The 57,671-nt window shown below is 63.1% G+C and carries 45 protein-coding genes and 1 tRNA gene (2 of these 46 only partly in view); 16 read left to right on the top strand and 30 right to left on the bottom strand.

Annotation, left to right across the window (positions count from 1 at the left end; all coding sequences use genetic code 11):
- On the bottom strand, positions 1-275 hold the start of the coding sequence (locus NDO48_RS11525) for a helicase HerA-like C-terminal domain-containing protein (protein ID WP_018426943.1). Its footprint begins 1,273 nt before the window's first position; the window shows 275 of its 1,548 coding nt (coding positions 1-275); the start codon lies at positions 273-275; its stop codon lies beyond the left edge, outside the window.
- Positions 276-355: 80 nt separating this feature from the next.
- On the opposite strand from NDO48_RS11525, the gene NDO48_RS11530 reads away from it, so the two are divergent.
- Positions 356-487 (top strand): hypothetical protein, encoded by a 132-nt coding sequence (locus NDO48_RS11530; protein WP_018426942.1) that lies wholly within the window; start codon positions 356-358, stop codon positions 485-487.
- Here NDO48_RS11530 and NDO48_RS11535 read toward each other — a convergent pair.
- The 4 genes from NDO48_RS11535 to NDO48_RS11550 form a co-directional block, all read right to left on the bottom strand.
- A complete protein-coding gene (locus NDO48_RS11535) occupies positions 484-954 on the bottom strand; it encodes a GreA/GreB family elongation factor (protein ID WP_018426941.1) in 471 nt (156 codons plus the stop codon). The two genes, NDO48_RS11530 and NDO48_RS11535, sit on opposite strands and share 4 nt — an antisense overlap.
- Positions 955-1,020: 66 nt before the next feature.
- On the bottom strand, positions 1,021-2,025 hold the full coding sequence (locus NDO48_RS11540; RefSeq protein ID WP_018426940.1) for an asparaginase: 1,005 nt from the start codon (positions 2,023-2,025) through the stop codon (positions 1,021-1,023).
- Between the two features lie 75 nt (positions 2,026-2,100).
- Entirely contained in the window at positions 2,101-2,829 is a 729-nt protein-coding gene (locus NDO48_RS11545; RefSeq protein WP_018426939.1) for an SDR family NAD(P)-dependent oxidoreductase, read from the bottom strand.
- Entirely contained in the window at positions 2,826-3,989 is a 1,164-nt protein-coding gene (locus tag NDO48_RS11550) for an acetyl-CoA acetyltransferase (RefSeq protein ID WP_026226983.1), read from the bottom strand. The genes NDO48_RS11545 and NDO48_RS11550 overlap by 4 nt, the downstream gene beginning before the upstream one ends.
- Positions 3,990-4,191: 202 nt before the next feature.
- Here NDO48_RS11550 and betI point away from each other — a divergent pair, with 202 nt between their 5' ends.
- From betI to betB, 5 genes are read left to right on the top strand one after another with little or no spacing between them, the layout of a single operon-like run.
- A complete protein-coding gene (gene betI / locus NDO48_RS11555) occupies positions 4,192-4,782 on the top strand; it encodes a transcriptional regulator BetI (protein WP_018426937.1) in 591 nt (196 codons plus the stop codon).
- A complete protein-coding gene (gene betC / locus NDO48_RS11560) occupies positions 4,779-6,308 on the top strand; it encodes a choline-sulfatase (RefSeq protein ID WP_267321490.1) in 1,530 nt (509 codons plus the stop codon). Before betI ends, betC begins: the two co-directional genes overlap by 4 nt.
- Positions 6,308-7,306, top strand: a complete 999-nt coding sequence (locus NDO48_RS11565; RefSeq protein ID WP_018426935.1) for a pyridoxal-phosphate dependent enzyme — start codon at positions 6,308-6,310, stop codon at positions 7,304-7,306. Before betC ends, NDO48_RS11565 begins: the two co-directional genes overlap by 1 nt.
- Positions 7,299-8,951: a choline dehydrogenase gene (gene betA, locus NDO48_RS11570; protein ID WP_018426934.1), complete on the top strand. Its 1,653-nt coding sequence runs from the start codon at positions 7,299-7,301 to the stop codon at positions 8,949-8,951. Before NDO48_RS11565 ends, betA begins: the two co-directional genes overlap by 8 nt.
- Positions 8,952-9,004: 53 nt before the next feature.
- Positions 9,005-10,468 carry a betaine-aldehyde dehydrogenase gene (betB, locus tag NDO48_RS11575; RefSeq protein WP_018426933.1) on the top strand — a complete coding sequence of 488 codons (1,464 nt, stop codon included), beginning with the start codon at positions 9,005-9,007 and terminating at the stop codon, positions 10,466-10,468.
- 89 nt (positions 10,469-10,557) lie between these two features.
- On the opposite strand, the gene NDO48_RS11580 is transcribed toward betB, so the two are convergent.
- Positions 10,558-12,798 carry a mannose-1-phosphate guanylyltransferase/mannose-6-phosphate isomerase gene (locus tag NDO48_RS11580; RefSeq protein WP_026226981.1) on the bottom strand — a complete coding sequence of 747 codons (2,241 nt, stop codon included), beginning with the start codon at positions 12,796-12,798 and terminating at the stop codon, positions 10,558-10,560.
- A gap of 11 nt (positions 12,799-12,809) precedes the next feature.
- Positions 12,810-14,330 carry a phosphomannomutase/phosphoglucomutase gene (locus NDO48_RS11585; protein ID WP_018426931.1) on the bottom strand — a complete coding sequence of 507 codons (1,521 nt, stop codon included), beginning with the start codon at positions 14,328-14,330 and terminating at the stop codon, positions 12,810-12,812.
- Between the two features lie 204 nt (positions 14,331-14,534).
- Here NDO48_RS11585 and NDO48_RS11590 point away from each other — a divergent pair.
- The 3 genes from NDO48_RS11590 to NDO48_RS11600 all read left to right on the top strand — a co-directional run bounded on the left by NDO48_RS11590 (position 14,535) and on the right by NDO48_RS11600 (position 17,393).
- Positions 14,535-14,611, top strand: a tRNA-Pro gene (locus NDO48_RS11590).
- Between the two features lie 451 nt (positions 14,612-15,062).
- The gene (locus tag NDO48_RS11595) at positions 15,063-15,635 is read left to right on the top strand and encodes a TadE/TadG family type IV pilus assembly protein (protein ID WP_018426930.1); all 573 of its coding nucleotides are present in this window, start codon (positions 15,063-15,065) and stop codon (positions 15,633-15,635) included.
- Positions 15,636-17,393: a TadG family pilus assembly protein gene (locus tag NDO48_RS11600; RefSeq protein ID WP_018426929.1), complete on the top strand. Its 1,758-nt coding sequence runs from the start codon at positions 15,636-15,638 to the stop codon at positions 17,391-17,393.
- A 73-nt stretch (positions 17,394-17,466) separates the two neighbouring features.
- Here the strand turns inward: NDO48_RS11600 and NDO48_RS11605 are convergent, their stop codons facing one another.
- The 14 genes from NDO48_RS11605 to NDO48_RS11670 form a co-directional block, all read right to left on the bottom strand.
- Entirely contained in the window at positions 17,467-19,083 is a 1,617-nt protein-coding gene (locus NDO48_RS11605) for an ABC transporter ATP-binding protein (RefSeq protein ID WP_018426928.1), read from the bottom strand.
- A 1-nt stretch (position 19,084) separates the two neighbouring features.
- A complete protein-coding gene (locus tag NDO48_RS11610) occupies positions 19,085-20,203 on the bottom strand; it encodes an ABC transporter permease (protein WP_018426927.1) in 1,119 nt (372 codons plus the stop codon).
- The gene (locus NDO48_RS11615) at positions 20,196-21,119 is read right to left on the bottom strand and encodes an ABC transporter permease subunit (protein ID WP_026226978.1); all 924 of its coding nucleotides are present in this window, start codon (positions 21,117-21,119) and stop codon (positions 20,196-20,198) included. Before NDO48_RS11615 ends, NDO48_RS11610 begins: the two co-directional genes overlap by 8 nt.
- Positions 21,120-21,188: 69 nt before the next feature.
- Positions 21,189-22,781: a peptide ABC transporter substrate-binding protein gene (locus tag NDO48_RS11620; RefSeq protein ID WP_026226977.1), complete on the bottom strand. Its 1,593-nt coding sequence runs from the start codon at positions 22,779-22,781 to the stop codon at positions 21,189-21,191.
- A gap of 190 nt (positions 22,782-22,971) precedes the next feature.
- Complete coding sequence (locus NDO48_RS11625; protein WP_018426924.1) at positions 22,972-24,609, bottom strand: alpha-glucosidase family protein; 1,638 nt, start codon at positions 24,607-24,609, stop codon at positions 22,972-22,974.
- A 2-nt stretch (positions 24,610-24,611) separates the two neighbouring features.
- On the bottom strand, positions 24,612-26,636 hold the full coding sequence (gene glgX / locus NDO48_RS11630) for a glycogen debranching protein GlgX (protein ID WP_267321491.1): 2,025 nt from the start codon (positions 26,634-26,636) through the stop codon (positions 24,612-24,614).
- Positions 26,636-28,264 carry an alpha-D-glucose phosphate-specific phosphoglucomutase gene (locus tag NDO48_RS11635; RefSeq protein WP_018426922.1) on the bottom strand — a complete coding sequence of 543 codons (1,629 nt, stop codon included), beginning with the start codon at positions 28,262-28,264 and terminating at the stop codon, positions 26,636-26,638. Before NDO48_RS11635 ends, glgX begins: the two co-directional genes overlap by 1 nt.
- Positions 28,265-29,710 (bottom strand): glycogen synthase GlgA, encoded by a 1,446-nt coding sequence (gene glgA / locus NDO48_RS11640; RefSeq protein ID WP_018426921.1) that lies wholly within the window; start codon positions 29,708-29,710, stop codon positions 28,265-28,267.
- 3 nt (positions 29,711-29,713) lie between these two features.
- Positions 29,714-30,976, bottom strand: coding sequence for a glucose-1-phosphate adenylyltransferase (glgC, locus tag NDO48_RS11645; RefSeq protein ID WP_018426920.1), 1,263 nt, complete (start codon positions 30,974-30,976; stop codon positions 29,714-29,716).
- Between the two features lie 14 nt (positions 30,977-30,990).
- Positions 30,991-33,207, bottom strand: a complete 2,217-nt coding sequence (gene glgB / locus NDO48_RS11650; RefSeq protein ID WP_267321492.1) for a 1,4-alpha-glucan branching protein GlgB — start codon at positions 33,205-33,207, stop codon at positions 30,991-30,993.
- Positions 33,208-33,259: 52 nt separating this feature from the next.
- Positions 33,260-35,728 carry a glycogen/starch/alpha-glucan phosphorylase gene (locus tag NDO48_RS11655; RefSeq protein ID WP_018426918.1) on the bottom strand — a complete coding sequence of 823 codons (2,469 nt, stop codon included), beginning with the start codon at positions 35,726-35,728 and terminating at the stop codon, positions 33,260-33,262.
- A 155-nt stretch (positions 35,729-35,883) separates the two neighbouring features.
- Positions 35,884-36,666 carry an ATP-binding cassette domain-containing protein gene (locus NDO48_RS11660; RefSeq protein WP_026226976.1) on the bottom strand — a complete coding sequence of 261 codons (783 nt, stop codon included), beginning with the start codon at positions 36,664-36,666 and terminating at the stop codon, positions 35,884-35,886.
- Positions 36,666-37,748: an ABC transporter permease gene (locus NDO48_RS11665; protein ID WP_018426916.1), complete on the bottom strand. Its 1,083-nt coding sequence runs from the start codon at positions 37,746-37,748 to the stop codon at positions 36,666-36,668. Before NDO48_RS11665 ends, NDO48_RS11660 begins: the two co-directional genes overlap by 1 nt.
- A 109-nt stretch (positions 37,749-37,857) precedes the next feature.
- Entirely contained in the window at positions 37,858-38,889 is a 1,032-nt protein-coding gene (locus NDO48_RS11670; protein WP_018426915.1) for a sugar ABC transporter substrate-binding protein, read from the bottom strand.
- Between the two features lie 274 nt (positions 38,890-39,163).
- Between NDO48_RS11670 and NDO48_RS11675 the strand changes: the two genes are divergently transcribed.
- The 4 genes from NDO48_RS11675 to NDO48_RS11690 all read left to right on the top strand — a co-directional run bounded on the left by NDO48_RS11675 (position 39,164) and on the right by NDO48_RS11690 (position 43,098).
- Positions 39,164-40,351: an ROK family transcriptional regulator gene (locus NDO48_RS11675; RefSeq protein WP_018426914.1), complete on the top strand. Its 1,188-nt coding sequence runs from the start codon at positions 39,164-39,166 to the stop codon at positions 40,349-40,351.
- Positions 40,352-40,354: 3 nt separating this feature from the next.
- Positions 40,355-40,801 (top strand): RbsD/FucU family protein, encoded by a 447-nt coding sequence (locus NDO48_RS11680; protein WP_018426913.1) that lies wholly within the window; start codon positions 40,355-40,357, stop codon positions 40,799-40,801.
- Entirely contained in the window at positions 40,798-41,721 is a 924-nt protein-coding gene (locus tag NDO48_RS11685; protein WP_018426912.1) for a carbohydrate kinase family protein, read from the top strand. Before NDO48_RS11680 ends, NDO48_RS11685 begins: the two co-directional genes overlap by 4 nt.
- 234 nt (positions 41,722-41,955) lie before the next feature.
- Entirely contained in the window at positions 41,956-43,098 is a 1,143-nt protein-coding gene (locus tag NDO48_RS11690; protein ID WP_018426911.1) for a DegT/DnrJ/EryC1/StrS family aminotransferase, read from the top strand.
- 89 nt (positions 43,099-43,187) lie between these two features.
- Here the strand turns inward: NDO48_RS11690 and cysQ are convergent, their stop codons facing one another.
- The 5 genes from cysQ to NDO48_RS11715 form a co-directional block, all read right to left on the bottom strand.
- Positions 43,188-44,039: a 3'(2'),5'-bisphosphate nucleotidase CysQ gene (cysQ, locus tag NDO48_RS11695; protein ID WP_018426910.1), complete on the bottom strand. Its 852-nt coding sequence runs from the start codon at positions 44,037-44,039 to the stop codon at positions 43,188-43,190.
- Entirely contained in the window at positions 43,990-45,927 is a 1,938-nt protein-coding gene (cysN, locus tag NDO48_RS11700) for a sulfate adenylyltransferase subunit CysN (RefSeq protein ID WP_018426909.1), read from the bottom strand. Before cysN ends, cysQ begins: the two co-directional genes overlap by 50 nt.
- Before the next feature lie 2 nt (positions 45,928-45,929).
- Positions 45,930-46,835, bottom strand: a complete 906-nt coding sequence (gene cysD, locus NDO48_RS11705; protein ID WP_026226972.1) for a sulfate adenylyltransferase subunit CysD — start codon at positions 46,833-46,835, stop codon at positions 45,930-45,932.
- A 514-nt stretch (positions 46,836-47,349) separates the two neighbouring features.
- Positions 47,350-48,357, bottom strand: coding sequence for an NAD-dependent epimerase (locus NDO48_RS11710; protein WP_267321493.1), 1,008 nt, complete (start codon positions 48,355-48,357; stop codon positions 47,350-47,352).
- Between the two features lie 82 nt (positions 48,358-48,439).
- Positions 48,440-49,036 (bottom strand): biotin transporter BioY, encoded by a 597-nt coding sequence (locus NDO48_RS11715; protein WP_018426906.1) that lies wholly within the window; start codon positions 49,034-49,036, stop codon positions 48,440-48,442.
- Positions 49,037-49,158: 122 nt separating this feature from the next.
- On the opposite strand from NDO48_RS11715, the gene NDO48_RS11720 reads away from it, so the two are divergent.
- The gene (locus NDO48_RS11720; protein WP_018426905.1) at positions 49,159-50,067 is read left to right on the top strand and encodes an MBL fold metallo-hydrolase; all 909 of its coding nucleotides are present in this window, start codon (positions 49,159-49,161) and stop codon (positions 50,065-50,067) included.
- A gap of 101 nt (positions 50,068-50,168) precedes the next feature.
- Here NDO48_RS11720 and NDO48_RS11725 read toward each other — a convergent pair whose 3' ends face one another.
- On the bottom strand, positions 50,169-50,918 hold the full coding sequence (locus NDO48_RS11725; protein WP_018426904.1) for a DUF1499 domain-containing protein: 750 nt from the start codon (positions 50,916-50,918) through the stop codon (positions 50,169-50,171).
- A gap of 203 nt (positions 50,919-51,121) precedes the next feature.
- Complete coding sequence (locus NDO48_RS11730; protein WP_018426903.1) at positions 51,122-52,756, bottom strand: long-chain-fatty-acid--CoA ligase; 1,635 nt, start codon at positions 52,754-52,756, stop codon at positions 51,122-51,124.
- Between the two features lie 169 nt (positions 52,757-52,925).
- On the opposite strand from NDO48_RS11730, the gene NDO48_RS11735 reads away from it, so the two are divergent.
- Positions 52,926-53,567, top strand: coding sequence for a hypothetical protein (locus tag NDO48_RS11735; RefSeq protein WP_018426902.1), 642 nt, complete (start codon positions 52,926-52,928; stop codon positions 53,565-53,567).
- A 116-nt stretch (positions 53,568-53,683) separates the two neighbouring features.
- Here the strand turns inward: NDO48_RS11735 and NDO48_RS11740 are convergent, their stop codons facing one another.
- The gene (locus tag NDO48_RS11740; RefSeq protein WP_018426901.1) at positions 53,684-54,424 is read right to left on the bottom strand and encodes a polysaccharide deacetylase family protein; all 741 of its coding nucleotides are present in this window, start codon (positions 54,422-54,424) and stop codon (positions 53,684-53,686) included.
- 192 nt (positions 54,425-54,616) lie between these two features.
- Positions 54,617-57,283, bottom strand: a complete 2,667-nt coding sequence (ppdK, locus tag NDO48_RS11745; protein ID WP_018426900.1) for a pyruvate, phosphate dikinase — start codon at positions 57,281-57,283, stop codon at positions 54,617-54,619.
- Between the two features lie 206 nt (positions 57,284-57,489).
- Here ppdK and NDO48_RS11750 point away from each other — a divergent pair, with 206 nt between their 5' ends.
- Positions 57,490-57,671: the 5' portion of a VOC family protein gene (locus NDO48_RS11750; protein ID WP_018426899.1), read on the top strand. 157 nt of this gene lie beyond the right edge of the window; 182 of the gene's 339 nt are visible here — the first part of the coding sequence; the start codon lies at positions 57,490-57,492; the stop codon falls past the right edge of the window.

Consider the following 57,671-nt stretch of genomic DNA (forward strand, 5'->3'; position numbering starts at 1 on the left):
TTCACCGCCTGGGCGCGGGCGACCAGGAAGTCCTTGGCCTCGCCCATCATGGCGATGCCCGAAAGGTCGCCCTTGATGTCGGCACAGAAAACCGGCACGCCTGCATTCGAGAAGCCTTCGGCCAGGACCTGCAACGTCACCGTCTTGCCGGTGCCGGTGGCGCCGGTGACGAGACCGTGGCGGTTGCCGTATTTCAGCAGCAGTTCCTCGGGCCGTTGATAGCTGTCATCAGGCTTGCGGCTGGCACCGATGAAAATGCTGTCGTCCTGCGCCATGGGCGTTGTCTCCGGCAATGCTGTGTCCCGACCGCGACGCGGCCACCCCAAAGGTATAGTGGCCGCCCTCACATGCCACAATGGCTCATCCGGTCAGCGCAGCGGACAACTGTGAGCTTGATCTTTTTTTGATGGGCGTCGCCGCAGTCGAGATCGATGAAGCCGGGGCGGCCGCGTTCTTCCGCGACCACGCGGTTGCAATTGAAGGCTAGACGCGGATCTCGACGATTTCCCAGTCGCGGCCGTTGACGGTGGCGACCTCGCCTACCCCCTTGCCAAACATTGCCTGCGCCATGGGCGAGACATGCGAGATGCTGCCCTTGGCCGCGTTCGCCTCGTCCTCGCCGACGATGCGCCAGGCGTGGCGCTTGCCGTCATCGTCCTCGATGCTGACCTTCATGCCGAAGCGGACGACCGTGCTGTCGGGCTCGGGCACAGAAACCTCGGCGTTTTCGCGCCGCGCCTGCCAATAGCGCAGGTCGCGCGAAACGGTGGCGATGCGCTCGCGGTCTGCCTCGCCTTCCGCCTTGGCCAAATCCTCGCGCAATCGGCCCAACTCGGCTTCGATCTGCGCCAACCCATGCTCCGTCACCAGGTTGCGGTACGTGCTCACCGGTCGCTCGCCGATGTCGGCGATCTGGTTTTCACTGTCGTCTTCGCGGGTAAAAGCTCTGCTCATAAGAAGAACCTAGGCCTTCATTCCGCCGATAACAAGCCAGCTAGACTGACCGTATCTCCACCGCGATCAGGCGAATACTACGGTCGGCCTGAGCGAGGCGACCTCGATCCCGTTCCAGTTCTTCAGGACCGGATTGGCCGCTTCGTTCATCTTGGCTGCCAGCCCGCTGTCGGCGGATACCAACTTGGCCAGCACTGCCGCAATCATGATCTCCGCCGCCCGGCCAGCGCCGTCATCACACTTGAGCGCGATGCCGTAACCGAGTTCCGGCAGCGCGGCACAGTAGACACCTTCAGCGCCGACCTTGACGAAGATTCTTCCAGGGGCAGCCTGCATCAACTCGGTATCCGCCCTTCCGGTTCCGGCCACCATGAAAGGTTCTGCCATGCAGGCCGACATCAGCCGTCTGGCCGCCTTCGCACGCTCGGGAGCGAGGCCCTGGCCGCTGACCATCCGGGCGAATCCTAGCGCCAGGTTCTTCAGCGGAACGGCGAAAGTCGGGATAGAGCAGCCGTCGATGCCCATGTTCGTCTCGTTGTGGGGAGCACCGGTAACCGCCTCCATCGTTTCACGGATCATCTCCTGAAAACGGTGCTCGGGCCGCACATAGCCGAGATGATTGATGCCGAGGTGATGACAGGTGCAAACGAAGCCGGCGTGCTTGCCCGAGCAATTGTTGTGCAAGGCGCTCGGGGCCGCACCGCTTCGGGCAAGGTCGACAGTGGCGTTCTGGCTTGAGGGCCAATGCGCACCGCATTCCAGAGCGTCGGGTCCGAGACCGGCCTTCGCAAGCATCGCCTTGGCGAGCTCGGCATGGGCGGGTTCGCCCGAATGCGAGGCGCAAGCGATCGCCAGTTCGCGTTCGCCGAAACCGTAGGCGTCGGCCGCACCGCTCTCGACAAAGGGCAGCGCCTGGATCGCCTTCACTGCCGAGCGCGGGAAAACCGGCATGTCGGCGTCGCCGGCAGCAAAGACCGTCGTGCCGTCGGCATCGACGACGACCACCGCACCGCGATGTGCGCTTTCGACGAGTTGGCCGCGCAGGACCTCGACCAGAACCGGATTTGTCATTGTGGGGAAGCCTTCGTGCACCTGCGGGGGATCAATCGTCCGTCGACGGCGACCAGCCTATCAGACCAGCCAATCTCATGGACGGGCAATCGATAGCCCAGAGGCAAGGAATCCGCCATCCACCGCAAGTGTGTGACCGTTCACATAGCTGGCCTCTGATGACAGCAGGAAGGCGACCGCGGCAGCAACCTCCTCAGGCTCGCCATAGCGCCCTTGCGGGACAAGCCTGGGTTCGACCCGGCCATTGCCGACGCCGTCCGCGCCCGTGAAGCCGGTGGCAACCGCATTGATGCGAACACCGCGATTGCCGCATTCCAGCGCCAGGACCTCGGACATCAGCTTGAGCCCCGCCTGGGACGCTGCCGTTGCCAGTTGGCCGTGGTGGGCACGCAAACCGGCAACCGAGCCGACGCTCACCACCGACAACGACGCGCCCATGCGCTCCAGCGCAGCCTTCGCCGCGATGAAGGGCGCGACGAGATTGACCTCCAGCGCCTCGCGCAATGTCTCGGCGCTGGTGTCCTCGACGGATGCGTTTCGAGCAAAGCCGGCCATCGAGACGAGCCCACCGATCAGGCCGAGCCGGTCGACCACCTCGTCGAAGGCTTCTGCCATATTGTCCTCGTCAGTAGGGTCGGCCTCGATGAACACGACTTCGTCGTTGTCGATCTGGTCCTCCGCCGCTTCAAGCGCGCCGCCGTCGTCATCGATGACAGCCACCGGCCATCCATCCGCGATCAGGCGCTCGGCCACTGCAAGGCCGACGCCCGACGCACCGCCGATGACCACGGCGGAATGCCTCATCTGATGCGGTCCAGGATCGACACGTAGTTGGCGACCGCGGCACCGCCCATGTTGAAGATGCCGCCGAGCTTGGCATCCTTGACCTGGATACCGCCGGCCTCGCCTGCAAGCTGCATTGCGGTCAACACATGCATCGAAACGCCGGTCGCGCCGATCGGATGACCCTTGGCCTTGAGCCCGCCCGAGGGATTCACCGGCAGGCGGCCGTCTTTGGCGGTGATGCCTTCCATGGCGATACGGGCACCCTCGCCGCGCGGCGCAAGCCCCATCGCCTCGTATTCGATCAGTTCGGCGATGGTGAAGCAGTCATGCGTCTCGACAAAGGACAGGTCGTCGAGCGACACGCCGGCCGACTTCAGCGCCTTGTTCCACGCGACCTCGCAGCCTTCGAACTGCAGGATGTCGCGCTTCGACATCGGCAGGAAGTCCTGCACATGCTCATTGGCGCGGAAGGCGATCGCGCGGCGCATGGCCAACGCCGTCGTGCTGTCGGTCAGCACCAAGGCTGCCGCGCCGTCGGAGACCAGCGAACAATCGGTGCGCTTCAGCGGTCCGGCGACGAAGGGGTTCTTTTCGCTTTCCTGACGGCAGAAATCGAAGCCGAAATCCTTGCGCATCTGGGCATAAGGATTGTCGACGCCGTTCTTGTGATTCTTGGCGGCAATCATCGCCAGGGCGTCGGACTGGTCACCATAGCGCTGGAAATAGGCCTGGGCGATCTTGCCGAACACACCGGCAAAACCAGCCGGGGTGTCGCCCTCCTCGGGCAGATATGACGCGCGCAAAAGGTTTTTGCCGATTTCCGGTCCCGGCGTCGTGGTCATCTGCTCGGCGCCGACCACCAGCACGATGCGCTGGCCGGAATTCACCGCGCGAATGCCCTGGCGCACCGCCGCCGAACCCGTGGCGCAGGCGTTCTCGACGCGCGTCGCCGGCTTGAAGCGCAGACGGTCATCGGCCTGCAGCACGAGGCTCGCGGTAAAATCCTGTGCGGAGAAGCCGGCGTTGAAGTGGCCGAGCACGATCTCGTCGACGTCGTCAGGCCCGATGCCGGCATGAGCCATCGCCTCGTTGGCAACCTGTGTAATCAGGCTTTCCAGCGTCTCGCCTTCCAGCTTGCCGAAGCGCGAATGCGCCCAGCCCACGATGCATGCGGTCATCTTCGTCTCCATCGGCGGTTCACATGTTGCGCCATTTGCCGGGCGATTCCAACGCCCTTCAATTCCGTTCAAATATGAACAGTTTTCGGCGACTTTCAATGGTCCAGATGGGGGTTCCATGGCGCATTCGAGACGAGATGCGCCGTGTTTTTTATTGATTGACGAGTCAATTAAAAATACCCTGAAGACCGGAGGAGACTGGATGCCCAAGGTCGGAATGGAGCCGCTGCGCCGCAAGGCGCTGATCGACGCGACGATCTCGGCGATCGGCGAACGCGGCAGCCTCGACGTGACCATGTCAGAGATCGCCGGCCGCGCCGGCGTTTCGTCTGCGCTTGCCCACCACTATTTCGGTGCCAAGGACGAGCTGCTCGCCGCCACCATGCGGCACCTCCTGTCCGAACTTCTGACCGACACGACTTCGGCACTGCGTGTCGCCGAGACACCGCGTGCCCGTGTTTCAGCTGTCATTGCGGTCAATTTCTCGGACAAGCAGTTTCAGTCGGAGACAATCGCCGCCTGGCTCGCCTTCTATGTCGAGGCGCAGAAGTCGCCGGCACTTCGCCGCCTGCTGCGGATCTATGCCCATCGCCTGCACTCGAATCTGATGAGCGGTCTTACCCGCCTGCTGCCACGTCATGAGGCAGAGCGCGTCGCCGAAGCGACAGCGGCCATGATCGACGGGCTCTACATTCGCCGGGCCCTGCGCGACGGCATACCCAATGCGGCGTCCGCCATCGCACTGGTCGAAGACTATCTCGAAGCCAAGCTCTCGCAGGCGGGCAACGCATGAAGACCACGCAGCCCAACATCCTCATCGTCATGGTCGACCAGCTGGCCGGCACGTTCTTCCCTGACGGTCCGGCCGACTTCCTGCACGTACCACATCTCAAGGCACTCGCCGCGCGTTCGGCGCGCTTTGCAAACAATTACACCGCCTCGCCGCTCTGCGCGCCGGGCCGTGCCGCCTTCATGTCGGGGCAATTGCCGTCGCGCACCGGCGTCTATGACAACGCCGCAGAATTCGCCTCGTCCATCCCGACCTTCGCCCACCATCTGCGCGCCGCCGGCTATCATACGGTGCTGTCAGGCAAGATGCATTTCGTCGGGCCTGACCAGCTTCACGGCTTCGAGGAGCGGCTGACGACCGATATCTATCCCGCCGATTTCGGCTGGACGCCCGACTATCGCAAGCCAGGCGAACGCATCGACTGGTGGTACCACAATCTCGGCTCGGTCACCGGCGCGGGCACGGCCGAGATCAGCAACCAGATGGAGTATGACGACGAGGTCGCCTTCCTCGCGACCCAGAAGCTCTATGATTTCGCCCGCGTTTCCGACCAGGCCGAGCATCGCCCGTGGTGCCTTACCGTCTCCTTCACCCACCCGCACGACCCCTATGTCGCCCGTCGCCAGTATTGGGACCTCTACGAAAACTGTCCTGCACTGGATCCCGAAGTCGGCTTCATCCCTGCCGATCAGCAGGACCCGCATTCGCAGCGGCTTTATCTGGCCAGCGACTATGCCAGTTTCGACATCACGCGGGAGCAGGTGCGCCGCTCGCGCCGCGGCTACTTCGCCAACATCTCCTACATCGACGAAAAGGTCGGCCAACTGCTGTCGGTGCTTGAGCGCACGCATATGCTCGACGACACCGTCATCCTGTTCTGCTCCGACCATGGCGACATGCTTGGCGAGCGCGGCCTGTGGTTCAAGATGTGCTTCTACGAGGGCTCGGCCCGTGTCCCGCTGATGGTCGCCGGGAAGAGCCTGCCATCCGGGTTGATCGAGGCGCCGACCTCTAACCTCGACATCCTGCCGACACTGTGCGACCTAGCCGGCATTGACCTTTCCGATATCGCTCCCTGGACCGACGGCCAGTCGCTGCTGCCGCTGGCACAAGGGGAGCAACGCACCGTCCCGGTGCTCATGGAATACGCGGCCGAAGGCTCCTACGCACCGCTCGTCGCCATCCGCGACGGCCGTTTCAAGTTCGTCCACTGCGAGATCGACCCGCCGCAACTGTTTGATCTGGAATCGGATCCCCAGGAGCTCAGCAACCTCGCCGCCGACCCCACCCGTGCCGGTCTGGTGGCAAGCTTCATGGCGAAGGTCCGCGCCCGCTGGGACATGGCGGCCTTCGACGCGGCCGTGCGCGAAAGTCAGGCGCGCCGCTGGGTGATCTACCCCGCGCTGCGCAACGGCGCGTACTACCCATGGGATTTCCAGCCGCTGCAGAAGGCATCCGAGCGCTACATGCGCAACCATATGGACCTCAACGTGCTCGAAGAGAGCAAGCGCTTCCCGAGGGGTGAATGATGAGCACTAAGGTTCCAGGCCTCGACCGGCTTCGCCAGGCCTATGCCGAGACATCGAAGGCAACGCAGCTGACACCGCTGCTCGAATCCGCCGTCCTCGCCCGCGAGACCGGTGCGTCGCGTGTCTTCGTCAAGGCCGAGTCGCTGCAATGGGCCGGGTCGTTCAAGGCGCGCGGCGCCTATTGGCGGCTGAAGCAGCTCTCGGCAGACGAAGCCGAGCGCGGCGTGGTCGCCTTTTCCTCCGGCAACTTTGCCCAGGGCCTCGCCGCTGCCGGCCAGTCGCTCGACATCCCCGTCACCATCGTCATGCCCATCGACGCCCCCGCCGCCAAGCGCGAAGCGACCAAGGGCTATGGCGCGCGCGTTGTCCTGACCGAGCATGGCGACCGCGCCCGCGAAGAGGTCGCCGCTGCCAGAGCACGCGAAATCTCCGAGACCGAAGGCCTTGTCCTGCTCCACCCGTTCGACGATCCCGAGATCGTCGCTGGCCAGGCCGGCGCCGGCCTTGAAGCGCTCGATCAGTTGGCAACCAAGGGTGTGGGGGCCGACATCGTGCTCTGCCCGGTCGGCGGCGGCGGGCTCATCGGTGGCATCTCGCTTGCCTTCCATCACCTTTCACCATCGACGCAGGTCTTCGCGGTCGAGCCCGAAGGCTTCAACGGCCTGGGCGCCTCGCTGGCCAATGGCGCGGTCTCGGCCGTGCCATTGGCTGAGAATTCAATCTGCGACGGCCTGATGGCGCGCCGGCCGGGCGAAGCGCCCTTCGCAGCGGTCACCACCACCAATGTTCGCGCGCTGACCGTCGACGACGCCTCCGTCCGCCGAGCGATGACCACAGCCTTCGAGCGGCTGAAGCTCGTGCTCGAGCCGTCGGGCGCCTCGTCGCTGGCGGCGCTTCTGGGAGGAAAGGTCGACGTGGCCGGCAAGACCGTGCTCGTCGTCGCAACCGGCGGCAACGTCTCGCTCGCCGATTTTATGGTTCATGTGAACAATGCTTGAAGCAGATTTCGTAATCGTCGGCTCCGGCTCCGCCGGCTCGGCCATGGCCTATCGCCTGTCGGAGGACGGCAAGCACTCGGTGATCGTCATCGAGTACGGCGGCACCGACTTCGGCCCGCTGATCCAGATGCCGTCGGCGCTGTCGATCCCGCTCAACATGAGCCGCTACGACTGGGGCTATTCCAGCGAGCCCGAGCCGCATCTCGGCGGGCGTGTGCTGGCCACCCCGCGCGGAAAAGTGCTCGGCGGCTCGTCCTCGATCAACGGCATGGTCTATGTCCGCGGCCACGCCCACGACTTCGATCACTGGGCCGAACAGGGCGCGACCGGCTGGGGCTATGCCGACGTGCTGCCCTACTTCAAGCGCATGGAGCACTCGAATGGCGGCGAAGAAGGCTGGCGCGGCACCTCGGGTCCGCTCAACGTGCAGCGCGGTCCGCGCAAGAACCCGCTCTACCAGGCCTTTGTCGACGCCGGCCGGCAGGCCGGTTTCGAGCTGACCGAGGACTATAACGGCTCCAAGCAGGAAGGCTTTGGGGCCATGGAGCAGACCATCCATGGCGGGCGCCGCTGGTCGGTCGCCAACGCCTATCTGCGTCCAGCGCTGAAACGCGGAAATGTCCGTGTCGTCAATGGTTTCGCCAGGCGCGTGGTGATCGAGAATCAACGCGCCGTCGGCGTCGAGATCGAAGCTCGCAGGAAGATTCAGGTCGTTAAGGCAAGACGCGAGGTGATCGTCGCTGCCTCCTCGATCAATTCGCCGAAACTTTTGATGCTCTCGGGCATCGGCCCGGCCGAGCACCTGAAGAAGCACGGCATCGCGGTGCGCGCCGACAGGCGCGGCGTCGGCCAGAATCTCCAGGACCATATGGAGCTCTACATCCAGCAGGAATCGACCCAGCCGATCACCCTGCATTCGGTCTTCAATCCGTTCTCCAAGGCGCTGATCGGAGCCGAGTGGCTGCTGTTCAAGACCGGCCTCGGCGCAACCAACCATTTCGAGGCGGCGGCCTTCGTGCGCTCAAAAGCCGGTGTCGATTATCCCGACATCCAGTTCCACTTCCTGCCGGCAGCAGTTCGCTACGACGGCAAGGCGGCGGCCAAGTCGCATGGCTTCCAGGCTCATGTCGGCCCGATGCGGTCGAAGTCGCGCGGCGCGATCACCCTTCGCTCCGATGATCCGTGGGACAAACCCGAGATCCGCTTCAACTACATGTCGCATCCCGACGACTGGGCCGATTTCCGCCACTGCATCCGGCTGACCCGCGAGATATTTGGCCAGTCCGCCTTCGATCCGTTCCGCGGCAGCGAGATTTCGCCCGGCAGCCACGTGCAGTCGGACAAGCAGCTCGACGACTTCATCCGTGAGCACTCCGAAAGCGCCTATCACCCCTGCGGCACCTGCCGCATGGGCCGGGCCGACGATCCGACCAGCGTCGTCGATCCGGAATGCCGGGTGATCGGCGTCGAGGGCCTGCGTGTCGCCGATTCCTCGATCTTCCCGCGCGTGACGAACGGCAATCTCAACGGCCCGTCGATCATGACCGGAGAGAAGGCCGCCGACCACATCCTTGGCCGGACGCCGCTTGCGCCGTCCAACCAGGAGCCGTGGATCAATCCGCGCTGGCAGGTCTCCGACAGATAGAGCATCATCCGGCCAACTCGCCCGGAACATCGAAAATAAACTGGAGCAAACGCATGCGCGCCCAGCCCAAAGCCTCGCATTATGTCAATGGCCGCTACATAGATGATGAACGCGGGGCGCCAATCCCGGTCATCTATCCGGCTACAGGCGAGATCATCGCCGAGTTGCGGTCGGCAACGCAAAACATAGTCGAGCTTGCGCTGGAAGCCGCGCGCGAGGCGCAGCAGGCATGGGCCCGCCTGAAGCCCGTTGAACGCGGCCGCATCCTGCGCCGTGCTTCCGACATCCTGCGTGCCCGCAACGAGGAACTGTCCCGGCTGGAGACCCTCGACACCGGCAAGGCGATCCAGGAAACGCTGGTAGCCGACGCGGCATCCGCCGCCGACTGCCTCGAATATTTCGCCGGGGCGGTCGCAGCCTCTAACGGCGACTATGTCGACCTCGGCGGTCCTTTCGCCTACACCAAGCGCGAGGCGCTCGGCGTCTGTGTCGGCGTCGGCGCCTGGAACTACCCGATCCAGATCGCCGGTTGGAAGTCCGCCCCCGCGCTCGCCATGGGTAACGCCATGGTGTTCAAGCCCTCCGAGAACACCCCTCTCTCGGCACTGGCGCTGGCCGAGATTTACACCGAGGCCGGCCTGCCCGACGGGCTGTTCAATGTCGTCCAGGGTTATGGCGACGTCGGCGCGGCCCTCGCCGCGCATCCAATCGTCGACAAGATCTCGCTCACCGGCTCGGTGCCCACGGGCAAGAAGGTGCTGTCGCTCGCCGGCTCGCACATGAAGCACGCGACGATGGAACTCGGCGGCAAGTCGCCGATCATCGTCTTCGACGACGCCGATCTCGAAAACGCTATCGGCGGTGCCATGCTCGGCAATTTCTACTCGACCGGTCAGGTCTGCTCCAATGGCACGCGGGTCTTCGTCCAGAAGGGCCTGCACGATCGGTTCGTCGAACGTTTGGTCGAACGCACCAAGTCGATCCGCATCGGCGATCCCCTCGACCCCGAGACCCAGATGGGCCCGCTGGTCAGCAAGGTCCAGCACGACAAGGTTCTTGATTACATTGCCGTCGGCATGAATGAGGGGGCGGAGCTGCGCTGCGGCGGCGGCACGCCCTCGCTGCAAGGCTTCGAGGGCGGCTTCTTCGTTGAACCGACCGTTTTCACCGGCGTGAAGGACAACATGCGCATCGCCCGCGAAGAAATCTTCGGCCCGGTGATGAGCGTGCTCTCTTTCGACAGCGAAGACGAGGCGATCGCGCGTGCCAACGACACCGAATTCGGCCTCGCCGCAGGCGTCTTCACCAAAGACATTGTGCGTGGACACCGCGTCATCGGCGAGCTCAAGGCCGGCACCTGCTGGATCAACGCCTACAATCTGACGCCAGTCGAAATCCCCTTCGGCGGCGCCAAGCAGTCGGGCATCGGCCGCGAGAACTCGCTTGCGGCCCTCCAGCATTACTCGCAACTCAAGACTGTTTATGTCGAGACAGGCGACGTCGCGAGCCCGTACTGATCCTAGGTATAGTGGATTGAGGCCTGGAAGCTCTGCTCGGCCTGGATAGCAAAAGCCGGCCAATTGGCCAGCTTTCTGTTGGCTCGAAGTTAGTGCGCGACGTCTTCGGTCTTATCGAGATACTGCGTGAGCGCCGTCACCAGGTGATAGAAGATGCTGGCCGGCACTTCCTTGGCCAGCGAGCGGCCGCGCTCGTCGATCTGGTCGATCCACAGGCCCTGCGGCGCCGGATCGATGTGCCAGCGGAACAGGCGGCCGACGCGCGCCTCGATTTCGGGTTTGAGGTCGGGACCGCCGGTGCCGTCGAGAGCAATGGCAGCCTTGATCGCTTCGGTCTGCGGCCAGCTGCGCGAGATGCGGTCCAGCGGCAGGCCCTGCCGCGAAACAGCACCGTAAGCCAGCCCCGTCGCGCGGTTGAGGCCGTTGGCGACAGCCGAGGCATAGAGTTTGCGCCCAAAGGCAACAAGGTCTTTCTGGCCGCTCTTGTCAGCGAAATCGACCAGCAGCGAGGCCCACTCGAAATGGTGACCGGGTTCGGTCCACTGACCCTTCTCACCTGATGCCGGATGCCAGTCGCGGTCGAAGAACTCGCCCAGCGTCCAGCTGTCCACCTCGAAGAAGTGGCTCCGGAACAGATCGATGATACGGGCCGCCCGGCGGAGGTAGGCCCGGTCGCCCGTCACAGCATGCCAGGCGAGGAAAGCCTCCAGCAGGTGCATATGCGGGTTGGAGCGCCGCACGCCCTCGCCATCAGGGCTTTCCATGAAGCCCGTCATGCGCTCGTCCTCGAGGTGCTTGTCGAGGAAAGCGAATGTTTCGGCGGCGAGACCCAGCGCCTCGGCGTTGCCTGAGCGATGCGCATGAGCCAGCGCCAGGAGCACGCAGGCATGGTCATAGGCGTCCTCAACCGGGTCGAGCACGCTGCCGTCGGGGTTCAGCGTCCGCACCCACCCGCCGCGTTCGGTACGGCCCCTCCCGGCCATGAAGCGTATGCCGTGCTCGATGAGCTGGTCGGCCCGGCCGTCCCAGCCGCGCTGCTTGGCGACCGCGAAGGCGTAGACCTGGCGCGCCATGGTGCGCATGCGCTTGGGCTTTGCCAAAGGCCTGGCATCGAAGCCGAGCGCCTCGTAGAAGCCGCCGAACTGCTCGTCGACACCCGATGTCGACCACAGCGGCAAGGTTTCATCCATCAGCCAATGCTGCACGCGCTGGCGCCAGGCGCCGTTGGCGATCACACGGCCATGTGCCGGCGTGAACTTGGTCTCGAGACGGCCGCTCTTTTCAAGCTGCTCGACGATCTTCTTGACGTTCTGGCTATGGCTGACCGGTGCAACGAAGGTCGCATCCGAGGTCGAAACAATGGCGACGTCCTTGAGCCCGATCGCCGAGAGCAACCGTCCATCGCCGCGCAGATAGGAGTTCTCGCAATCGATGGCGACGACGTCGCCGACAATGACATTGCCGTCCTTGTCGGAGGGACTGACGTCGAGCAGCGACTGCCATGAACCGAGATCGTTCCAGCGGAAGCTCGCCGGCACCATGGCGATGCCACTGACGCGCTCCATAATGGCGTAGTCGATCGAGATGGACGGAATGCCCTGATAGAGCTCGAGCGGCATGTAGACGCCCGACAGGTCGCTTGTCGCCGCCTTGAACGCCGCCTCGGCCCTCTCCCAGATCTCCTGATGGTGCTTCAGGAAAGCGTCGCGCATGGCGCTTGCCTTGAACAGAAAGATACCGGCGTTCCAGAAGAAGTTGCCGGCAGCGAGATAGCCTTCGGCGGTCTTGAGGTCCGGCTTCTCGACGAAGCGCGTCACGTCGGAGACGCCGCTGCTCTCCGCACCGGCCTCGATATAGCCGTAACCTGTCTCGGGTGCAGTCGGGCGGATGCCGAACACCACCATGCGGCCGGCTGCAGCTGCCGGCACGCCACGCTCAACGGTTTCCCAGAACTGGCGTTGCGTCGAAATCTCATGATCCGACGGCACGACCAGCACGATGCCGTCGCCATAGGCCGAGATCGTTTGGAGGGCAGCGATAGCTACGGCTGCCGCGGTGTTGCGGCCAGTCGGCTCGAAGATTGCGCCGCCGCCGGCAAGGTCGATTGCGGCAAGGTCGTCGCGCACGCGCGCGGCATGACGCTCGGAGGCGATCAGGTAGATCGGGGTCTCGCCCTCGTCCCGCGCCGCAAGCCGCTTCAGCGTCTTGACCAGCATCGAGCCGTCGCCTGACAGATCATGGAACTGCTTCGGGTTATCCTCGCGAGACAACGGCCAGAGCCTGGAGCCCACGCCGCCGCTCATGACAAAACTGACAATCCTCTCAGTCATGCCCGCTCCTCTCAGAAGGTCTGATTGTAGGCGCCGACAGACGGGTTGCGCCGGAGCACCGCATCTACCGCTTCGAACATCTCGCGCCGACGCTCTGATGAAACCGGGCTTTCCACCACCACGACCAGTTCCGGCTTGTTCGATGAAGCACGCACCAGCCCCCAGGTGCCGTCCTCTGCAACGACGCGAACGCCGTTGACGGTGATGAGATCGACGATCTTCTGGCCGGCGAAGGTCTCGCCATTGCGCTTCATCGCCTCGAAATCGGCAACCACCTTGTCGACGACGCCGTATTTCAGCTCATCATCGCAATGTGGCGACATGGTCGGCGTGCCATAGGTCAGCGGCAGGTCGCGATAGAGATCGGCCATCGACTTGCCGGGGCTGCGATCGAGCATCTGGCACACGGCGATCGCCGTGACGATGCCGTCGTCATAGCCGCGGCCGATTGGCGGGTTGAAGAAGAAGTGACCTGATTTCTCGAAGCCGGCGATCGCGCCAAGTTCGGCAACGCGGCGCTTGAGATAGGAATGGCCAGTCTTCCAATAGTCGGTCTTCGCACCATTGGCGGCCAGCACCTTGTCGGTGTTGAACAGGCCCGTGGACTTCACGTCGACGACGAAGGTCGAGTTTGGATAGAGCGCCGAGATGTCGCGCGCGAGCATGACGCCAACCTTGTCGGCGAAGATCTCGTTGCCCTCGTTGTCGACAACGCCGCAGCGATCGCCGTCACCATCGAAACCAAGCCCGACATCAGCGCCCGTCTCCAGCACCTTGTCCCTGATCGCATGCAGCATCTGCATGTCCTCGGGGTTGGGGTTGTAGCGTGGGAACGAATGGTCGAGCTCGACATCGAGCGGGATGACCTCGCAGCCGATGCGTTCGAGTGCCTCGGGTGCAAACGCACCCGCCGTGCCGTTGCCGCAAGCGGCGACAACCTTCAGCTTCCGGGTGATCCGTTTGCCGCCCACCAGGTCGTCGATGTAGGTCTTGCGGAAATCCGGCACGAACTCGTAGGAGCCGCCGCCGATCAGCTCGAAATCGCCGTTGAGCACAATTTCCCTGAGCGCAGACATCTCGTCCGGGCCGAAGGTCAATGGCCGCTGCGCGCCCATCTTCACGCCGGTCCAGCCGTTCTCGTTGTGCGAGGCAGTCACCATGGCGACCGACGGCGTATCGAGCGCAAACTGGGCGAAGTAGGCCATCGGCGACAATGCCAAGCCGATGTCCTTCACCCGCGCGCCCGCAGCCAGCATGCCCGAGACGAGCGCCAGCTTGATCGACATAGAGTAGGAGCGGAAATCGTGGCCGGTGACGATGTCCGGGCCAGCGCCCAAGCGACGAATCAGCGTACCGATGCCCATGCCCAGCGCCTGCACGCCAATCAGATTGAGCTCCGGCTCCTTGCTTGAACTCGGATGCCCGAACCACCAACGGGCATCATATTCGCGAAATCCCGTCGGCTTGACCAAGGCTTTGGTCTCGAATTCGAATGTATTGGGAGCTGCATGGCCCACGGGCTTGATATTCACTGCTCTACTCCATCGGCGCAAAGGCTGCGCATACACTCTAGTCGGAACCGATTACCGCAAGATTGAGGCGCTGTCCCCTCCCGAAAATGCAGCATAAAGGCGCAAAAGCTCAGCAAGATTACCGACTTGCGAAAAATTGCGCCAGCCGAACCTTTGGTGCTTGCAGTACGCCCAACCGGCAGCTATAAGCCCGCCCACTGGTCACGGAGTGTAGCGCAGCCTGGTAGCGCACATCGTTCGGGACGATGGGGTCGCAGGTTCGAATCCTGCCACTCCGACCAGAAAAATCCCGACATCTTAATACCTTAGCAAGCAGCCTGATCGGAAGGGCTGTTCAGGTCTGTCGCGCTGCGCATCGACGCTGGTGGCGATTGAACGTATTCGCACCGGTTCCGGCTGCCGTCGCGCATTGCATCGTTGCAGAGCCCAATTTCCTCCCCGTTCATTGAGCGTCGCCGCAATCATACAATCGGCCCCGTCTCGCTCTCCTTCCCGGGATCTGACTTAACTTTCAAGTTGCAACTCATTTTACGTGGTTTGTTATCAGTTTCTTGAACTTTCCTTTGTCATCGACCCTCGCCGAAAGTCACATTAGCGAATTGGTAATTCTCGGCGCGCACGCTGTTATCGATATTTGCAATACATGACTTAAATCTGCAGATATCTTGGCATTTGCCAAGAAGGTGGCGCATGAATATATACAATTACTTTGCATACAAACGATCTTACAGGATGGCGGCGTCGCCACCGCAGCGTTTCACGCTTCGCCTGCGGCATATCTCGCGGCTGTTGCGCCCACTCGAATCGGTCTCTTCCAAGCCATTCACGGAACTCATCGAGGCCAGGAGCAATCGGGGCAGATTGCTGCCTCGAAGTCGACCGCCCGATCCCCGTCTCTTTTTCCGAAACACCTCCGGCACGTCGGCAATCGAATTTGCAATCGTCGCGCCGGTGTTCGTCCTGCTGATCTTCGGGATGATTGCCTACGGCATCTATTTCGGCGCCATGCACTCCGTCCAGCAGATGGCAGCCGACGCAGCCCGCACCGCAATTGCGGGTCTCGACCAGACAGAGCGCAAGACGCTTGCGCAGCGCTACATCGATCTCAATGCGGACGGCTACATCTTCATCGACAGAAGCAAGCTCGTCGTCAACGTCCAAGACAGCACCCAGGACAGCGAACAATTCGTGGTCTCGCTCCGCTACGACGCAAGCCAGCTTCCGATATGGAACCTCTTTCCGCTCCTACCGCTGCCGGAAAAGACAATCGCCCGCAGTTCAACCATTCGGGTGGGGGGTATCTGAATGCGTTTCGTGGAAAAACTTCGCGGCTTCCGCCGGTCGACCAAGGGCAACTTCGCGACAATGTTCGCGCTGTGCCTGCCCATCGGCCTCGCCGCTGCGGCATTCGCGGTCGACGAAGGCTCGCTCTATGTCGAGCGCCGCGAGGCTCAATCGCTTACCGACCTGGCCGCCATTTACGGCGCAGCCAACATCTCCAAGGCCGATCTTGCCGTGCTGAAGGTGTTCAGCAACAACGGGCAGAGCGGTGTCAGCCTGACGACGAATTTCGGCGTCCTGCCGACGATGGCAGGCTACACGCAGGTAAGGGTCGAAAAGGGTCGATACACACCGGACCCGACGATCGAGGCAGGCAAACGGTTCGTCGTCGATGCAACGCCCTACAATGCGGTTCGCGTTACATATCGCAAGGACGGCACGATCTACTTCTCCAACCTCGTCACCGGCCAGCGCCAGATCGTGACCACTGCCGTCGCCAGCGCCCCCGCGGAAGCGGCATTCTCCATAGGCTCGCGCCTTGTCAGCGTCGACACACAGCGGAGCGCTCTGCTCAATCCGCTTCTGGGTGGACTGTTGGGAACCAATCTCTCGCTCAAGGCGATGGACTACAACGCCCTGCTGGCAACCGACGTGAACGCCCTGCAGTTCATGGATGCTCTGGCGACAGAGCTCAAGGTGACCGCCGGCACCTATAATGACCTGTTGGCAGCGGACGCGACTGTCGGGCAGATCGTGTCGGCATTGTCAGCGACGACCAAAAACAAGAATGCCAGCGTGGCGTTGGCTCAACTGCTGGGCGCAAAGATTCCAGGCACCCTGAAAGTCCCGCTGTCGCACTTCATCGACCTTGGCCAGGTCGGCAAGCTGGCTCTGGGGCATGGCGCTTCGGCTTTCGACGCCAAGGTTGGCTTGATGGAAATCATCGGGGCCGCCGCAGCCATCGCAAACGGCAAGAACCAGGTGGCTGCGGATATCAATACCGGCATTCCCGGCCTGGTAGCAGTCAAGCTCAATCTGGCGGTCGGCGAGCCCCCACAGGGCGGCACCTGGTTCGCGATAGGCGAGCCCGGCAAGATCATCCGAACTGCCCAGACGCGACTGCAGATAGAAGCCACGGTCGGTGGTGCCGGCGGTTTGCTCGGCGGCGTTCTCGGCGCCACCGTCAAACTGCCCCTGTATGTCGAGGTCGCCTACGCGGAGGGCCAGCTCAAGAGCGTTTCTTGTCCCACCGGCAAGCCGGCCAGCGCTGTTGTGACGGTAGCGGCAAAGCCCGGTATCGCCGAAGTCTGGCTTGGCGAAATCAACCCGGCCGACCTCAGGATTTTCACCAAAGAACCGGTAGTCAGACCGGCGGAACTGGTCAACGTCAACGCAGTCGGATTGATCAAGGTCGAGGTCAGCGGCAGCGCCAATGTCGACATAGGCAACACCACCCCCAAGACCCTGACGTTCAACAAAACCGAAGTCGACAACCGGACCATCAAGTCGGTTTCCACCTCCAACCTCGCCCAGTCGCTGACAGCTTCGTTGATAGGGGGACTGACGCTCAAGGCCGACGTTAGCGTCCTGGGCTTGGGCATCGGCATACTTTTGCCGTCGGAAGCAGCCGTGAAGACGGCCGTCACGAACCTGCTGTCAGGCGTTACCGCACCCGTCGACAATCTGGTCTTCAGCGTACTTACCTTGCTGGGCGTAAAGGTCGGCGAAGCAGATATCCGTGTTCACGGCGTCTCGTGCGGACGTTCCGTCCTCGTGCTTTGATCTTTCGCAGGAAAAGAAAAGCGCCAGCGGTGACCCGCTGGCGCTTTCGTTTTCAGATGCCAGCAGGCGCCGGCTAGACCACCTGGCGGAACTTGGTCTCGTCGATGGCAGCTGCCATCAACGTCTTCGTATAGGCCTCGCGCGGATCGCCAAAGATGGCCTCTGTCAGTCCCTCCTCGACGATCTTTCCCTGCTTCATGACGATGATGTAGTCGGACATCGCCCGCACGACGGCAAGATCGTGGCTGATGAACAGGTAGGACAGGTCGTGGTCGGCCTGCAGCTTGCGCAACAGGTCCACGATCTGCTTCTGCACCGAGCGGTCCAAGGCCGAAGTCGGTTCGTCCAGTACCACCACCTTGGGCTTCAGGATCATTGCCCGGGCAATGGCGATGCGCTGACGCTGACCGCCCGAGAACTCGTGCGGATAGCGATTGCGCGCCGCCGGATCCAGACCGACCTCGCGCAGCGCCTCGACGGCGCGGGCGTCGCGGTCCCTGGCAGAAAGCGACGGCTCGTGCACAAGCAGACCTTCAGTGATGATCTGGCCGACCGTCATACGCGGCGACAACGAGCCGAACGGGTCCTGGAAGACCAGTTGCAACTCGCGGCGCAGCGGCCGCATTTCGCTGCGACCCGCCTTGGACAGGTCGTTGCTGCCGAAGCGGATCGTCCCCTCGCTCGGCAACAGCCTCAACAGCGCGCGGCCAAGTGTCGACTTGCCCGAACCAGACTCGCCGACGATGCCGATGGTCTGGCATCGCTTCAGTGATACCGAGATACGGTCGACCGCCTTGAGCAGCATTGGCGGACCGGAGAGGAAGCCGCCACCGATCTTGAACTCTACCTCGACGTTGCGCCCTTCCAGAAGGATCGGCGCATCGTCTGGCGGCGGCGCCTTCCGGCCTGTCGGCTCTGCCGCCAGCAGCATCTTGGTGTAGTCGTGCTGCGGGTTGGCAAAAAGCTCGTCGGCCTGGCCTTCCTCCACCACCTCACCCGAGCGCATGACATAAACCCGGTCGGCGAAGCGACGGACGATGCCAAGGTCATGGGTGATGAAGACGATGGCCATGCCGAGCTTGCGCTGCAGCTCGGCCAGCAGCACCAGGATTTGCGCCTGGATGGTGACGTCGAGTGCGGTCGTCGGCTCGTCCGCGATCAGGATGTCGGGATTGTTGGCAAGCGCCATGGCAATCATGACACGCTGGCGCTGGCCACCCGACATCTCGTGCGGATAGGACCTCAGGCGCCGCTCCGGATCCGGAATCTTGACCAGTTCGAGCAGCCTGAGCGCCTCGGCGCGGGCCGCCCTGGCGTCGAGGCCCTGATGGCGCCGGATCGGCTCCATCAGCTGGTTGCCGATCGTGTAGAGCGGATCGAGCGAGGTCATCGGCTCCTGGAAGATCATGCTGATCTTGCGACCGCGGATCTTGTTGAGTTCCGACTTGGGCAGACCAAGCAGGTTCTTGCCACGATACTCCACAGCCCCCGTCGCCTCGCCGTTTGAGGCGAGCAGGTTCATCGCCGCCATCATCGTCTGGCTCTTGCCCGAGCCGGACTCGCCCACAACGGCAACGGCCTCACCGGCACCGACGTTGAGGTTGATGCCCTTGACCGCTTCCACCGCGCCATCAAGCGTGCGGAAGCGGACGCGCAGGTCCTTTACCGAAAGGATTGTTTCTCCAGCCATCTCACCTGTCCTTCGGATCGAGCGCATCGCGAAGTCCGTCGCCGATGAAATTCAGCGCGAACAGCGTCGAGACAAGGAAAAACGCGGGGAACAGGAGCAGCCAGTTGGCCGTGCCGATGTTCTTTGCGCCGACGGAAATGAGCACGCCCCAGCTCGTCATCGGCTCCTGGACGCCAAGGCCCAGGAACGACAGGAAGCTCTCGAGGATGATGACCTGCGGAACCAGCAGTGTCATGTAGATGACAACAGGCCCGAGCAGGTTGGGGATGACGTGCCGCTGGACGATGCCCCGCGAGCGGACACCGAGCGCCTCGGCCGCCTGCACATATTCTTGACGCCGGATCGACAGCGCCTGTCCTCGCACGATGCGCGCCATGTCTAGCCATAGGACAGCGCCCACGGCCAGGAACATCAGCACGAAATTTCGCCCGAAGAAGACGACCAGCATGATGACGAAGAAGATGAAGGGCAGCGAATAGAGCACATCGACGATGCGCATCATCACTTCATCGGTCTTGCCGCCCATGAAGCCGGCGGTCGCCCCGTAGACCACGCCAATCACCACTGCGACGAAGCCGGCGAGCAAGCCGATGGCCAGTGAGATACGCCCTGCCATCAAGGTGCGTGAGAGCTGGTCTCTGCCGACATTGTCGGTGCCGAAGAAGAAATACTGCTGCTTGATCGAAGCGCTGACGACCATCGACAGGCCGTCGGCCGACTTGTTCTCCAACTTGCCGTCGTCGAATGTGTCGGAACGGTCGATGTAACGGATGTTCCGCTCATCGATGGGCTTGGTCGAAACAAGCGTCATGAACACACGCTCGTCTTCCTGTTTCCATTCCTTGAGATCGACGCGCATGCGCTTGACCACGTCGTTCAAGGCAGTCTCGATCATATCCGGCTTCGGATATGCCGACAGGCTTGGCGGCGTGCGCACATAGTCCGAATAGATCGTGGTGTACTGGTGCGGCACGAAAAATGGGCCCACCACGCAAACCACGGCTATGGCGATCAAGTAGAACAGGCTGAACATGGCAGCCTTGTTTGCCTTGAGGCGTGCCCACGCATCGCCCCAAAGCGAGCGCCCGACGACGGGCGCCGCGATAGTTGTATCAGTCATAGCGCACCCTCGGATCGAAGAAGGCGTAGAGGACGTCGACGATCAGGTTGAACAAGATCGTAAACAGGGCGATCACGACGACCGTGCCCATGACGAGCGTGTAGTCGCGGTTGAGCGCCGCATCGACGAAGTAGCGGCCAATGCCGGGAATGGCGAAGATCGTCTCGACGATGATCGACCCGGTCAGCAATGCCGCTGCCGCCGGTCCGGCATAGGACACGATGGGAAGGATAGCGCCGCGCAATGCATGCTTGACCACGACCGACCAGTCGGAAAGGCCAAGGGCCCTTGCGGTGCGGATGTGATTGGAGCGCAGGGACTCGATCATCGAACCACGCATCAGACGGGCGACGATGGCAATCTGCGGCAATGACAGCGTGATGATCGGGCCGATCTTGTTGATCAACGCACCATCACCCCAGCCACCGATCGGCAACAGCATCCAGGTCAGTCCGAACAGCAGCTGAATGACGGGAGCCACGACAAAGGTAGGGATGGTGCTACCGGCCGTCGCCACTGCAATGACCGAATAGTCGCCAAGCTTGTTCTGGTTGAGCGCGGCGATCACGCCGAGCACGGTGCCGATCATCAGCGCCAGAACCAGAGCCGAAGCGCCAAGCTGGATGGAGATCGGAAGACCCTTGGCAAACAGCTCTGTGACCGTGAAGTCGGGCAGGTTGTAGCTCGGGCCGAAATTGCCGTGCAGCAGGTTCTTCAGGTAGTTGCCATACTGAAGCCAGAGCGGGTCGTTGAGACCGAACTGCGCTTCAAGGTTTGCTTTGATTTCGGGGCTGAGGCCACGTTCCTGGTTGAAGGGGCCGCCTGGCGCGACACGGATCAGGAAAAAGGCCAGCGTGACGATGACGAACATCGTCGGAATGGCGGTCAATAGCCGCCGGAATACATATAGAAACATTGGACCTACGCCTTCGCAAGTAAGTCGGATCCGCCACCCCCTTTGCAGGGGATGGCGGCGCTACCGAGACTATTCCTTGCTGACGAAGCGCGAGGGGTGCACGTCCATGACGTTCTCGTCAAAGCCCTTGATCTTCGGGGAGACGAGGTTCTTGTAGCTATAGTAGAGCAGCGGGATCTGGCCGACGTCGTCGATCAGGATGCGCTCGGCCTCTTCCATGTCCTTCATGCGGGCCTCAGGCTTGCCACCGTCGGCAGCAGCCTTGTCCATGGCAGCTTCGAACGCCGGGCTGTTGTAGTTCGAGTAGTTGTTACCCGAAGCCTTGCGCGAAATGCCGAGGAAGCTTTCCGGATCCTTGTAGTCGGCGATCCAGCCGGCGCGGGCGACGTCGTAGTCACCCTTCTGCTCGAGATGGCCGTAGTGGGTCTTGGTGTCGGTGTTGAGCAGGGTCACCTCAATGCCGAGCGGCTTGAGCTGTTCCTGGATCGCGACCGCCGTGTTCTTGTGGTTCTCCGATGTGTTGTAGCGGATTTCCATCTTCAGCGGCTTGCCCGGGCCGTAGCCGAGCTTCTCGAGGACCTTCTTGGCTTCGTCCTCGCGGTCGATCTGCGACATCTCGGCGAACTTCGCGACCGAAGGCTTGTAGCCCTCGATACCAGGAGGCACCATCGAGTAGCCAGGCAGCATCGAGTTCTGCCAGACCTTCTCGGCCAGGAAGTCGCGGTCGATGGCCATGGACACGGCATTGCGCAGCTCGACATTGTCCCACGGCGCCTTGTCGGTCTTGATGGCGTAGTAGTAGGTGCCGAGATAGGCGCCGATGCGCAGCTGGTCGCCGAATTTGGCCTTCAGATCAGCCATCTGCTCGGTCGGGATATCGTCGTTCGAGTCGAGCTCGCCGGCCTCGAACCGCTTGATCGCGGTCGAGCGGTCTTCCGTCGGGAAGTAGTTGACGGCGTCGAGCTTGACGTTGGCTGCGTCATGGAACTTCGGGTTCTTGACGAGCTTGATGTGGTCGTTCGGGACGAACTCGGCCAGCGTGAACGCACCGTTGGAAACCAGGTTGCCCGGCTTGATCCAGTCGGCGCCGAGCTTTTCGATCGCAGCCTTGTTCACCGGATAGGTGGACTGGTGGGTCAGCATCTCGAGGAAGTAAGGCGTGGCCGACTTCAGCGTGACCTCGAAGGTGTTGGCGTCGACAGCCTTGACGCCGAGCTCTTCGGCCTTGGCCTTGCCGGTGTTCACGGCTTCGCCGTTCTTCACGACGTAGAGCATCGAGGCGTATTCGGCCGCAGTGGCCGGGTCGAGCAGGCGGCGGAACGAGTAGACGAAATCGTCAGCCGTCACCGGGCTGCCGTCCGACCAGGTGCCGCCCTGACGCAGCTTGAAGGTATAGACGGTGCCGTCATCAGAAACGGTCCAGCTCTCGGCCGCGCCCGGAATGATCTCGGCATCCTTGTCCTGCATCACCAGACCTTCGAACAGGTCGCGCAGGATGTGAGCTTCATAGACAGTCGAGGTCTTGTGCGGATCAAGCGACTCCGGATCGGCCGAATTGCCGCGATTGTAGACGACCTCCGCGAAGGCAGGCATCGACAGCGCGCCCGCCGTCAATGCAAGCGTCGTAGCGAACACAGTCGCTTTCAGCATGTTTTTAAGCATGAGTTTCCATCTCCCAATTAGGCGTGTTCCCCGTAAAACACGGCCTCGCCTGGTTAGCGCCCGAATGCCGGAATTCCCGGTTTCGTTGAGCGGGCCAGCGGCTCCCTACCGCCAGCGGTGGCTGACACTATTCGCGACGAATTTTTATTTCAACACGACTCATGCTCACCTAAAGTCAACTTAAGCAGGTTCAAACCAAGCGACCGATAAAGTACCCCAGCGGCATCAGGGGGATGCGCCCCGTCTCGACATCGGTTCCGGCCTGGGGAAAACCGACCGGCACGACCTCGCCGAGTTCGTCGGGAACCGCCCAGAAAGCAGCGGCATCTGCAAAATTGAAGACGCAGAGCAACTGTTCACCTTCCGCCTCGCGAACGAAAGCCAGCACGTCGTCCTTCGCTTCGAGCAGCCTGATCGAGCCGTGGGCAAGCGGCAGATGCAGCTGTCGCGCTGCCAGCACGGCCCGGTAGTGCGAGAGCACGGAACCTTCGGCGCGATCCTGCCTGTCGACCGCCAGCGCGCGATGTTCCGTCGGTATGGGCAGCCACGGCTTGCCGTCGGAGAAGCCGCCCTGTTCGGCCTGTGCCTCCCACACCATCGGCGTGCGGCAACCATCGCGCCCCTTGAATCCCGGCCAGAAGCGGATGCCGTAGGGATCGCGCAGATCCGCGAAGGCGAGCTCCGCCTCGCCGAAGCCGAGCTCCTCGCCCTGATAGATGCAGATCGAGCCGCGCAGGCAGGCGAGCAGCGCGATCGAGAATTTCGCCATCGCCTCCGGGTCGCCGCCAGGCCGCGTCCAGCGGGTGACATGGCGGACCACGTCATGGTTGGAAAACGCCCAGCACACCCAGCCGTCGGTGACGGCTTTCTCGAAATCGGCGATGCATTGGTGGACATGCTCGGCCGAGAATTTCGGCCCGAGCATGTCGAAGGTGTAGCACATGTCGAGCTTGTCGCCGCCTGAGGTGTAGCTCGCCACCGTCTGCAACGAGCGCTCCCCGTCGCCCACCTCGCCGACCGAGGCGCGCGCGCCGTATTTGTCGAGCAAAGCTCGGAAACGCTTGAGGAATTCGAGGTTCTCGGGCCGCGTCTTGTCGAACAGGTGGTCTTGATATTCGTAGGGGTTTTTCTCGTCGATCTCGCCGGAAACACTCTTTTCCAGCGGCGGATTGTCTCGCAGCCACTTATCGTGGACGTAGAAGTTTACCGTGTCGAGCCGGAAGCCGTCGACGCCGCGCTCGAGCCAGAAGCGCACGGTATCGAGCAGTGCGGCCTGCACCTCGGGATTGTGGAAGTTGAGGTCAGGCTGCGAGGCGAGGAAGTTGTGCAGATAATACTGTCGGCGGGTCGAATCCCATTCCCAGGCCGGCCCGCCGAAGATCGACATCCAGTTGTTGGGCGCGGTTCCATCTGGCTTCGGTTCGGCCCAGACATACCAGTCGGCCCTGGGATTGTTCCGGCTGGCGCGGCTCTCGACAAACCACGGGTGTTTGTCGGACGAATGCGACAGCACCTGGTCGATCATCACCTTGAGCCCAAGGCGGTGGGCCTCGGCGATCATGGCGTCGAAATCGGCGAGCGTTCCGAACATCGGATCGACGTCGCAATAATCGGAGACGTCGTAGCCCATGTCGGCCATCGGTGACTTGAAGAAGGGCGACAGCCACACTGCATCGACGCCAAGCGAAGCTATATAAGGCAGACGGCCGGTGATGCCGGCAAGATCGCCGCTGCCGTCGCCGGTGCTGTCCTGATAGGAGCGTGGATAGATCTGGTAGATGACGCAGCCACGCCACCATTGGTCGACGTCAGACTTGCCCTTGGCCATGCTCACTGTCCCTTTTCCCGACCGGTCACCGGCAATTCACGCATGAAGCAGACACTGCGGCCTGGCACTGTGATGTTTTCCGCCACAGGCCAGGAACCGTCAGATGTCTGCTGCCATGCAAATCCATCGCGTAGCGGCAATGCGAATGGAGCGATGCGCCTCGCCCCGTTGAACAGGACCGCCAACCGGCCGCCTTCACGTGTCCCGTTGCCAAGCAGCATGGCCAGCCGATGCCGGTCGGGCTCATGCCAGTTGGCGTCGTTCATCGGCCGCCCCGCTTCGGTCAACCATTCGATATCTGCGACCGGCGCACCGCTGCGCGCCGCCCCCTGAAGGAACCCCAGGTCCTGAAAAGCAGGTGTTTCCCACCTCAATCTGGAAAGCACTGCCACGAAGTCTTCCAGGCCAACGTCGCGCTCGGCCCAGTCAAGCCAGGTCAGCTCATTATCCTGGGCATAGGCGTTGTTGTTGCCGTGCTGACTGCGGCCGAACTCGTCGCCGGCAGTCAGCATGATCGTGCCTCGCGAGGCGAACAGCGTGGCCAGCAGGGCGCGCATGTCGACCTCCCGTTCGGCCGCTGTCTCGCGATCACTGCTTTCGCCCTCGACGCCATTGTTCCAGGAGAAATTCTCGTTGTGGCCGTCATGGTTGTGCTCGCCATTGGCCTCATTGTGCTTACGCTCGTAGCGGACGAGATCGGCGAGCGTCATCCCGTCATGGGCGGCAATGAAATTGACCGTGCGTGTGACCGGCCCGCTGCCGAAAATATCGGATGAGCCGGCAAGCCGGGTCGCCAGCGCGCCGACAGTGCCGCGGTCGCCGCGCCAGAAACGCCTGACGTCGTCGCGGTAGCGATCGTTCCATTCAAGAAACTCCTGCGGAAAACCACCGAGCCGATAGCCGTTGTGGCCGATGTCCCAGGGCTCAGCGATCAACACGCGGTCGCCGATCACAGGATCGTCGCGCATCGCCTGAAGCAGCGGCGCATTGGCGTCGAACTTGCCGCCGACCCGGCCGAGAACCGGGGCAAGGTCGAAGCGGAAGCCGTCTATGCCCGCATGGCCGACGAAATGCCGGAGACTGTCGAGGACCAGATCCTTCGCCACCGGATGGTCGCAAGCGACGGTGTTGCCGGTGCCGGTGTCGTTGGCGTAGCGGCCGGGATCGTCGGCAGCCAGGCGATAATAGGCGGCGTTGTCGAGCCCGCGCAGCGACAAGGTCGGGCCAAGCTCGTCGCTTTCGGCCGTATGGTTGAAAACGAGATCGAGCAGCACGCTGATGCCCGCGTCATGCAGCGCGGCAACCGTTTCACGGAGATCGGCCAATCCACCGGGCGCGAGGCGCGGGTCGAGCGCCATGAAGGTCACCGGATTGTAGCCCCAGGCATTGGCAAGGCCGAGCGGCGGCAGATGGCGCTCGTCCATGACGGCCGTGACCGGCATCAGTTCCACGGTCGAGACGCCGAGCTTAAGCAAATGCTCGATGATGACAGGCTGAGCGAGCGCCCGGATCGTGCCACGTAGTCGCTTCGGCACATCAGGGTGCCGCATGGTGAAGGCCCGCACCGGCACTTCGTAGATAAGGCCACCCGGCGTGCAGAGCGGCAGTGCAGCCGCTGTCATCGGCTGCGTTTCCGCCACTGCCTTTGGCATCAGCCCGGCGGTATCTCCGCCCTTCCCACGCAGCGCCGTCAGTCGTGAGTCGTAACGATAGGCGCGATCGATCCTGACGGCATATGGATCGACCAGCAGCTTGTCGGGATCAAACCAGAACCCGTCCTCAGGCGCATAGCGGCCATCGGCACGAAAACCGTAGCGGGTGCCCGCACTCAGGCCCGGCACAGACAGGGCAAAGACGCCGTCATCCTCTCGGTGCAGCTGCAGCCGGTCGGTTTCGGCGTTGCCGTCGGCGTCGAAGATCGACACCCACATGCGTTCGGCCGTGCCCGACCATGCGGCAAAGCGAATGCCACTGTCGGTTACGGTCGCGCCGAACCGCGGCCAGTATCCAGCCGCGCCTTCTGTCATCAGGTGATGACGCTCGGCTTGTCGCGGCCGGTATGGGCACGGATGCCGGCGATGTCCTCGGCCGCCTGGATCAGGTCGGCGAGCGCTTTCTGCGTGTCGAGATCGTGGCGTGCCGGGTCGGGTTCGAAGCGCTCGATGTAGACGCGCAAGGTCGCACCCGACGTGCCGGTGCCGGAGAGGCGGAACACGACGCGCGAGCCGCCCTCGAACAGGATGCGGATGCCCTGGTTCTTGCTCACCGAGCCGTCGACCGGATCGTTGTAGGCAAAGTCGTCGGCACTGGCGATCTTCATGCCGCGAACGCTGGCGCCCACCAGCGCGGCGAGCTTGCCCCTGAGTTCGTCGACCAACGCGTTGGCGCGATCGGTCTCAACCTCTTCATAGTCGTGCCGCGAATAGTAGTTGCGGCCGTAGGTCGCCCAGTGCTTGGCGGCGATCTCCCTGGCGCTTTCGCCGCGCACAGCCAGGATGTTGAGCCAGAGCAGAACCGCCCACAGCCCGTCCTTCTCGCGGACATGGTCGGAGCCGGTGCCGGCACTCTCCTCGCCGCAGATCGTCGCCATGCCGGCATCGAGCAGATTGCCGAAGAACTTCCAGCCGGTCGGCGTCTCGTACATTCCGATGCCGAGCTTTTCGGCCACCCGGTCGGCGGCGCCGCTGGTCGGCATCGAGCGGGCGATGCCCTTGAGGCCGGCTTTGTAGCCCGGCGCGAGATGAGCGTTTGCTGCAAGCATCGCCAGAGAATCCGACGGCGTGATGAAGATGCCGCGGCCAATGATCAGGTTGCGATCGCCGTCGCCATCGGAGGCAGCGCCGAAGTCGGGCGCATTCGGCCCCATCATCTCGTCATAGAGATGCTTGGCGTGCACCAGATTGGGGTCAGGATGGTGGCCGCCGAAATCCTCGAGCGGCACGAAATTGCGGGCGGTGCCGTTGGCTGCGCCCAGCCGGCGCTCCAGGATTTCCTTGGCGTATGGTCCTGTCACCGCGTGCATGGCGTCGAAGCGCATGCGGAAGCCCGACTTGAACAAGGCGCGTAGCGCGTCGAAGTCGAACAGGCTCTCCATCAGCTCGGCGTAGTCGGTCACGGGGTCGACGACCTCGACCTTTATGCCGCCAACCTCGAAGGTACCCAGCTTGTCGAGATCGACCGCATCCACGTCGGCGATCTTGTAGCTGCTGATGACCTTGCTGCGGGCATAGATCGCATCCGTCAGCTTCTCGGGCGCGGGACCACCATTCTCGGCATTGTACTTGATGCCGAAATCCTCGTGCGGGCCGCCTGGATTGTGGCTGGCCGACAGGATCAGGCCGCCGAAGGCCTTGCGCTTGCGGATCAGGTTGGAGGCGGCGGGCGTCGACAGGATGCCGCCCTGCCCCACCACCACGCGACCGAAGCCGTTGGCGACCGCCATGGCGATCACCTTCTGGATCACCTCGCGATTGTAGAAGCGGCCGTCGCCGCCGACGACCAGCGTCTTGCCAGCGAAACCCTCGAGCGCATCGAACACCGACTGAACGAAGTTCTCGACATAGTTCGGCTGCTGGAAGACGGGCACCTTCTTGCGCAGGCCCGACGTGCCCGGCTTCTGGTCGTTGTAGGGTGTGGTGGCGACGGTGCGAATCATTCAGGCAGCCCTTTTTGCGAGAAGCTTGCGATAAAGTGCGGCGTATTTCTGGGCACTACGGTCCCATGACACATCGGACTTCATCCCCTGCTTTTGGATGGCGGCCCAGGCAGCCGGGTCGGCATGGAGCGCATTGGCCCGGAGGATCGCGTGGTGGAAGGCGCCGGCATCCTCCGGCGCGAACTGGACACCCGTCGCAACGCCCGCCGCAACCGCCGCCTCATTGGCGTCGATGATGGTGTCAGCCAGGCCGCCGGTCCGCGCCACCAGCGGCACGCAGCCGTAACGCAGGCCGTAGAGCTGGGTCAGACCGCAGGGCTCGAAGCGCGATGGGATCAGGATGCCGTCGGCACCGCCCTGGAGCAGGTGAGACAGCGCCTCATCATAGCCGATGACGACGCCGACACGGCCGCGATGGCGGGCGGCAGCTGCCAACAGCGCGCCTTCCAACCCCGCGTCGCCCGAGCCGAGGATCGCCAGCCTGGCGCCTGAGGCCACCACTGGATCGACGATTGCCGAGAGGATATCGATGCCCTTCTGCCAGGTCAGGCGGCTGACCACGCAATAGAGCGGCCCTTCGTCCTTATCCAGCAGCATGCGCTCCTCGATCGCGCGCTTGTTGGCCTTGCGCCCCTTCAGGCTTTTCGCCGAATAATTCACGGCCAGATGCGTGTCGGTCTCGGGGTTCCAGATGTCGTCGTCGATGCCGTTGACGATGCCGTGCAGGTCGGGCGCGCGCAGGTTGATGAGCCCGTCGAGCCCCATGCCGAAAGCCGGCGACCGGATTTCCTGCGCATAGGTCGGGCTGACAGTTGTGATCGCCCACGCTGCCTGCAAACCTGCCTTGAGGAAGCCGATACCACCGTAATATTCGACGCCGTCGAGCGCCATCGCCTGCTGCGGCAGGCCGAGGCCCGCGAAGATGCTGGCGCCGAACTGGCCCTGGAAGGCGAGATTGTGCACCGTCATCACCGACGGCACGTCAGACGCCTCACCGTAACGCATGTAGGCCAGCGTCATCGCCGACTGCCAGTCATGTGCGTGCACGATATCGGGCTGGTAGTCCTTGATCGCGCCTGCGGCGATGTCGGCGCCAGCCCGCCCAAGGGCCGCGAAACGCCTCCAATTGTCCTGCCAGTCGGCGCCCTTGGCGTCGCCATAAGGCCCGCCGGGTCGGTCGAACAGATGCGGCGCGTCGAGCACAAGCAGGTCCAGGCCCGCGACCTCCGCGGCATGGACCGTCGCCTTGCCGCCCTGCAGCGCCGCATAGTGATGCACCGCCTTCTTTTTCTTGAGCGCGCCCAGCACCACAGGATAGCCCGGAACCAGGCTGCGCATCCGAACGCCCAGCCCGACCAGTGCTTCCGGCAATGCCCCGGTCACGTCGGCCAGCCCGCCGGTCTTGATCAGCGGAAAAATCTCGGGCGTGACCGAAAGTACCTGCACCGGCTAAAGCTCCAGCCTGTTGATCATGTCCTGGGTGATCAGGCAGATGCCCTTTTCGGAGACCCGGAAGCGCTTGGCATCCAGCACCGGGTCCTCGCCGACGACCAGCCCTTCGGGGATGTGTACGCCGTGATCGATGACAACTCTTTTAAGATGGGCATTGCGGCCGACATGACAGGCCGGCAGCATCACCACGTCCTCGAGCGAGGCGAAGGAATTGATGCGCGCACCTGTGAAGATCAGGCTGCGCTTCAGCGATGCGCCTGACACAATGCAGTCGCCGGAGACAAGCGAAGAAATCGCCTGTCCGCGCCGGCCGTCCTCATCGTGGACGAACTTGGCCGGCGGCGTCAGTTCCGCATAGGTCCAGATCGGCCAGTCGCGATCATAAAGATCAAGTTCCGGCGTAACATCGGTCAGGTCGATATTGGCTTCCCAATAGGCGTCGACTGTTCCGACGTCGCGCCAGTACGGTGCAGCCTCCGCCGTCGAGCGCACGCAGGACTTGGTAAAGCGGTGCGCCACTGCCTTACCGTGCTGGACGATGTAAGGGATGATATCCTTGCCGAAGTCGCGGCTCGAGTCCGGCTCGGCGGCGTCGCGGCGCAACTGCTCCATCAGGAACTTGGTCTTGAAGACGTAGATGCCCATCGAGGCCAACGCCAATTCGGGATTGTCGGGAATGCCGGGCGGATCGGCCGGCTTCTCGATGAAGGAAATGATGTTGTCCTTCTTGTCGACATGCATGACGCCGAAACCGGTCGCCTCCATGCGCGGCACTTCCAGGCAGCCAACGGTGACGTCGGCGCCGGCATCGACGTGCTGGCGCAGCATCAGCTCATAATCCATCTTGTAGATGTGGTCGCCGGCGAGGATGACCATGTATTCGGGGCCGTAGGCCTCGATGATGTCGATGTTCTGGTACACCGCGTCGGCGGTGCCTTCGTACCATTGCGTTTCCGAAACACGCTGGCTGGCAGGCAGGATGTCGAAGCTTTCGTTTCGTTCCGGCCTTAGGAAGTTCCAGCCGCGCTGCAGATGGCGGATCAGCGAATGCGCCTTGTACTGGGTGGCGACGCCGAGGCGGCGGATGCCGGAATTCAGCGCGTTGGACAGGGCGAAGTCGATGATGCGCGTCTTGCCGCCGAAATAGACCGCGGGCTTGGCGCGCCGGTCGGTGAGCTCCTTCAGCCGACTGCCACGGCCACCGGCCAGCACATAGGCCATGGCATCGCGGGCCAGTGGCTGGTTTCTCTTCAGTTCCATGGCATCCTCCCTGCTCAGTCCGCCACAAATTCCAGCATGACCGTCGCCAGCGGCGGCAGAAGCAGCGTCGCGGCCGCCCCTCCTCCATCCGCCTGGCTGGCCGTGACCATGCCGCTGTTGCCCTTGCCGGACCCGCCATAAACGAGCGCGTCCGAATTGAAGATTTCCCGCCACTTGCCGGCCTGGGGCAGCGGCACGCGATAATTGTCACGCGGCACCGGCGTGAAATTGGAGATCACGGCGATCGGCGCGCCGCCGGGCGCCTTGCGCAGCCAGGCAAAGACCGAATTCTTGGCGTCGTCGACGATCAGCCACTCGAACCCCTCTGGCTCGCAGTCGCGGGCATGGAGCGCCGGCCGCGAGCGGTAGAGATAGTTGAGGTCGCGCACCAGCTGCCGGACGCCACGATGCGGGGCGAAGTCGAGCAGGTTCCAGTCAAGCGCCCTCTCCTCGCTCCATTCCGAGCGCTGAGCAAACTCCTGCCCCATGAACAGCAGCTTCTTGCCGGGATAGCCCCACATGAAGGCGTAGTAGGCGCGAAGGGTCGCAAATTTCTGCCAGTCGTCGCCAGCCATCTTGTTGAGCAGCGTGCCCTTGCCGTGGACCACCTCGTCATGGGACAGCGGCAGCACGAAATTCTCGCTGAAGGCGTAGAGCAGACCGAAGGTGATCTCGTTGTGGTGGTGCTTGCGGTGGACCGGCTCCTTCGACAGGTACTCCAGCGTGTCGTGCATGAAGCCCATGTTCCACTTGAAGCCGAAGCCCAGTCCGCCCTCATGCACCGGCTGCGACACCTTCGGCCAGGAGGTCGATTCCTCGGCGATCGTCATCACGCCGGCGTGGGCGCCATATACAGCTGCATTCATCTTCTGCAGGAAGCGCACCGCCTCCAAGTTCTCGCGGCCGCCGAATTCGTTGGGGATCCACTCGCCTTCCTTGCGCGAGTAGTCGAGGTACAGCATCGAAGCCACCGCATCCACGCGCAGGCCGTCGACATGGTATTTTTCGGCCCAGTAGAGCGCGTTGTTGACGAGGAACGAGACCACTTCGCGACGGCCGAAATTGTAGATCGCCGTGTTCCAGTCGGGATGGAAGCCCTGCCGCGGGTCGGCGTGCTCGTAAAGTGCCGTCCCGTCGAAATGCGCCAGGCCATGCTCGTCGACAGGGAAATGCGCCGGCACCCAGTCGAGGATGACGCCGACCCCGGCGCGATGGGCGCCGTCGACGAAACGGGCGAAACCGTCGGGGTCACCGAAACGGGCGCTGGGCGCGTAGAGCCCCGTCGTCTGGTAACCCCAGGACGGATCGTAGGGATGCTCCGAAATCGGTAGAAACTCGATATGGGTAAAGCCGGTCTCGATCACATAAGGGATAAGCCTGTCGGCCATCTCGTCCCATGACAGGAACGAGCCATCGTCGCCGCGCTGCCACGAGCCGGCATGAACCTCATAGATGCTGATCGGCTCGCGGCGCTGGTCGGTGCTGCGCCAATAGGCGCGGTGCTTGTCGTCGCCCCATTGGTGATCCAGGGGCGCTGCGGTCACCGAAGCGGTCGCAGGCCGCAGTTCCGAGCGGAAGGCGAACGGGTCGGCCTTGAGCGGCAGGCGCACACCGCGCGCGCCGATGATCTCGAATTTGTAGGGCCTGCCCGGGCCGATATCGGGAATGAATATCTCCCAGATACCGGTGTCCTGGCGATTGCGCATCGGATGGCGACGGCCGTCCCATTCGTTGAAATCGCCGACCACCGACACGCGATGCGCATTTGGCGCCCAGACGGCGAAATGGGTGCCGCTTGCGCCCTCATGCGAAATCAGATGGGCGCCAAGCTTGTCGAACAGCCGCCGGTGCGACCCTTCGGAGATGAAGTAGTCGTCCATCGGTCCAAGCACCGGGCCGAAGCTGTAGGCGTCAGTGACCCACCAGTCGCCGCCGGCATTGCGGGCATGATATTTGAGCGGCTGGCGCTTGCGGATCGAAAGCTTGCCTTCGAAGAAGCCGTCGTCACTGACGCGCTCCAGCTCACCGCATGCCTTGCCTTGCAGTGTATGCGCAGTGACCGTCTCCGCATGCGGGATGAAGCAACGCGCAATGAAGGCCTTGCCTGCCTCCTGAAGCCCGAGCACCGCGAAAGGATCGCCATGAGTGCCGTTGACGATCGCCTCGATATCGCCCTTTGAAGCTCTTGCGAACTCCGGCTTGGTCTCGGCGGCCGCGCGCGGCTTGTTCATGTTGAGGCGTCCCCTCCCAAGGATCGTCGCGAGGTTAGGTCATGCAATCACATCAGGCGGGTACGTTCCAGATTTCTTTCGCATATTGACGAATGGTCCGGTCCGAGGAGAACCAGCCGACGCGGGCGACGTTGCGGATGGCGCGGGCGTACCAGTCGGGACTGTCGCGCCAGACCGTGTCGACCTGCCTCTGCATCGCCGCATAGGCGTCGAAATCGGCAGCGACCATGAACCAGTCGTGCTGGTAGAGGCCGTCCATGAGATCGCGATAGCGGCTCGGATCGTCAGGCGAGAACACGCCTGACGAAATCGCCGCCACCGCCTGCTTGAGCTCCGGCGACGCATCGATCACGGCGCCCGGCTGGTAGCCGTTGCTGCGACGCTCGGCGACTTCCTCAGCGGTCAGGCCGAAGATGAAGATGTTGTCGTCGCCGACATGCTCCTTGATCTCGACATTGGCACCATCGAGCGTGCCGATGGTCAGCGCCCCATTGAGCGCGAACTTCATGTTGCCGGTGCCCGACGCCTCCATGCCAGCCGTCGATATCTGCTCCGACAGGTCGGCCGCCGGCATCAGGATTTCGGCCGCGCTGACATTGTAGTTCGGCACGAACACGACCTTCAGCAAGCCGCGCACCGAGGGGTCGTAATTGATGACCTTGGCCACGTCATTGGCCAATTTGATGATCAGCTTGGCGTTGTGGTAGCTGGGTGCCGCCTTGCCGCCGAAGAACTTGACGCGCGGGATCCAGTCGCGCTCTGGATGCGAGCGGATCTGATCGTAGAGCGCCACCGCCTCGATGATGTTGAGCAACTGGCGCTTGTACTCGTGAATGCGCTTGATCTGGATGTCGAATAGCGCCGACGGATCGACCCTGATGCCCAGCCGTTCGGCAACAAGGTTCGACAGGCGCTCCTTGTTGGCCCGCTTCACCGCCGCGAACCTCTCGCGGAAGGCAGCGTCGCCCGCAAGCGGATCGAGATCGCGGATCGCATCGATATCGTCGAGGAAACGGTCGCCGATCGCCTCGCGCGCCAATCCGGTCAGGCCGGGATTGCACTGGATCAGCCAGCGGCGCGGCGTGATGCCGTTGGTCTTGTTGTTGATGCGGTCGGGATAGAGCCGATGCAGGTCGGCGAACACCGTCTCCTTCATCAGTTCGGTGTGCAGCGCTGACACGCCATTGACGCTGTGCGAGCCGACAAAGGCCAGGTTGCCCATGCGCACGCGCCGGCCGCCATCCTCCTGGATCAGCGAGATGCGGATGATCTGGCCGTCGTCGAACTTGCCCGTCGCCCGCGCTTCGAGCAGCACCTCGGCGTTGATCGCATAGACGATCTGCATATGGCGCGGCAGCAGGCGCTCGAACAGCGGCACCGGCCAGCTTTCCAGCGCCTCGGGCAGCAGCGTGTGGTTGGTGTAGGCGAAGGTACGCTTGGTCAGGCCCCATGCCGTGTCGAAGTCGAGGCCGTGGACGTCCATCAGCAAGCGCATCAGCTCGGGAACGGCGACCGCGGGATGGGTGTCGTTCAGATGGATCGCCGCCTTTTCCGGCAGCGACAGCAGATCGCCATACTGGCTGAGATGGCGCTGGAGGATGTCCTGCAGCGAAGCGGTCGAGAAGAAATACTCCTGTCGGAGCCTGAGCTCCTGGCCCGCCGGCGTCGCATCCGCCGGATAGAGAACGCGAGACAGGGCGTCAGCCTTGTTGCTCTCGGCGAGTGCACCGATGTGATCACCGGCGTTGAACTTGTCGAGCAGGATGGGATCGACCGGCATGCCCGACCACAGGCGCAGCGTGTTCACCCGCGCGCCGCGCCAGCCGACGACAGGTGTGTCATAGGCAACCGCCAGCATATGTTCGATCGGCTTCCAGACATGGCGCTCGAGCCGGCCGTCCTTTGATGTGATCGATTCCACCGAACCGCCGAAGCCGACCTCGAATGCGCGCTCGCGGCGCTCGAACTCCCAGGGGTTGCCGTGTTCCAGCCAGGTCTCCGGCAGCTCGACCTGCCAGCCGCCATGGATTTCCTGACGGAACATGCCGTTGGCATAGCGGATGCCGTAGCCATGGGCAGGAACATCGACGGTCGCCATGCTCTCCATAAAGCAGGCGGCGAGCCGGCCGAGGCCGCCGTTGCCGAGTGCGGCATCGGGCTCGAGCTTGGCGATGACGTCGAATTCGACGCCGAGCGAGGCCAACGCTTCGCGCATCGCCTCCATCAGGCCGAGATTCGAGAACGCGTCCCGCATCAGGCGGCCGATCAGGAACTCAAGCGACAGGTAATAAACCCGCTTGGCGCTCTTTTCGTAGGATTCCTTGGTCGAGGAAATCCATTGGTCGACGATGCGGTCGCGGACGACCTTGATCGAGGCGGTCAGCCAGTCGTGGTCAGTGGCAACCGTGGCGTCCTTGCCGAGCCGGTATTTGAGAGCCTGGAGGATTTCGGCGGCGAGCGCCTCGGGACTGGTGTTTCCCAGCGGTAACCGGGTGATTTCAGGGGTCTCTGCGCGGGTCATCTTGCCTCTCGCGTAGTTAGCCAGTTGGGCAACCTTGTCACTTACCTCCCTCGCCGACACCTATCCTCCCGATCTCATCTTAGATGCAACGAATACAATTCCAATCGATTTAAATCTCCGCGTCAATCCCGCGACGCGGAGATTTCAGGTTGTGGTCAGGCAGCGAGCGCGGCCTCCGGCGGCTTCTTGGCGCCGGTCATGAAGGCGACTGCATCCGACATCGTGTACTCCTTGGGATCGATGACGGTGAGACGCCGCCCGAGCCGGTGGATATGGATGCGATCCGCCACCTCGAAGACATGCGGCATGTTGTGCGAGATCAGCACGATCGGCAGACCACGGCGCTTGACGTCGAGGATGAGTTCCAAAACCCGGCGGCTTTCCTTGACGCCGAGGGCCGCTGTCGGCTCATCCATGATGACGACCTTCGAGCCGAAGGCAGCGGCACGCGCCACGGCGACGCCCTGGCGCTGGCCGCCCGACAACGTCTCGACGGCTTGGCCGATGTTCTGGATGGTCATCAGGCCGAGCTCGGTCAGCTTGTCGCGCGCCCGCTTTTCCATCGCCGAGCGATCGAGCATGCGAAACCAATTGCCCAGGATACCTGGCTTACGGATTTCGCGACCGAGGAACATGTTGTCGGCGATCGACAGCGCCGGCGACAGAGCGAGGTTCTGATAGACCGTCTCGATGCCGGCGTCGCGCGCCTCCATCGGCGCCTTGAAGTTGACCACCTTGCCTTCGAGGCGGATCTCGCCTTCGTCGGGCGTGATGGCGCCGGAGATCGCCTTGATGAGCGACGACTTGCCAGCGCCGTTGTCGCCGATCACAGCGAGTATTTCGCCGGGATAGAGGTCGAAATCGGCCTGATCGAGGGCGGTCACGCGACCATAACGCTTGACCAACCCGCGGGCGGTGAGAAGAGGTTCGGTAGACATCAGCCTGCAACCTTTCTGATCCACTGGTCGACGGCAACGGCTGCGATGATGAGCACGCCGATCAACAGGTAGGTCCATTGCGGATCGGTGCCGATCAGGCGCAGTCCGAGCTGGAAGACGCCGACGATGAGCGCGCCGAACAGCATGCCCAGGATCGACCCGCGTCCGCCGAAGAGCGAGATACCGCCGATCACCACGGCGGTGATGGATTCGATGTTGGCGAACTGGCCGGCGGTCGGCGAAACCGAACCGATGCGGCCGATGAGAACCCAGCCACCAAGCGCGCAGATCAGACCCGAAATCACATAGACCGAGATCAGCACTTTCTTGACGCGCACGCCGGACAACTGTGCTGCTTCAGGGTCGTCGCCGATGGCATAAACGTGCCGACCCCAGGCGGTGTGGTTGAGCACATACCAGAGCACGGCCACCAGCAGCACCATGGCGACCACGCCATAGGTGAAGACGGCATTGCCCACCCTGAAATTGTGAGCGAAGAACTGGAGGATCGGCGCCTGCGCCTCTATGTCCTGCGAGCGGATCGTCTCGTTGGCCGAGTAGAGGAAGTTCGAGGCCAGCACGATCTGCCACATGCCGAGGGTGACGATGAACGGCGGCAGCCTCATGTAGGCGACGAGCGCGCCGTTGATCCAGCCGCACAAGGCACCGACGCCGAAACCGCAGAGGATGGCGAGTGACGGCGGCAGACCGTAGCGGAAGGTGAACTGGCCCATCACCACCGACGACAGCACCATGATCGCGCCGACCGACAGATCGATGCCGGCCGTCAGGATGACAAGCGTCTGCGCCGCACCGATGACGCCCGTGATAGCCACCTGCTGGAGGATCAGCGTCATCGAGAAGGCGGAGAAGAATTTTGTGCCGATGATGAGGCCGAAAGCCGCCAGCGAGGCAACAAGCACGATCAGCGGCACGGCAGCCGGGTTCGAGTGCAGGAAGTGCTGGATCTTCTCGACCGTCGAGCGGGTATGGGTGTCGAAACTTGCCACCGACGTGTCGCTGCCCGAGAGAACCTTCTCGAACTCTTGCGGCCGCCTGGCATCTGCCGAAGCGTCAGACATATCGAATTCCTCCCGTTGAGGGACTTTGCATCCCTCTTGCAGGAAGGGCGACCAAGGGGACTGGCCGCCCTCCGTCTGCAAGAGAGTGTCACGCCGTCAGGCGATCAGATCAACCCCAGCACTTGGACAGGCCGGTCTTTACGTCGATCGACTCGACACCCTTGGCGGGCTTGTCGGTCACCAGCGCCACGCCGGTGTCGAAGAAGCTCTTGCCTTCGGTCGGCTTGGGCTTCTCGCCGCTGTCGGCGAACTTCTTGATCGCCTCGATGCCGAGCGATGCCATCAGCAGCGGATATTGCTGCGAGGTGGCACCGATGACGCCGGCCTCGACGTTCTTGACGCCTGGGCAGCCGCCGTCGACGGAGACGATCAGCACGTTCTTTTCCATACCGACAGCCTTCAGCGCCTCATAGGCGCCGGCAGCGGCAGGCTCGTTGATGGTGTGGACGACGTTGATGGAAGGGTCCTTCTGGAGAAGGTTTTCCATGGCCTTGCGGCCGCCCTCTTCGTTGCCGTTGGTGACGTCGTGACCGACGATGCGCGGATCGTCCTCGTCGCCGATCTTGTTGGGGTCCTTCACGTCGATACCGAAGCCCATCATGAAGCCCTGGTCGCGCAGCACGTCGACCGTCGGCTGCGACGGCGTCAGATCGAGGAAGGCAACCTTGGCGTCCTTGACCTTGTCGCCGAGGGTTGCGGCCGCCCACTGGCCGATCAGCTTGCCGGCTAGCAGGTTGTCGGTGGCGAAGGTGGCGTCGGCCGAGTCAGCCGGCTCAAGCGGAGTGTCGAGTGCAATGACCAGGATGCCGGCGTCGCGCGCCTTCTTGACCGCAGGCACGATGCCCTTGGTGTCGGAAGCAGTGATCAGGATGCCCTTGGCGCCGTCGGCAATGCAGGTCTCGATGGCCGCGACCTGGCTCTCGCTGTCGCCGTCGATCTTGCCGGCGTAGGTCTTGAGATTGACGCCGATCTCCTTGGCCTTGGCGGTCGCACCTTCCTTCATCTTGACGAAGAAGGGATTGGTATCGGTCTTCGTGATCAGGCACGCGCCGACATCGGCAGCCGATGCAGGTGCAGCAATGCCTGCGAGCGCGGCAACCGCCGCACCAAAGACAGTCGTCTTCAGAACTGAAAATTTCATCGGGTACTCCTCCCAAAAACAAACCATGCGGCCCCATCATCGGGGCACCGCCCAGGACACTCATGCACTCTTCCCAGTCGAGTATCCGGCACCAACGAAACACCAATCGAACGAGTGAGTCAATAATTAAATCACTCTTATTTATTATTGACAGGATTGCATGCCAGCCGCATTCTGCCCCAAAAGAACACTGCGGATTTTTGAGGCAGAACCGCGGGAATGACGGAGGAAGCCGGTGGAGGCCGGGAGCATTAAGTACGGTTCGCCGGAGGCGATGGAGGGCCAGCATTTGCGCGGCACCAACCAGAGCGGCATGCGCGACCACAACGAGCGGCTGGTGCTGTCACTTGTCCGGCAGAGCGGCGCGCTGGCCAAATCCGACATTGCGCGCATGACCGGCCTGTCGGCGCAGACCGTCTCCGTCATCATGCGCGAGCTGGAAGTCGAAGGGCTGCTGCTGCGCCAGGAACCGATCCGCGGCAAGATCGGTCAGCCTTCCATTCCGATGGCGCTCAACCCCGAAGGTGCCTTCTTCATCGGCCTCAAGATCGGCCGCCGCAGCGCCGAACTCGTGCTCATCGACTTCCTCGGCAACATCAGGGCGATGCTGCAGAGCTCCTATCGCTACCCTGCCCCGCGCGACACGATCGAGTTCGTCCGCTCGGGCATCGCCCAGATGCGGGCCAGCCTGACGCGCGAGCAGGACAAGCGCATCGCCGGCCTCGGCGTGGCCATGCCGTTCGAACTGTGGAACTGGGTCGACACGGCGGGCGCGCCGCGCGAAGTGATGGAGGAGTGGCGCAACCTGGACATGCGCACCGACCTGCAGGCACTGGTCCCCTTCCCTGTCTACCTTCAGAACGACGCCACCTCGGCCTGTGGCGCGGAGCTTGTGTTCGGCGACATCGGCACTCTGCGCGACTTCGTCTATTTCTACATCGGCGCCTTCGCCGGCGGCGGCGTGGTGCTCAACGGCAGGCTGTACAGCGGCCCGTCGGGCAATGCCGGTGCGCTGGGCTCCATGCCCGTGCCCGGCCCCGGCGGCAGACCGACACAGCTTATCGATGTCGCCTCCATCGCCATGCTCGAAAAGGCGCTGAACGATCAGGGCACGGATGCCTCGCACCTGTGGTCATCGCCCGAGGAATGGGGCGAACTGGGCCCGGCACTCGACGACTGGCTGGCGAGAGCAGGCGATGCGCTCGCCTACGCCATCGTCGCGTCCGCCTCCGTCATCGATTTCGATAGCGCCGTCATCGACGGCTGGATGCCCACCACCGTCCGCGCTCGCCTCGTCGAAGCGGTGCAATCCGCCATCGGCAGGATCGACGTCGAGGGCCTGCGCCTGCCCTCAGTGCGCGAGGGGACCGTCGGCATCCACGCGCGCGCCCTCGGCGGCGCAAGCCTGCCACTTTCCGAGCGCTTTCTGGTCGGCGCGACCGCTCTTTCCCGGGGACCTTGAGCAATGCTGATCGGAATCCCGTCCGTTCTCGGTCCCGAACTGCTGTTCACCCTGCGCGCCATGGGCCATGGCGACGAGATCGCCATCGTCGACGGCAACTATCCGGCATTGGAGCATGGCCGCCGTGTCATCCGTGCCGACGGACTTGACCTAATCCCTGTGCTCGATGCGGTGCTTCAGGTGCTGCCGGTCGACGATTTCGTGCCCCAGGCGATCTTCCGCTCGTCGGTGAAGGGCGATCCTACGCTGTCCGATCCGGTGCATGGCGAGATCGAAGCCGTGTGTGCGCATCGTGTGCCCGGCTTCGCCGTGGTGCCGCTTGCCGGCAACACCTTCTACGAGCGTGTAAAGGCGGCGCACACGATCATTGCCACCAGCGAGCCGAGGCTCTACGCCAACGTCATCATCCGCAAGGGTGTCATCTATCCAATGGGGACTGACAAGCCATGATCCTGTGCTGCGGCGAAGCGCTCATCGACATGCTGCCGCGGCAGAGCACAGCGGGCGAACCGTCCTTCGCGCCCTATGCCGGCGGGGCGATCTTCAACTCGGCAATCGCGCTTGGCCGCCTCGGCGTGCCCACGGAATTCTTCTCAGGGCTGTCATCGGACCTCTTCGGCCAGCAGATCCGCGACGTGCTGGCTGCAAGTAATGTCGGCTCGCGCTACGCCAATCTCTCTGGCCGACCGACGACGCTTGCCTTCGTCCGGCTCGACAACGGCCACGCCACCTACACCTTCTATGACGAGAACACCGCGGGACGGATGCTCACCGACGCAGACCTTCCGGCACTCGGCGACGACATCGACGCCATGCTGTTCGGCGCGATCAGCCTGATCCCCGAGCCTTGCGGCGCGGCCTATGAAGCGCTGATGCGGCGCGAGCACGGAAAGCGCGTCGCCATGCTCGACCCCAACATCCGCCCGGGCTTCATCCAGGACAAGCAGCACCATCTCGAACGCATGCAGCGGATGATCAAGATGGCCGATATCGTCAAGCTGTCCGACGAGGACCTCGCCTGGTTCGGCGAGACGGGCAGCCAGGACGACGTCGCCGCGCGATGGCTGGACAGCGGCCCGAGGCTGGTGATCGTCACCGCCGGCAGCAAGGGCGCAACCGGCTACAGCCGCCGCCACAAGGTTTCGGTGACGCCCGACAAGGTGACCGTGGTCGACACGGTCGGCGCCGGCGACACCTTCAATGCCGGTGTGCTCGCCTCGCTGCACGACCAGAAGGCGCTGACCAAGGCTGCCATTTCGGAGCTGTCGGAACAGACGATCCACGGCGCACTTTCGCTCGGGGCGAGGGCTGCCGCGGTGACTGTTTCGCGGGCGGGCGCGAACCCGCCCTGGCGACGCGAATTGGCCTGATTCAGGCGTTTTCCGACGGTTTTCGCGATCACTTTATGTTTCGTTTCGGCAAGCCGGCTCATCAGCCGGTTCGCTGGAAGTCCAGCTTTTCCGCCAAATTCCACGCGAAATCGTCGCAACCGAAAGTAACAAGAACGCAAGCCGCGCCTGACATGCCGCAGGCCGCTCGCCTTTTTCGCCAACTGCAACTCTGCTATCCAGCAGCCGAACAAAATCAAAGGGTTTGGGGCGAGAATGCAGTTTATCGATCTCGGCGCGCAGCGCGAAAGAATCCGCGACCGTCTGAAAGCGGCCATCGACAAGGTGGTCGACGACGGCCGCTACATCCTCGGTCCTGAAGTCACCGAATTCGAGAACCAGCTGGCCAAATATATCGGTGTCAAGCATGTCGTGGCCTGCGCCAATGGCACCGACGCACTGCTGCTGCCACTGCTGGCTTCCGGCATCGGTCCTGGCGACGCGGTGTTTGTGCCGAGCTTCACTTTTGCTGCCACCGCCGAAGTGGTTGCGCTCGCCAAGGCCGAGCCGGTCTTCGTCGACATCGAGCCCGACACCTACAACATCTCCATCGAGAGCCTCGAAGCCGCGATCGCCATGATCAAGGCCGAAGGCCGCCTCAAGCCCAAGGCGATCATTCCGGTCGACCTGTTCGGCACCGCGGCCGATTACGCGGCCATCGACGCCATCGCCAAGCGCGAAAACCTGCTTGTCATAGAGGACGCCGCCCAGTCCATCGGCGGCTCGCAGGACGGCAAGATGTGCGGCGCCTTCGGTCATGTCGGCGCCACCAGCTTCTATCCGGCCAAGCCGCTCGGCTGCTATGGCGACGGCGGTGCGATGTTCACCAATGACGACGCCTTTGCGGCTCGCCTGCGCTCTTTCGCCTTCCATGGCAAGGGCGAGACCCAGTACGACAACATCCATGTCGGCCTGAACTCGCGCCTCGACACGTTGCAGGCCGCGATCCTGATCGAAAAGCTCGCGATCCTGGAAGACGAAATGCAGGCGCGTGCTCGCGTTGCCCAGCGTTATGCCGACGGTCTCGGCGATGTCGTCCAGGCGGCGAAAGCGCCCGCAGGCGGCCGTTCGGCCTGGGCGCAGTACGCCATCGAGACCGCCGACCGCGACGGCCTGAAGAAGCACCTGCAGGAGCAGGGCATTCCCTCGGTCATCTATTATGTGAAGCCGCTGCACACGCAGGTCGCCTACAGCCACTATCCGCGCACGCCGAACGGCCTGCCGGTGTCGGAAGCAGTGCCGGGCACCATCCTGTGCCTGCCGATGCACCCCTATCTCAGCGAAGCCGACCAGGACCGGATCATCACCACGATCCGCAACTACGTCGGCTCGAACTCGGCCAAGATCGCGGCCGAGTAAGCGCCGAGCGACGCAGGACGCTCCAGGTTATGAAACATGCAACGGCCCGAAAATCGATCTCGATTTTCGGGCCGTTGCATTTGGTTGGTTCAGAAGATGAAGGCCGGGTCGACGATCAGGCCGCTCGAAACGAAATGCGGATTGGCGAAATCCGCATCGTCGGCCTGGTTGCGCTTGCCATAGACGAGCGGCGCACCATCAAGCGTGTGGGTGGTGCCGCCGGCCGCGCGCAGCACGGCATCGCCGGCCGCCGTATCCCATTCCATCGTACGGCCGAAGCGCGGATAGAGATCCGCCTCCCCTGTCGCCAGCAAGCAGAATTTCAGCGATGAGCCGACTGACACGATCTCGGCGGCATGCACCCTCTTGATGAAGGCTTCCGTTTCCGGCGTCAGGTGCGAACGGCTGGCAACTATGGTCAGCGGCTCTCGGCCCTCGCGCACATGAATCTGGTGGCGCCCGGTCGGAACGCCATCGATCACCTCGAACGCCTCGGCCCATCCGGGACGGCCGGCAAAGAAGCGGCCGCTGCACGGTGCGTAGACGACACCGATTGCAGGCACGCCATTGCGGATGAGCGCGATGTTGACTGTGAAGTCGGTCCGGCGCTTGACGAACTCCTTGGTGCCGTCCAGCGGGTCGACGAGCAAGAACAGGCCTCCGAGATCGGGCGGCACGATGCCTTCCTCGATCTCCTCCTCCGAGACGCAAGGGACGCTGGGCAGCGCCGCGCGCAGGCCCGCGAGAATAACCTTCTCCGCTGCCTTGTCGGCCTGGGTGACCGGCGACGCATCCGATTTCTCGGTCACCTCGATGTGGGAGTCGTAGACCTCCATGATCGCGCGCCCGGCGTTGATCGCCAGGCGCTCGAACAATTCCAGGATCGCTTCGTCAGATGCCGCCGCCGTCGTCGTATTGGTGCTCTGCGAAGTCACGCTCATTCAGCCAGTTCTCGACAATTTCGACCATCTCTTCGGGCGTCTTGCCGAGAGTCTGCAAATGAATCTCAGGATTCTCCGGTGTTTCATAGGGTGAATCAACGCCGGTGAAGTTCTTGATCGCCCCGGACAGCGCCCGCGCATAAAGCCCCTTCGGATCGCGCTTGGCGCATTCCTCGAAGGGCGTGTCGACGAACACCTCGACAAATTCGCCCTGCCCCAGCAACTCGCGCGCCATGCGGCGCTCGGCCTTGAAGGGCGAGATGAACGAGACGATCACGATCAGGCCGGCATCGGCCATCAGCCTGGCAACCTCGGCCACGCGCCGGATGTTTTCCACCCGGTCCTGATCAGTGAAGCCGAGGTCGCGGTTCAGCCCGTGGCGGACATTGTCGCCGTCGAGGATGTAGGTGTGCTTGCCGGCCGCGTGCAGCTTCTTTTCAAGCAGGTTGGCGACCGTCGACTTGCCCGAACCCGACAGGCCGGTGAACCACAGCACCGACGGGCGCTGGTTCTTGAGGTCGGCCCGCGCCTTGCGGGTGATGTCGAGCGACTGCCAGTGGATGTTGCCTGCCCGGCGCAGCGGGTTCAGGATCATGCCGGCGCCGACGGTGGCATTGGTGATGCGGTCGATCAGGATGAAGGCGCCGGTGGTGCGATCTTCGGCGAAGTTGTCGAAGGCAAGCGGCGACTGGGTCGAGATGTTGCAGACACCGACCTCGTTCATCTCCAGCGACTTGGCCGCCTCATGGGCGAAGTCGTTGACGTTGACGCGGTACTGCAGCTCGGTGACCGTGGCACTCGCCTGGTCGGTCTCGGTGCGCAGTATGTAGGAACGACCGGGCAGCATGGCTGCCTCGTCGAACCAGACGACATTGGCGGCAAACTGGTCGGCGACATGCGGGCGGGCGTCGGGCGTCACAAGCACGTTGCCGCGCGACACCTCGACCTCGTCGTCGAGCACCAGCGTGACCGCCTGGCCGGCGACTGCGGTTGGCAGATCGCCGCCATGGGCAACTATGCGCCTGACCTTGGAGGCCTTGCCGGACTTGGCCACGACGATCTCGTCGCCCTGCGAAATCGCGCCCGAGGCAATTGTTCCGGCAAAGCCACGGAAGTCGAGATTGGGCCGGTTGACGTATTGTACCGGGAAACGGAACGGCCGCTCGGCCACCTCTTCCTCGACCACGACAGTCTCAAGATGCTCGATCAGCGTCGGGCCGGCATACCAGTTCATCTTGTCGGAGCGGCGGGTGACGTTGTCGCCATAACGCGCCGACATCGGGATCGGTACGATTGACTTGAAGCCGAGGCTCGCGGCAAAGGCCTGGTACTCGGCAGTGATGCGGTGGAAGACGTTCGGGTCGAAGCCGACAAGATCGATCTTGTTGATGGCGACGACGATGTTACGGATGCCCAGCAGCGAGGCGATGATCGAATGCCGACGCGTCTGGCGCAGCACGCCCTGGCGGGCGTCGACCAAAACGATGGCAAGGTCGGCGGTCGAGGCGCCGGTCGCCATGTTGCGTGTGTACTGCTCATGGCCGGGAGTATCGGCGACGATGAACTTGCGCTTCGGCGTGGCAAAGAAGCGATAGGCGACATCGATGGTGATGCCCTGCTCACGCTCGGCTTCGAGCCCGTCCACCAGCAGCGCGAAATCGACGTCATCGCCGGTCGTGCCGTGCTTGCGCGAATCGCGCTCGAGCGCCGCAAGCTGGTCCTCGAATATCTGCTTGGTGTCGGACAGGAGGCGGCCGATCAGCGTCGACTTGCCGTCGTCCACCGATCCACAGGTGAGGAAGCGCAGCAGCGACTTCTGCTCCTGGGCGGCGAGGTAATCGCGGACGCTTTCGACGGCATCCGGCTCGGGTGCAACTGCATGCAGCATGATCAGAAGTACCCTTCGCGCTTCTTCTTTTCCATCGAGCCGGCTTCGTCACGGTCGATCAGGCGACCCTGCCGTTCGGAGGTGCGGGCGGTCAGCATTTCGCTGACGATGGCTTCGAGGCTGTCGGCATCGGAGTCGATGGCGCCGGTCAGCGGGTAGCAGCCAAGCGTGCGGAAGCGCACCAGCCGGTTCTCCACCACCTCGCCGGGGCGCAGCTTCATGCGGTCATCGTCGCGCAGGATCAGCATGCCGTCGCGTTCGACCACAGGGCGCTGCTTGGCGTAATAGAGCGGCACGATCGGGATGTTTTCCTGCAGGATATACTGCCAGATATCGAGCTCGGTCCAATTGGAGAGCGGAAACACACGGATCGACTCACCCGGTGAAACGCGGGTGTTGTAGATCTTCCACATTTCCGGCCGCTGGTTCTTCGGGTCCCAGGCATGCTGGGCGTTGCGGAAGGAGAAGATACGCTCCTTGGCACGCGACTTCTCCTCGTCGCGGCGGGCGCCGCCGAAGGCCGCGTCGAAGCCATATTTGTCGAGCGCCTGACGCAACCCGACCGTCTTCATCACATGCGTATGCGTGTTCGAACCATGATCGAACGGGTTGATGTTGTCGCGCACGCCGTCGGGATTGACGTGGACCAGGAGATCGAAGCCGAGCTCGCGCGCCATCTGGTCGCGGAACTCGATCATCTCGCGGAACTTCCAGGTCGTGTCGACATGCAGGAACGGGAACGGTGGCTTGGCCGGATAGAAGGCCTTCATCGCCAGGTGCAGCAGCACCGAGGAATCTTTGCCAACGGAATAGAGCATCACCGGCTTGGAAAAGGTGGCCGCGACCTCGCGGAAAATATGGATCGCCTCGGCTTCGAGACGGTCCAGATGCGTCAGTCTGGCAAGCATTGAGGAGCCTTCGAAATAGGTCTGTTCGCGGGACGATTTCGCCCGCATGTCCACTTGCGCGCAGTCTCCCAGAATTCCCTGCTGTCTCAAGGCGAGGCAGTCCAAAATGGACGCCGGGGCAAGTCTGTTTTGCCCCTGTCTCGCGGCTGGCGAGAATGCATTTCCAAACGCGGCCAAACATTCAGCCAGGCAGCAAGAATGGCGACTAAGGCGCGCCAGCCCCGCAGCGGCAACTCGGTGTCGATTTTCACCTGGCAAGCAGGGATAGATTCGCGTGTTTGTTCACGCCTCGCCGGGCAGCCTTATCATTGGCCAACGCCAATCGAAGCAGCCTGCCCTGGAACAAACGACCAACCTGGAATGCCCCTCGTCATGCCATCGCAGACGCCGAAGCATGTCACTCACTCCCGCACCCCGTCGTTCGTAACAACCTTCGCTTCGTACGGGAGCGGCGCCGGGCAATGTCGCCGGCAGCGCCGGGCGCCGGCGGCCAGTATTTCTACCCGTCAAAGCGCTATTGCACCTTGTGATAACGCCCGTACCAGTCGACAAAGCGCAGCAACCCGTCCTCGATCGGCGTATGCGGCAGTTCGCCGATCAGTGCTTCAAGGTCGCTGACATCGGCCCAGGTGCTGAGCACGTCGCCGGGCTGCAGCGGCAGGAAGCGCTTCACCGCCTCGCGACCGGTTGCGCGTTCGAGGACGCGGACCATCTCCATCAGATGTTCCTTGCGGCGGTTGCCGATATTGACCACCCGATGTGGCGCCCAGCTGCCCGACGCGCCGCCTGCAGCAACATCGTAGTTGGGGTCGGCAACCGGAGGCCGGCCGAGCAGGCGCACGATCCCTTCGACAATGTCGTCGACATAGGTGAAGTCGCGGTACATGTCGCCATTGTTGTAGATGTCGATGGCCTCGCCAGCGAAGATCGCCTTGGTGAACTTGTAGTAGGCCATATCGGGCCGGCCCCACGGGCCATAGACGGTGAAGAAGCGCAGTCCCGTCGCCGGTACGCCGAAGAGATGGCTGTAGGTATGCGCCATCAATTCGTTGGCCTTCTTGGTGGCGGCATAGAGGCTGACAGGATGGTCGACGCTGTCGCGCGGCGAATAGGGCTGCTTCTTGTTGCCGCCATAAACCGAGCTGGATGAGGCATAGAGCAGATGCGTGGGCGCCGTCGCCCGGCAGTTCTCGAGGATGTTCAGGAAGCCGGTGACATTGGCGTCGACATAAGTCTGCGGATTTTCGAGCGAGTAGCGCACGCCGGCCTGCGCGGCGAGATGGACGACGAATTCGGGTTTGCAGGCAAAGGCCGAACGCACGGCATCCGCATCGGCGAGATTGGCTTCGATGAAGCGAAAGTCCTTGTGGGCGGCCAGCAGTTCCAGCCGCGCCCGCTTCAACGATGTGTCGTAGTAGTCGGTGACGTTGTCGAAACCGACTACCTCGTAGCCCTCGGCCAAAAGACGCCGGGCGACATGGAAGCCGATAAAGCCGGCCGTGCCGGTGACGAGAACGGTCATGAATTCACTGCTCTTCAAATGCAAAACGCCCCGGCCTTTCTAGGGCCGGAGCGTCTGCAAATCCATCGCTCGATTGAAGCGATCAGCCCTTCTTGGGCATCAGCGCCCAGATCGCCGGCACGGCGGCGGCGGCGAGCGCAACCTTGATCAGGTCCGGCACGATGAACGGCACGACGCCGAACTGCCAGGACTTCTCGGCGCCGATGAGCAGCGAAAGCCAGGAGAAGCCGAGCGCCATCATCACGACTTCGGCCACGAGCATCGCGCCGAGCATCTTGACGATGCTGCGGCCCCAGCCGCGGTCGACTGCCCAGCCGACGATTGCGGCCATGGCGACAAAGCCCAGCAGATAGCCGCCGGTCGAGCCGAGCATGTAGGCGATGCCAATGCCCTTCTCAGGCGTGCTCTGGAACACCGGATAGCCCATAGCGCCCTGGGCCATGTAAAGCATCAGCGTTGCGACGCCGAGACGGAGGCCGAAGGCTGCGCCGATGCCGAGAACGGCAAGCGTCTGCAGCGACATGTCGACCGGGCCGAGCACGACCTTGGTCTTGGCCGAAGCAACGAGCAGCAGCGAGCCGGCAACGGCCAGCAGAAGCTGGGTCGCAAGGCGCGTCGCACCCTTTTCGGGCAGCGCGGCAGAGATGAGCGCGGTGGAATTGCTGGATGCAACGGCCATGTAAATCCCCTTGTGTTCAGAGCGGCGGGCAGGCCCGACGTGGTTTTCCCTATATTGTCTTCCGTGCTAAGCGGCAAACGAATTTGCCGTCGGGCTGAGCAACACACAGATATAGGCAGGCCATGTCGCTTGATTTCGATACACGCTTCGAGCCTGCCTATGGCGAAGCCGTCGCCATCGCCAAAGGGGTGGCCCGGATGACCGTCAACAATCCCAGCCCCTTCACTTTCCACGGCACCAACAGCTATATCCTGGGCACCGACACGCTTGCGGTCATCGACCCAGGCCCCGACGACGATACCCATCTCGAAGCGCTTATCCGGGCAATCGCGGGCCGTCCAGTCAGCCACATCTTCGTCAGCCACACCCACCGCGACCACTCTCCGCTCGCCGCCCGGCTCAAGGCGCTGACCGGCGCCAGGACGGTTGCCGAGGGCCCACACCGCTCGGCGCGTCCGCTGCATCTCGGCGAGGTTCCGGCAATGGACGCCTCGAGCGACACGGACTTCATGCCTGACATCGTCGTCCGCGACGGCGAGGTGGTCGAGGGCGACGGTTGGCGCATCTGCACCGTGCTGACCCCGGGCCACGCGGCGAATCACGCGGCCTTCGCGCTCGAAGGCACGGGCATCCTGTTTTCGGCGGACCATGTGATGGCGTGGTCGACCTCGATCGTGGCACCGCCCGACGGAGCAATGTCCGATTACATGGCCTCGCTCGACAAGCTGATCGAACGCAACGACCGCATCTACCTGCCTGGCCATGGCGGTCCTGTCACCGCGCCTAAGAAGTTCGTGCGCGGCCTCAAGGCGCATCGGAAGATGCGCGAGCGTGCCATCATCGAGCGATTGAATGCCGGCGACCGCACCATTCCCGACATCGTCAAGGCGATCTACCGCGACACCGACCCACGCCTTTATGGCGCGGCCGGCCTGTCGGTCTTCGCCCATCTCGAAGATCTGGTCGAGCGCGGCAAGGCAACGTCAGACGAGGCTCCATCGCTAACCGGCATCTATCTGCCGGCAAGATAGGCGCTGAAGCAACTCCAGAAACGGGCGGCGCGGTTTCCGTCCGGCATTGCGCAAGAAAAAGAGATAGAGCGACCTTGCGCTTCGAGGAAAGCGGAAATGCCCTATTGCGCTGGTGCCGGCGTGGCGGTTCCGGCCTGGGTTGCGATTTCCTGGTCGAGTTGAGTGAGGAAGTCGATGATGCGCTGGGCGTTGTCGCCGAGGTCGTGACGGCCGTAGCGCGAGGCAGAGCGCATGTCGACGAAGGTGGAATCGCCGTCGTCGACGAGCCTGATCGCAATATCCGACGGCAGCGACAGGATGAAGCTGCGCGCCACTGCCTCGATGTCGACCTCGCCCTTTGCCTGCTCCGACGGCGGCGGCGGCACGACGATCTGCCAGCCTTGCCGATTGAGCACCGTCACAAGGCTGTCGAGCACGCGGTCGAGCGACAGATCGTAGCGCCTGCCGGCAACGAGCGGATAGGCCTGCGCCTGCAGTGTGCGCTCGCCAAGCGTCATCGGCTCGATGCGGTTCATGTCGGGTGTGCGCAGCGAGGCGGCCGCCGTCAGCGCAGGCGGATCGTCGGTGTCGGACGAGATGTCGCGCAGCATCGGATAGGCGGCGATCTGGTAGGCGGTCAGCGCAAAGGGCGCGAGCACGACAAGTGCCAGCAAGGCGCCGATGGTCAGGTCGTGCCCGCCCTGGTCGCCGAACTTCCACAGGCGCGAAAACGCAAAGCCTGACAAAAGCAGCGCAAAAGCGGCAAGCAGAGCGACGATGCCGAGCACCCAGAAGAAGGCAACGGTGTCGATCAGGCCGCGGCGATGACCGAGCACGGCGGTGATCAACAGGACGGCGGAAAACGAGGCCATTCCCCTGGACAGGCCGGCGGCGCGCGTGGTGCGCGGCTCCAGATATCTCGACTGATACTCAACCATAGACCCGTTACCCACCCCACGGACGTCAGGGCGCCGCCTCCCTAGGCGATGCGGCGCCGTCAGTGGAAACTAGAAGGATTCCGCCCGAGGTTGAAGTGGAAAGGCGGGGAGGTCAGCCTTTCCACACATGAGACGTGTCAGGCGCTATCGGTGGGCAGGCGATAATCCCTGAAGCGCTCGCGCAACTCCATCTTCTGTATCTTGCCCGTTGCCGTGTGCGGTATCTCATCGACGAAGGCCACGTCATCGGGCATCCACCACTTGGCAACCTTGCCATCGAGGAAGGCCAGGATGTCCGTCTTCGCCGGCTCCTTGCCCTGCTTGCGCACGATCACCAGCAACGGCCGTTCGTCCCAGCGCGAGTGCCTCACGCCGATGACCGCCGCCTCCTGCACGTCGGGATGGCCGACAGCCAGGTTCTCCAGCTCGATCGAGGAAATCCACTCGCCGCCCGACTTGATCACGTCCTTGGAACGGTCGGTGATCTGCATATAGCCATGTTCGTCGATATGGGCGACGTCGCCGGTATCGAACCAGCCCTCACGGTCGAACTGCTCGGCGCTCGCCCCACCGAAATAGGACGCCGACACCGCCGGCCCCCTCACCTTCAGGCGCCCGAAAGTCTTGCCGTCCCAGGGCAATTCCTTGTTGTCGTCGTCGGTGACCTTCATCTCGACGCCGAACGGCGTGTATCCCTGCTTCTGCTGGATGCTCAGGCGATCGTTGCCCTCCAGTTCCTGATACTCCGGCTTGATGGTGCACAAGGTGCCGAGCGGCGACATTTCGGTCATGCCCCAGGCATGGATCACCTCGACCCCGTAGTTGCGCTCGAATTTCTCGGTGACGGCGCGCGGGCAGGCCGAGCCGCCGATGACGACCCTGTCGAGATGCGGCAGCTTCTTGCCGGTCTCCTCCAGATGCTGCAGCAGCATCAGCCAGATCGTCGGCACCGCCGCCGTGAAGCTGACGCGCTCCGTGTCGAGCATCTCGTAGATCGAGGCGCCGTCCATCTTGCCGCCGGGCATGACCATCTTGGCGCCGACCATCGGCGTGCTCTGCGCGAGCCCCCAGGCATTGGCGTGGAACATCGGCACCACCGGCATGACCACGTCGCGTGCCGAGATGCCCATGGCATCCGGCATGACCGCGATCATCGCATGGAGAATGTTGGAGCGGTGGCTGTAGACCACGCCCTTGGGATCGCCCGTCGTGCCCGAGGTGTAGCACATGCCGGCGGCGGCATGTTCGTCGAGGTCCTTCCAGGCAAAGTCGCTGTCGGCCTCGGCCAGCCACTCCTCATAGGCCACGACATTGGGCAGCGCTGTCGGTGGCAAATGGGCGGCATCGGACAGCACGATGATCTGGCGCAACGAGGCGATATGCGGCGCGATCTTTTCGACCAGCGGCATGAAGGTGAGATCGACGAACAGCGCCTGATCCTGCGCATGCTTCATGATCCAGACAAGCTGTTCGGGGAAAAGGCGCGGGTTGAGCGTGTGGTAGACTGCCCCCATGCCCATGATGCCGTACCAGGCTTCCATGTGGCGGGCGGTGTTCCAGGCCAGCGTGGCGATGCGGTCACCGACCTTGTGGCCATCACGTTCGAGCCTCTGGGCGACCTTCAGCGACCTCGTCCGAAGCTCGGAATAAGTCGTGCGCACGATCGGTCCCTCGACCGACCTCGACACGACCTCGCGGTGCGGGTGCTGTCGGGCGGCATGGTCCATGATCTTGTGGCACAGCAGAGGCCATTCCTGCATCAGTCCGAGCATGTCGATCCTCCCAAATCGTCTTGAGCATCTTTGGTCCCAATGCCGGGATTGTCCAGTGCGACGAAGACAGGGCGAAGCCGGCAAAGCGGCACTGGCCTTATTGCGGCCACGGTCCCGGTTAACCTTCATTAATGGCTGGCGGGGCAAATAAGATATTGTGAGGGATCTCATGGATACGCATCCCCGCGCGGAGGACGAGAGCCTGCCGCAGCACGAAGCGTTGGCGCAGCAGCCGGAGGATGTTCCGGGCGCTGTTGCAGAATCGATCGAGCAGGATCTGGTCGCCGCTGAAAAGGTCCTGGTTGGCGACAGCATCGCCGAGGGATCAAGCAGCGACGTAACCATCCTAGCTGATGACTCCGGCCCGGTCGCGGAAGGCACCGACGAGATCGAACTCTCAGCTGAAGACCTGTTGGAAGATGCGATCTCCGAGGCCGTCGAGGCTCCCGTCGCAGCAAGCGCAGAGCCCCCGGTTACCGAGGAGCCTGCGGTTGCTGCCGTGACCATACCGGCGCCGTCCATTGCCGCAGATTGCGTTTCGGAATCGGAATTCGCCCACATGGTCGACGACGCGCTGGAAGCTGTCGGCGGCATCCTGCTTTTCAAGATGCGTCTCGACGAGGCCGGTGAAGACAAGCATGTCGCTGCCGCATCGATCGGCGACGGCGCGAGGCGCCAGTTCCTGCTGCTTTCGCTGCCCGCCACCGGAGGCAAGCTCAAGGTCGAGTCGGCCAGCCGCAGCACGAGCCCGCTGGCCAAGCTCGCCGAAGCCTATGTCGGGGTGGTCGAAGCCTTCCGCGCCGCAGCCTGATTTAGCGCGCCGCCTTCCTTGTGTCGGCGAAACGCCCGCACTTCTACGCTGACGCAATTCCGGGACGGAAAACCGCTTCGCACTCTTCGTGGAACTGCCTTGGCGGCACGACGGCGTCAGTTCGTCGTGTCGTCGGTGCCGTCGTCCTCGACATCGTCCAGCCGCACGAAGTCATAACCCTTGGCCTTGAGCGCCAGCAGGCCCTTGACCAGCCCGCCGCCGGCCGCGTGGGTCGGCTGGTTGATGTGGGCGATGATGACGTCACCGTCCTTGGCGGAGGCGACACGCCTTTCTGTCTCGCGTGCGCCGAGCAGCGAGCCGCCGTCGCCATTGACCGAATAGCCGGCGATGCGGAAGCCCATCTGGCGGATCAGCGCGATCGAGGTCGGACTGTATTGCGCCGTGGCGCCGCGGAACCATTTCGGTGCAGGCCCGCCACGTTCGGTCAGCGCCAGCGCACCGGCCTCGACTTCGGCCTGCACCGCCTCGACGCTGCCGGCGCTCTTCAACCCATAGATCTTGTGCGGGGTGTCGACGGCGGGAATGTGCCGAGCGCCATGGTTTTCGAGTTCAAACAACTCGGGATGCGCCTTCATGATGGCAAAGGCCGCCGCATTGCGCTTCAGCCACATGCCGGTGACGAAGATCGTCGCGGGGATCTTGTTGTCGACGAGCGTGGAAAGAATGCGCGCATCGGTCGCTCCGCCGCAGGCATCAAGCGTCAGCGCCACCCGCGGTCGCGCTTCACCCGACGGCTTGAGATGCAGTCTCGGTTCCAGCAGGGCTGCGGCGGAAGCCTGAGATGCCAGAAGTGCGGCCAGAGCCGCACCAATCAAAAACCTGCCGGGCATGCGCATGCAAAATTCCAAACATCGTCGTCCGAGATGGCGCTCACTGGCGCTCGAATCTTGGCGCGATGATGACGGCAATGAAATACCTACGTGGAATGCCCACGTAGGGCTTCAAGGCCGATGTTCCATCAGCGCGTTTGACACGGCGACCCGCGCCCGGAAATTTGCTCCGGGCACAGCCTGGCAAGACCGAGGCGCTTACCCCTTCGCTTTCACCGCCGCTTGCGCAGCCGCAAGCCGGGCGATCGGCACGCGGAAAGGCGAGCACGAGACGTAGTCCAGCCCGACGCTTTCGCAGAAACGGATCGAGGCCGGATCACCGCCATGCTCGCCGCAGATGCCGAGCTTGATCTCGGGCCGCGTCGCCCTGCCCTTTTCGGCAGCGATCTTCACCAGTTCGCCGACGCCTTCGATGTCGAGCGACACGAACGGATCCTGCTCGATGATGCCCTTCTGCCGGTAGGTTTCGAGAAAGGACGCCGCGTCGTCGCGCGAAATGCCGAAGGTCGTCTGCGTCAGGTCGTTGGTGCCGAAAGAGAAGAACTCGGCCGCCTCGGCAATGACATGCGCCCGGATCGCCGCACGCGGCAGCTCGATCATCGTGCCGGTGAGGTAGTCGATCTTCGTGCCGCTCTCCTGCATGACGCTCTGGGCGACCTGGTCGATGCGCGCCTTGACGTAGTCGAGTTCCTTCATCAGGCCCACCAGCGGCACCATGATTTCGGGAACGACGGGGCTTCCGGTCTTCTTGCCGGCCTCGACGGCCGCCTCGAAGATAGCGCGCGCCTGCATCTCGGCGATCTCGGGATAAGAGACAGCCAGGCGGCAGCCACGATGGCCGAGCATCGGGTTGAATTCGTGCAGGGCCTCGGTGCGCTGGCGCAGCTTGTCGGCCGGCACGTTCATCGCCTCGGCCACTTCTGCGATTTCCTCCTCAGTCTTGGGCAGGAATTCGTGCAGCGGCGGATCGAGCAGGCGGATCGTCACCGGCAGGCCAGCCATGATCTCGAACAGCTCGAGGAAGTCCGAACGCTGCATCGGCAAAAGCTTGTCGAGCGCCTTGCGGCGGTCCTTCTCGGTGTCGGCGAGGATCATCTCGCGCATGGCGATGATGCGATCGCCATCGAAGAACATGTGCTCGGTGCGGCAAAGCCCGATGCCCTCGGCCCCGAAGGAGCGTGCCATGCGCGCATCGGCAGGCGTCTCGGCATTGGTGCGCACCTTCATGCGCCGCGCTGCATCGGCCCATTCCATGATGGCAGCGAAGTCGCCCGACAGCTCGGGCTGCAGCATCGGCACGGCACCCTTCAGCACCTGGCCGTTGGCGCCGTCGATGGTGATGATGTCGCCCTTGCGGAAGACCTTGCCCATCACCGTCAGCGTGCCCTGACGATAGTCGACACGCAGCGAGCCGGCACCGGAGACGCAGGGCTTTCCCATACCGCGGGCAACGACCGCCGCGTGGCTGGTCATGCCGCCGCGCGTCGTCAGGATGCCTTCCGAGGCATGCATGCCGTGGATGTCCTCGGGGCTGGTCTCGATGCGGACGAGGATGACCTTGCGGCCCGCCGACTTCATCTCCTCGGCTTCGTCGGACGAGAACACGATCTCGCCGGTGGCAGCACCGGGCGAGGCCGGCAGACCGACCGCGATCACCTCGCGCTGGGCCTTGGGGTCGATGGTCGGATGCAGCAGCTGGTCGAGGGATGCAGGATCGATCCGGCCGATCGCCTCTTCCTTTGATATCAGCCCCTCTGCCGCCATCTCGACGGCGATCTTGAGCGCGGCCTTGGCGGTGCGCTTGCCCGAGCGGGTCTGGAGCATCCACAGCTTGCCGCGCTCGATGGTGAATTCGAGGTCCTGCATGTCGCGGTAGTGCTTTTCGAGCCGCTGCGAAATCGCGACGAAATTGGCGAATGCCTCGGGCATCAGCTTCTGCAGCGACGGCTTGTCGGAGCCGGCGGCGATGCGTGCGGCCTCGGTAATGTTCTGCGGCGTGCGGATGCCGGCAACGACGTCCTCGCCCTGCGCATTCACCAGGAACTCGCCATAAAGCATCTTCTCGCCGGTCGAGGGGTTGCGGGTAAAGGCGACGCCAGTGGCCGAGGTGTCGCCCATATTGCCGAACACCATGGCCTGGACGTTGACGGCCGTGCCCCAGCTCTCGGGAATGTCGTGCAGGCGGCGATAGGTGATGGCTCGATGGTTCATCCAGCTCGAGAACACCGCACCGATGGCACCCCACAGTTGCTCATGCGGATCTTGCGGGAAGGACCGGCCGAGTTCTTCCTCGACCTTGGCCTTGTAGAGCGAGATCACGTTCTGCCATTCGGCGGCGGTGAAATCGGTATCGAGTTCGTGACCCAGCCGCCCCTTCTCGTCTTCCAGAATCTCCTCGAAGACCTCGTGATCGAGGCCCAGCACCACATCGGAATACATGGTGATGAAGCGGCGATAGCTGTCATAGGCGAAGCGCGCATCGCCAGCGTCGCGGGCAAGCGCCTCGACGGTGACGTCATTGAGGCCGAGATTGAGGACCGTGTCCATCATGCCCGGCATCGACGCGCGCGCGCCGGAACGGACGGAGACGAGCAGCAGCTTCTCCGGGTCGCCGAAGCTGCGGCCTGTCAGTGCGCCGATATGGTCGAGCGCTTCGCGGACATCCACTTCCAGCGTCTTTGGGTATGCGCGGCCGTTGGCATAATACCAGTTGCAGGCCTCGGTGGTGACGGTAAAGCCAGGCGGCACCGGCAGACCGAGACTGCACATCTCGGCGAGATTAGCCCCCTTGCCGCCGAGCAGATTGCGGTCGCCCGCGCGCCCTTCCGCAGCACCATCGCCAAACCTGTAGACCCACTTGGTCATGCCCTCTCCTCGCCGACTGAGTGTGGTAGCGGACAGTGGCCCCCATCCGCCTGTTGCCTGTGCGATAAGATGCTGCGCTGCGAAAGGCAAGGCAGAGTTCCCGAACGTCACGTCCTACAATCGATTAATCGGCTTGAGCTACCTGCCTATTGCCCACGGCATCCGGCCCATATAGAACATATCAGGAACAATTTCAGGAGACGACGATGAAGAAGACCGGCAAGCTCGACTATCTCGAAATGGCCGCCGGCGGCGGCACGCTCGACAGCGTCAAGTCTTTCTACAGCGCCGCTTTCGGCTGGACCTTCACCGACTATGGCCCCGGCTATTCGGCCTTCGACGAAGGCATCGAAGGCGGCTTCCAGTCGGATGCGCCGTCGGCCAAGCC

Source organism: Aminobacter sp. MET-1, from assembly GCF_026521175.1.
Lineage (GTDB): Bacteria > Pseudomonadota > Alphaproteobacteria > Rhizobiales > Rhizobiaceae > Aminobacter.

What these genes read in the sequence shown, in the direction of transcription:
- NDO48_RS11675 (WP_018426914.1), top strand. Translation starts at nt 39,164, where the DNA reads ATGGAGGGCCAGCATTTGCGCGGCACCAACCAGAGCGGCATGCGCGAC.
- glgC (WP_018426920.1), bottom strand. Translation starts at nt 30,976, where the DNA reads ATGGAACTGAAGAGAAACCAGCCACTGGCCCGCGATGCCATGGCCTAT.
- NDO48_RS11680 (WP_018426913.1), top strand. Translation starts at nt 40,355, where the DNA reads ATGCTGATCGGAATCCCGTCCGTTCTCGGTCCCGAACTGCTGTTCACC.
- NDO48_RS11685 (WP_018426912.1), top strand. Translation starts at nt 40,798, where the DNA reads ATGATCCTGTGCTGCGGCGAAGCGCTCATCGACATGCTGCCGCGGCAG.
- ppdK (WP_018426900.1), bottom strand. Translation starts at nt 57,283, where the DNA reads ATGACCAAGTGGGTCTACAGGTTTGGCGATGGTGCTGCGGAAGGGCGC.
- glgX (WP_267321491.1), bottom strand. Translation starts at nt 26,636, where the DNA reads ATGACAGAAGGCGCGGCTGGATACTGGCCGCGGTTCGGCGCGACCGTA.
- NDO48_RS11540 (WP_018426940.1), bottom strand. Translation starts at nt 2,025, where the DNA reads ATGACAAATCCGGTTCTGGTCGAGGTCCTGCGCGGCCAACTCGTCGAA.
- NDO48_RS11625 (WP_018426924.1), bottom strand. Translation starts at nt 24,609, where the DNA reads ATGGCCAAGGGCAAGTCTGACGTCGACCAATGGTGGCGTGGCTGCGTC.
- glgB (WP_267321492.1), bottom strand. Translation starts at nt 33,207, where the DNA reads ATGAACAAGCCGCGCGCGGCCGCCGAGACCAAGCCGGAGTTCGCAAGA.
- NDO48_RS11735 (WP_018426902.1), top strand. Translation starts at nt 52,926, where the DNA reads ATGGATACGCATCCCCGCGCGGAGGACGAGAGCCTGCCGCAGCACGAA.
- NDO48_RS11580 (WP_026226981.1), bottom strand. Translation starts at nt 12,798, where the DNA reads ATGACTGAGAGGATTGTCAGTTTTGTCATGAGCGGCGGCGTGGGCTCC.
- NDO48_RS11600 (WP_018426929.1), top strand. Translation starts at nt 15,636, where the DNA reads ATGCGTTTCGTGGAAAAACTTCGCGGCTTCCGCCGGTCGACCAAGGGC.
- NDO48_RS11620 (WP_026226977.1), bottom strand. Translation starts at nt 22,781, where the DNA reads ATGCTTAAAAACATGCTGAAAGCGACTGTGTTCGCTACGACGCTTGCA.
- betA (WP_018426934.1), top strand. Translation starts at nt 7,299, where the DNA reads ATGCTTGAAGCAGATTTCGTAATCGTCGGCTCCGGCTCCGCCGGCTCG.
- NDO48_RS11610 (WP_018426927.1), bottom strand. Translation starts at nt 20,203, where the DNA reads ATGACTGATACAACTATCGCGGCGCCCGTCGTCGGGCGCTCGCTTTGG.
- betI (WP_018426937.1), top strand. Translation starts at nt 4,192, where the DNA reads ATGCCCAAGGTCGGAATGGAGCCGCTGCGCCGCAAGGCGCTGATCGAC.
- NDO48_RS11725 (WP_018426904.1), bottom strand. Translation starts at nt 50,918, where the DNA reads ATGGCCTCGTTTTCCGCCGTCCTGTTGATCACCGCCGTGCTCGGTCAT.
- NDO48_RS11720 (WP_018426905.1), top strand. Translation starts at nt 49,159, where the DNA reads ATGTCGCTTGATTTCGATACACGCTTCGAGCCTGCCTATGGCGAAGCC.
- NDO48_RS11550 (WP_026226983.1), bottom strand. Translation starts at nt 3,989, where the DNA reads ATGACCGCATGCATCGTGGGCTGGGCGCATTCGCGCTTCGGCAAGCTG.
- NDO48_RS11740 (WP_018426901.1), bottom strand. Translation starts at nt 54,424, where the DNA reads ATGCGCATGCCCGGCAGGTTTTTGATTGGTGCGGCTCTGGCCGCACTT.
- NDO48_RS11715 (WP_018426906.1), bottom strand. Translation starts at nt 49,036, where the DNA reads ATGGCCGTTGCATCCAGCAATTCCACCGCGCTCATCTCTGCCGCGCTG.
- NDO48_RS11535 (WP_018426941.1), bottom strand. Translation starts at nt 954, where the DNA reads ATGAGCAGAGCTTTTACCCGCGAAGACGACAGTGAAAACCAGATCGCC.
- NDO48_RS11660 (WP_026226976.1), bottom strand. Translation starts at nt 36,666, where the DNA reads ATGTCTACCGAACCTCTTCTCACCGCCCGCGGGTTGGTCAAGCGTTAT.
- NDO48_RS11670 (WP_018426915.1), bottom strand. Translation starts at nt 38,889, where the DNA reads ATGAAATTTTCAGTTCTGAAGACGACTGTCTTTGGTGCGGCGGTTGCC.
- NDO48_RS11595 (WP_018426930.1), top strand. Translation starts at nt 15,063, where the DNA reads ATGGCGGCGTCGCCACCGCAGCGTTTCACGCTTCGCCTGCGGCATATC.
- betB (WP_018426933.1), top strand. Translation starts at nt 9,005, where the DNA reads ATGCGCGCCCAGCCCAAAGCCTCGCATTATGTCAATGGCCGCTACATA.
- NDO48_RS11530 (WP_018426942.1), top strand. Translation starts at nt 356, where the DNA reads ATGGCTCATCCGGTCAGCGCAGCGGACAACTGTGAGCTTGATCTTTTT.
- NDO48_RS11655 (WP_018426918.1), bottom strand. Translation starts at nt 35,728, where the DNA reads ATGACCCGCGCAGAGACCCCTGAAATCACCCGGTTACCGCTGGGAAAC.
- cysQ (WP_018426910.1), bottom strand. Translation starts at nt 44,039, where the DNA reads ATGAGCGTGACTTCGCAGAGCACCAATACGACGACGGCGGCGGCATCT.
- betC (WP_267321490.1), top strand. Translation starts at nt 4,779, where the DNA reads ATGAAGACCACGCAGCCCAACATCCTCATCGTCATGGTCGACCAGCTG.
- NDO48_RS11635 (WP_018426922.1), bottom strand. Translation starts at nt 28,264, where the DNA reads ATGATTCGCACCGTCGCCACCACACCCTACAACGACCAGAAGCCGGGC.
- NDO48_RS11615 (WP_026226978.1), bottom strand. Translation starts at nt 21,119, where the DNA reads ATGTTTCTATATGTATTCCGGCGGCTATTGACCGCCATTCCGACGATG.
- NDO48_RS11710 (WP_267321493.1), bottom strand. Translation starts at nt 48,357, where the DNA reads ATGACCGTTCTCGTCACCGGCACGGCCGGCTTTATCGGCTTCCATGTC.
- NDO48_RS11730 (WP_018426903.1), bottom strand. Translation starts at nt 52,756, where the DNA reads ATGCTCGGACTGATGCAGGAATGGCCTCTGCTGTGCCACAAGATCATG.
- NDO48_RS11545 (WP_018426939.1), bottom strand. Translation starts at nt 2,829, where the DNA reads ATGAGGCATTCCGCCGTGGTCATCGGCGGTGCGTCGGGCGTCGGCCTT.
- NDO48_RS11565 (WP_018426935.1), top strand. Translation starts at nt 6,308, where the DNA reads ATGAGCACTAAGGTTCCAGGCCTCGACCGGCTTCGCCAGGCCTATGCC.
- NDO48_RS11665 (WP_018426916.1), bottom strand. Translation starts at nt 37,748, where the DNA reads ATGTCTGACGCTTCGGCAGATGCCAGGCGGCCGCAAGAGTTCGAGAAG.
- NDO48_RS11605 (WP_018426928.1), bottom strand. Translation starts at nt 19,083, where the DNA reads ATGGCTGGAGAAACAATCCTTTCGGTAAAGGACCTGCGCGTCCGCTTC.
- cysD (WP_026226972.1), bottom strand. Translation starts at nt 46,835, where the DNA reads ATGCTTGCCAGACTGACGCATCTGGACCGTCTCGAAGCCGAGGCGATC.
- cysN (WP_018426909.1), bottom strand. Translation starts at nt 45,927, where the DNA reads ATGCTGCATGCAGTTGCACCCGAGCCGGATGCCGTCGAAAGCGTCCGC.
- NDO48_RS11690 (WP_018426911.1), top strand. Translation starts at nt 41,956, where the DNA reads ATGCAGTTTATCGATCTCGGCGCGCAGCGCGAAAGAATCCGCGACCGT.